The organism is Paraburkholderia sp. SECH2 (assembly GCF_030464795.1).
In the GTDB taxonomy this organism is placed as follows: Bacteria; Pseudomonadota; Gammaproteobacteria; order Burkholderiales; family Burkholderiaceae; genus Paraburkholderia; species Paraburkholderia aspalathi.
This window is the reverse complement of sequence record NZ_JALPRH010000012.1, coordinates 115,343-172,381: the sequence shown is the minus strand read 5'-3', so window position 1 is coordinate 172,381 and position 57,039 is coordinate 115,343. Positions and strand designations below refer to the sequence as shown.

Below are 57,039 nucleotides of genomic sequence, written 5' to 3'. Positions count from 1 at the left end.
ACACGCAGCCGTCACCGGTGGGACGGGCGTTTATCGATGCCGTGCGCGAGGTTGCCCAGCTGCGCATGACGGCCGCCGCCGGCAAGCCTGCGGTCAAACGTGCGTCCAGGCGCAGCCGCGGCGGCATGTCCAGGACCTAAGGCACGCCGCCAGGCGGCACGGGAGATGCGGGAGGCGCAGTAGACGCAATAGACGCCCGCCGCGGCCCGATTCTCCCCGCGTGAACCATCCAGTACAAAATAAAGTTTGCGAACGCCCCGTCACCCGGTGTACAAACACGATGCAAAAGCCGTCTCGGGCCGCATTGCCGCGGCACACCACGCATGCGGTGTCACACTGCAGGTGAAAGACGGCGCGCACCGAACAGCAGAAACATCACGAACACGCGCAACAGCGTAAGAAAGCCTGCACAAGGAGATTGCCATGCCCAGCGACTTGCCCACTCCAGACGCCGCGCTGCGCGCCGTGTCGGCGCCTGAGCACAATCCGCTCGGCACCGCCGGCCTCGAATTCGTGGAGTTCGCCTCGCGCGAGCCGAAGGCGCTCGGCGAGACTTTCACGAAACTCGGCTTCAAGGCAATTGCGCGCCATATCAGCAAGGACGTCACGCTGTATCGCCAGGGCGAGATGCATTTCCTGATCAACGCCGAGCCGGATTCGTTTGCCGAGCGCTACGCCGAGGAATACGGCGCCGGCATCTGCGCGATCGGCATTCGCGTGGCCAACGCGCAGCGCGCCTTCGACCGCGCGATCGAACTCGGTGCATGGGCGTTCGAAGGCGAACGCCTCGGTGCGGGCGAGTTGCTGATTCCGGCGATCCAGGGCATTGGCGATTCGCACATCTATTTCGTCGACCGGTGGCGCGGCCGTGGCGGCCAGCGCGGCGGCCTCGGCGACATCTCCATCTTTGACATCGACTTCCGTCCGATCGAGATCGATACCGCGCACGCCGATCTGAGTCACGCGGGCACCGGTCTCGTCGCGGTCGATCATCTGACGCAAACAGTCGGTGAGGGCCGGATGCAGGAGTGGCTCGACTTCTATCGCGACCTGCTCAACTTCCGCGAGATTCACGAGCTGCACGCGAACTGGCATGTGTCGGCGGAGTCGCGCGTGATGGTGTCGCCATGCGGCGCGATCCGCGTGCCTTTGTATGAAGAAGGCACGCGCCGCACGAATCTGATGCACGACTATCTGCCGGATCATCCGGGCGAAGGCGTGCAGCACATCGCGCTTGCCACCGACGATATCTTTGCGTGCGTCGAGCAACTTCTCGCAAACGGTGTCGAGTTCGTCGAGCCCCCGCCGCGCTATTACGAACAACTCGATGCCCGTCTGCCGGGTCATGGGCTCGATGTCGAGCGGCTCAAGCGCACGCACGTTCTGGTGGACGGCGAGATTGGGGCCGACGGCGTGCCGCTGCTGTTCTTTCAGACCTTTGTGCGGCGCGGTGCCGGCGAGATCTTCTTTGAGATCGTGCAACGGCAGGGTCACCACGGCTTCGGCGAAGGCAATCTGAGCGCGTTGGCGCAGGCACGCGAGCAAGCCGGCGCTTAACGCTTTGCCGTTTGCCGCTTACCGTTGAATCAATCAGTCTCGGGATTGCCCGCCAGCCCAGGATTCACCGCGCTGTACGCCGCCGCTTCCCGCAACAGCCACTCGCGAAAGCTCGTGAGCGGCTTGCCGTGACTCAACTCCGTCGGATAGACGAGGTAATACGCCGAGTCCGCGACGGCGAGTGCGTCGAGCGCAATCACAAGCCCGAGTTGTTCGAGCTGAGCGTCGACGAAAAAGCGCGGCACCAGCGCGATGCCGAGACCGGCCGCCGCAGCGCTGATCAGCATCGTGTGGAGTTCGTAGCGGACCCCTTGCATCGTCCGGTTATCGTCGACACCGAGGTTGGCGAACCACGACGCCCAGCCGTCAGGCCGGGTGGTGGAATGCAGCAGCGGGTAGTCCAGCAGATCTGCCGCAGTTTTCACGGGCCGGGCCAGTAAACTCGCCGAACACACCGGCACGACTTCCTCGCTAAACAGAAAATCCGCCGATGTGCCCGGCCATGTCGGCTTGCCGTAGTGAATCGCGGCCTCGAAGTGCGTATCGGCGAACGGGAACGTGCCGGTGCGCACGCCCATATTGACCCGTACGTCTGGATACTGCGCGTTGAATGCCGCCAGCCGCGGAATCAGCCATTGCGATGCGAAAGTCGGCAGCACCGCCAGTTCCAGATACCCACCGCCGCTGCCATGCGCAATGATCGACAGCGTGTCGCGGTCCAGTTGTTCGAGCGAGCGCCGCACCTGCGCGCTATAGACCTTGCCCGCCTTGGTCAGCACCACCCGCTGTTTGACGCGCACGAACAGCCGCACGCCGAGATTGCTCTCCAGCGTATTGATCTGCCGGGACACCGCGCTTTCGGTGAGGAACAGCTCGCGCGCCGCATGCGTGAAGCTCTCGTGCCGCGCGGCGGCTTCGAAAGCGAGCAGCGCGCCCATGTTGGGGATCTTGAACTTTCGCACGTTGATTCCAAAAACGCATCAAGTGGCGATTTTATCTCGCTTTACGGCGCCGCTGCGAATTTGAATAATCTCGCATCCAACGATGCCGTGCTTGCGCCTTGAAGCCATGCCGGCAAGCCATCTTCATACACACGAACGCGTGCTCACCGCACTCCGCCCGGAACCGATATGCGAAACATCAAGAATGCGAATGTCGAACAACTGCTGCTGAAATTGCTCGGCGCAGAGAAAACCGCGAGGCTGTTCGCCACTCTGAACCATCCGCAGATCCTCAATGAATGGGAGGACGGCACCGTCACCCGCGCCGAACTGGCGCAGGCGATGAACATGGCGCTGTTCGAAGACCTGCTGGCGCGCTCGGCGAATGGCCGTCAGTACACCGAGGAGGCGATCGCCGCTGGTGGCAGCGTCTACTTCGATCATGGTGCATTGCGCACGGTGCGCTGGGCGGAGAGCGGCGCGTTGCCGCCGGGTGAGGCTGCCTTCGCGCGCATCTTGCGGCCGCTCGGCTTCAGCATCAACGGCCGTTATCCGCTTGACCGCCTGGGCATGACCGGTCGCGCTTGGGCACATGACGACGCCCCCGACGAGATCGCGCAGTTCTTCGTCAGCGAATTGCATCCCGAGCGTTTCTCGGCGGAGTTTCAGCAGGCGGTGACGAAAGTGATCGGCGCCTCTCGCGATCCGTTGACGCCGCAAGCCGCCGGCCAGTTGTGGGAGCTCGAACGCGAAGGCGTGTTGTCGCTCGAGGCGGCTCACGCATTGCTGCCGGTGATCGTCGGCGCCTTCGCGCGTCAGCATGAGACGCCACGCGAAGCCGATTACGAAGTATTGTTGAAGGAGTCGGCCGAAATGGCGTGGATCGCGACCGAAGGCAACGCCTTCAATCACGCTACCGATCGCGTCGCGGACGTGTTCAAGCTCTCCGACGACGAAAAGGCAAAGGGTCGTCCGATGAAGCCGGAAGTGGAGCGTTCGCGTTCGGGCCGCGTGTTTCAGACCGCGTACCGTGCGGACATCGTGCGGCGCGAATTTCGCGCGGCAGATGGCAGCATCGTCACGCGCGACGTGCCGGGCTCGTTCTACGAGTTCATCACGCGCAAGCGGACCTTCGATCAGGACGCGCGCCGCTGGGAAACGGACCTGCGTTTCGACGCCGGCAACGCACAGGGCATCTTCAAGATGACCGCGAGCCAGGCGGCTTAATTCGTAAGTGCAGGGCGATAGCGTGGGCGTTGAACACGAGACATGAGGGGCAAGGTGGGAACGTCATTGGATGAAGAGCAGGGCGCAGGCGTGAAGGCTTCGTTGAGCGACGCGGCTCATGGCTCGTCGAAAGCGCCGCGCGTTGCCAGGCCCTTTCAAGGGACTGCTGCTGTTATGCAGGCGCTCGAAGCTGACCTGCGCCGCAACGTACGCGGCGAAGTACGCTTCGATCAGGGCTCGAAAGCGTTGTATGCGGCGGATGCATCGAACTATCGGCAAGTCCCACTCGCCGTGGTCGTGCCATCGGACGTCGACGATCTGCTCGAAACGCTCGCCGCTTGCCGCCGCAATGACGTGCCCTTTCTCCCGCGCGGCGGCGGCACCTCGCAGAACGGTCAATGCGTGAACGTCGCGGTGGTGGCCGACGCGAGCAAGTATGTGAACCGTGTCGTGTCGGTCGACCCTGTCGCGGGCGTAGCGATCGTCGAACCAGGCGTAATCTGCGACACCTTGCGCGACGCTGCCGAAGCGCACGGCCTCACATTCGCACCCGATCCCGCGACGCACAGTCGCTGCACGCTCGGCGGCATGATCGCCAACAACTCGTGCGGCGCGCATTCGGTAATGGCCGGCAAAACGGTGGAGAACGTCGAGGCGCTGGAAATCGCGACCTTCGACGGCGCGCGTTTCTGGGTCGGGCCTACTTCGGACGACGAACTCGAACGCATCATCGCAGCAGGCGGCCGCCAGGGTGAAGTCTACGCCGCGCTCAAGCAACTGCGCGACACCTACGCCGGTCAGATTCGCGCGAAATTCCCGCAGATCAAGCGGCGCGTGTCGGGCTTCAATCTCGATCAACTGCTGCCGGAAAACGGCTTCAACGTCGCGCGGGCGTTGGTCGGCACCGAGGGCACCTGTGCGGTGACCTTGCAGGCGAAAGTGCGGCTCGTAAAGAGTCCGGCGAAACGCGTGATCGTCGTGGTCGGCTTTACCGATATCTACACCGCCGCGGACGCCGTGCCGCATTTCATGCGCTGCGGGCCGATCGCGATCGAAGGACTCGACCGTGCGATCATCCGCGGCTTGCAGGCGCGCGGGTTGAAGAAGGATGAGATCGCCTTGCTGCCGGCAGGCGATGCCTGGGTCGTGCTCGAATTCGGCGCGGATACGCAAGACGATGCCGTGCATCAGGCGCACACCGCCGCGGCGTATTTTTCGTCGGGCGCAGCAGGACCGAACGTGTCGGCGATGCTTGTCGAAGATCGTGCACTTCAGGCCAAGGTGTGGTCGATCCGCGAGACGGGCGCGTCGGCGGTGGCCTTGTCGGTGGATGCGGGCACGCCCGATCCAGTGGTCGGCTGGGAAGATGCGGCAGTCGATCCCATGCGTCTCGGCGATTATCTGCGTGCGTTTCAGGCGCTGGTGGATCGATATGGCTACGAGACGAGCCTATACGGCCATTTCGGCGACGGTTGCGTCCACGCGCGCATTACCTTCGATCTATGCAGCGTGGAAGGTGTCGCGACGTGGCGTAAGTTTCTACGCGAAGCGGCGGAACTGGTGGTCGAATTCGGCGGCTCGCTCTCGGGCGAACACGGCGACGGTCAGGCCAAGGCCGAGTTCCTGCCGATCATGTACGGCCCCGATCTGATGCAGGCGATGGAGCAGTTCAAGGCGATCTGGGACCCGGCCAATCGATTGAATCCCGGCAAGGTCGTGCATGCGTATCGCGCCGACGAAAACCTGCGTATGGGGCCGGCCTACAAGCCCGTGACACTGCAAACGAAGCTCACCTTCGCGAGTCAGGAAGGTGAGGGTTTTCAGCGTGAGATCGAACGATGCATCGGCATGGGCAAATGCCGCTCGCTCGAAGGCGGCACGATGTGCCCGAGCTTTCGCGCAACACGTGAAGAGAAATACTCGACACGTGGCCGCGCGCATCTGTTCTGGGAAATGCTGCAAGGCGACGTGATCACCGATGGCTGGCAAAGCCGTGAAGTGAAAGAGGCGCTTGATACCTGCCTCGCGTGCAAGGGCTGCAAATCCGATTGCCCGACGCATACGGATATGGCGTCGTACAAAGCGGAGTTTCTTTCGCATTACTACGAGACGAATCGCCGGCCGCGTCAGGCGTTGTTTATGGGGCGGATTGGCGAATGGGCGCCGTGGGCGGCGCGCTTTCCGCGGCTGACGAATTTTATGACGTCGGCGCCGGGGTTGGCTGCGGTTGGGAAGTGGGTCGCCGGTGTCGCGCAAGCACGTGAGTTGCCGAAGTTTGCGACGCGGACGTATCGACAGATTGCCCGGCGTTCGCCTCAGACGGAGCTTGATGCTCGCTCTCCTGGTGACGTGAAGAAAGTCATCCTGTGGGTCGATACGTTCAACGATCACTTCACGCCAGAGATCGCGCAGGCCGCGGCCGATGTGCTGACGCAAATGGGTTGGCACGTCGTGCTGCCGAAGAATCGTTTGTGTTGCGGGCGTCCGCTGTATGACTTCGGTTTACTCGACCGTGCGCGCGAGTTGCTGACCACCATTCTCGATGACCTCGGCGAGGACATCGCCGCGGGTGTGCCGTTAGTCGGGCTTGAACCGGGTTGCTTGTCGGTGTTCAAGGACGAACTGCTGAAGCAATTCCCCGATCATGCTTTAGCGACGCAGCTATCAGCGCAGACGTTTCTATTTTCCGATTTCGTCGCGCGTCAGCCGTTCGATTGGCCGACGCTTCCCGCGGACGTGATCGTGCACGGCCATTGTCATCAGAAGGCGCTATTCGGTATGCAAGGCGATACCGCGCTGCTGAACAAGCTTGGCGTGAAGTGGAAATTGCTCGATACGGGATGCTGCGGCATGGCGGGATCGTTCGGCTTCAACGACGAGCATCACGCGCTGTCTGAGAAGATCGGCGAAAGCACGCTGTTTCCAGCTGTGCGTGCTGCGGCCGCGGCAAACGCGGAAATGATCGTGCTGACCAACGGCTTCAGTTGCCGGGAGCAGATCGAACAGGGGACCGGGCAACACGCGATACATATCGCGCAACTGGCGCAGCAGGCGTTGGCGGCACGCCGTTAAGGGGCCGTAGCGCCGTCGCTATTTTTTCGCCGGCTCTGAGGTAGCCGACGTCTGCGGAATGTCGGCGCTGGTTGCCATCCACAACACCTCGGCGTCTTCGTCGCTGGTGGACACTGCTGCGTGGCCGGTGCGGCTGTCGAAGTAAAGGCTGTCACCTGCGTTGAGATGCGTCGGCGCGTACAACTCGGAATAGAGGCACACGCTGCCGCTGATCACGTACAGGAATTCTTCACCCTCGTGACGGCCCCAGTCATCGAAGGCATCCAATGTGTGCGCCGAAATGCGGATGCGAAACGGCAACATCGCTTTGTGCGCCAGATCCGTGGCGAGCAACTCCATCTGATAGCCGCGGTAGGCGTGACGCTGGCCTTCGTTTTTGCGGGTCAACGCGCGGCGGCCGCTCGCGCTGACTTTGGGCGTCGAACCGAACAGCTCACCGATTTCAATCTTCAGACCGAGTACGATTTTCTGCAGGACGTCGAACGTCGGGGACATCAGACCGTTTTCGACTTTGGAGAGGGTCGAGCGGGAGACGCCACAGAGGCGGCTCGCGGTTTCGAGCGTCAAGTCCTGCGCCTGGCGGGCCGCACGGACGCGGCGGCCGAGGTCGGTTGTCGATGGATCGGCGGGTTTGGTGAGATGGGTGTCCATTGGGCTGGCTTAAATACTCGCCTTGCGCGGCGTTCGATGTTTCCGATAATAACATTTGGGAGGGGCGGGGCTCGGTAGTGTCCGGCTCATGCGACCACCTAGCAACTTTTCCCATCGGAAACGCTGCGACGTCGGAATTCACTAGACCCTCACGCCTCCTTACCTGCCCAGACCGCCAAACAGCCGGCGACGGCGATTCCATTGCCTACAATCAGGTTACGTGCAGGACGCTCTCGAGTAACTCGATTGCAGTAGCGTTCGCAGTCGAGCCTGCGCGCCCGAATCCCGACTTGTAGTAATCGTAAGGGGAATCGTCATGGCAACTTATGTGGTTCTTGCGCAATTTACTGATCAAGGTATCCGCAACGTCAAAAACAGCGCACAACGGGCTGGTCAAGCGGCAGAGATGGCCAGGAGTTTTGGCTGTGAAATGAAAGAGATCTACTGGACGATGGGCCAATACGACATTGTCACGATCGTGGAAGCGCCGGATGAACAAAGCTTCATGTCGTTCGGCCTGGCGCTCGGCTCCGCAGGCAATGTCCGCACGCAAACGCTCCGTGCATTAAAGAAAGACGAATTCAGCGTTCTTCTCGGCAAACTCCCATAAAACAGCCCGACACCAGGCTCTCCAACCGCCTCTCTCCGCGATTCTTTTTCTACGCCGGCAAGCGTCACGATGCGCCGCGGCGAGGCGCGCGCATCGCAACGAATCGATCAGCGGTTCACGAGCTTGGCGGAATACGTCAACGCAAGCGCGCAGCCGACGATCATACATGCGGCGAAGCCGAACAGACCTGCGCTTTGCGAATGGAACGTATCGCGCAACCAGCCGATGAAATACGTGCTGCCGAAACCGCCGAGGTTCGCGATCGAACAGGCGAAGGCGATACCCGCCGCCGCGGCAGGCCCCTTCAGGAAGGTCGAAGGCAGCGACCACACCACAGGCATTGCAGCGGCCGCGCCCGCGTTGATCAGCGAGAACAGAATGACCGTTGCAACCGTGCCGTGGTGGCCCGCACCGGCGATAACTAGCGCAACCGCCGCGACGAGGAACGGGACCACGATATGCCAGCGACGTTCGCGCATCCGGTCGGAACTGGCGCCGCAGTAAAGCGTGCTCAGCACGGCTAGCGCGTTCGGAATCGCCATCAGCCACCCGATGTGATACGGATCGGCTACACCGGTATCGCGCAAGATCGACGGCAGCCAGAAGCTCGTTGCGTACAGCCCGAGCAGCACGCACAGATCGATGAGGCCGAGTGCCCAGACCTTGAAGTCGACGAAGGCGCCGCTCAGCGAATGACTCTTGTTGCCGGACGGCTCCGCGTCGAGATTCGCGCGCAGCGTTTTCTTCTCCGCGGCGCTGAGCCAGCGGGCGGATTCGATGTTATTCGGCAGCCACGCGAGGATCGCAATGCCGAGCGCGATCGACGGCAGCGCTTCGAGCAGGAACAGCCATTGCCAGCCGCCCAGGCCGTGCGCGCCGTTGAAGAACGCCATGATCCAGCCGGAAATCGGGCTGCCGATCATGCTCGACAGCGGCAAGCCGACCATGAACAGCGCCACGATGCGGGCACGGCGCGCATCGGGATACCACTGCGTCAGATAGAGCAGCACGCCCGGCAGAAATCCGGCTTCGGCGACGCCGAGCAGGAAGCGCACGATATAAAACTGCATCGGCGTGGTGACGAACAGCGTCGCGCCCGACAGCAGACCCCAGGTAATCATGATGCGGGCGATCCACAAGCGCGCACCCACCCGCTGCAGAATCAGATTGCTCGGTACTTCGAAGAGGATATAGCCGGCGAAGAACAGACCCGCGCCGAGGCCGTAGACGGTATCGCTGAACTTGAGCGCGTCGAGCATCTGCAGCTTCGCGAGACCGATGTTGATTCGGTCGAGATACGCCGCGAAATAACACAGGCAGAAGAACGTGATGAGACGGATCGTAACCTTGCGATAGAGATCGCTGTTGTCGGTGCTGCTCGTGTCGAGCACGGCACTGCCCTGATAAACATTCGCCATGACTGCCACTCCCGGAAGGTGGTGCGAAAAAAGGTGGATGTCGTGCGACAGAGATCACTCGCACTTCGCTTGCAGATGTCTGTGTATCACGCTAAAAACGTAGCGTATACGCTCCAAAATACGGTGTCGAAAAATACTGGTCAAAGCCCATCGAATTTCCTCGTTGAGTCGTTCTATTCCTCGTAAAAATGCCTGTAATTCATGCTTTTTTACGAGCATGTTCGCGCTTGTTGAACAACGAAAGTGCACGGAAAATGTTAAGCGTGTTAGCTACAAATAAGCCACCCGATGCGAGGGCTTGATCGAGGTCGTATTGAGGGTCCGGTTAGAGGGTGTACACTCTTTCTCTTTCGTCTTCAGGCCGCCCGGCCTTGTACCCCTATGGCGCCGCGCAAGGATTCCTACGACTTTCACGATCAGATCGGCCACTTGTTGCGTCGTGCGTATCAACGGCACGTCGCGATTTTTCAGGAAGCGATTCCCGATTCCGATCTGACCGCCGCGCAGTTCGTCGCACTGTGTGCGGTCAAAGAGCAGCAACCGTGCTCGCTAAACGACATCGTCAAAGCAACTGCGATCGATCAGGCGACGATCCGCGGCGTCGTCGAGCGTCTGAAGGCGCGCGCGCTGATCGAGGTGGGCGCCGACCCGAACGACGGACGCAAGCTCGTCGTGCGTCCCACCGCGGCCGGCCTCGCATTGATCGAGCGCACTGTGCCGTTCGCCCAGGAGGTCACGGAGCGCACCTACGGCGCGCTGAATGCGGGCGAGCGCGTCGCCATGCTGTTTCTGCTGCGCAAAATGATGGAGTCGGACGCGGACGGCGAGTAGGCGAGTCACGCCGCGATCGTCTTGCCTGGCTCCTAAGTATTCGCCGCCTGCGCCGGTTCAGCCGCCAGCAGCTTACCGGCGGCGCGCAAACCTTCGCGCACTGTCTCTTGCGTGAACGGCGGCGCGAGCAGGCGCACGCCAGTCGCGTCGTAGATCGCATTCGCGAGCGCGGCGGGTCCAGGCACGGAAGCCGATTCGCCGGCGCCCAGCGGCGGTTCGCCTTGACGCGGCATCAGCACGATGTCGACGGCCGGCAATTCCGGAAAAGTCAGGATCGGATAACTGCCCCATTCGCGGCTCGCCACCTTGCCGTCGACGAATCGCACGCGCTCCTTGAGCGAGCGGCTCAGTACCTGGATCACGTTGCCGTGAATCTGATGACGGACGCCGTCGGGGTTGATCATCGTGCCGGTGTCCTGGCCGACCGTGATGCGCTCGACCCGCACCTGCCCGGTCACGCGATCAACAACGAGTTCCACAGCCCAAGCTGACCATGCCGCGCCAAAACCCGGAAAGCGACTGTGCACGTAGCGTGCGTAAGCAATGCCATGTCCGCGCGCATAGCGCCCGTCAGCCGCTTCACTGCCGCGCTTGCGATGCTTCCATCCGGCGCGCGCGGCAACCGCTTCAAGCAGTTCGGCAGCGCGTGTGTCGTTCAGATGACGTAACCGAAATTCCAGCGGGTCGCAGCCGGTTAGCGCGGCCATTTCATCGGCGAACGAATCGTGCGCGAACGAGTTGGGCAGCGCCGACACACCGCGAAACCATGATGAACGCACGAGCGGGGCGAGATCGTCGCAGGCGAAACGGCGGTGCGGGCTTTCGTACGGCGAGACAGCGGTGCGGTCGCCCATTTCAAAGACGCGCGCTTGTGGAGCGACGGCGCCTGTCAGCAGCGAGGCGAGCAGCGGTGCATCGTTCGACGGATAGCGCGTCACGAAGTCGTAGCCGACCAGACGGCCGTCGTCGCTGACCGTGCCGGTGACGTCCACCACCTGGCCACAGCCTTTCGGCTCCCAAGTGTGTTCGTCGGCACGCGAGAGCTGCACGCGCACCGGCGCACCGACCGCGCGCGAGAGCAGCAGCGCATCGCCGCAGACGTCGTCCGCACAATTGCGTCCGTAGCAGCCCGCCGCTTCCATGCGGACGACGTCGATGTCGGCTTCGTCGCGTTGCAGGAGGGTCGCGAGATCGCAGCGTAGCGAGACCGGATTCTGCGTGCCCGACCAGACGGTGATGCGTCCCTTGCCGGGCTCCCGGTAGTCGGCCACCGAACACGATGGACCGATCGAGCCATGCATCTGATAAGGCCACACGTAGGTGCGCGATAACGTGGTCGTGCCGGGCAGGCCACGCACGGATTCGACGTCGCCTTCTTCCAGCAGAGGCCGTCGTTTTGCCGGCGCAGCGGAGATCGCAGCGCCTGGATCGTCCAGAGATTCGAGCGGCGGCAGCGGCTTCCATTTCACGCGCAACTCGCGTGCGGCACGAATCGCCTGTTCTTCGCGCTCGGCCACGACGCCCACGAAATCGCCGATCACCACCACGTCTCGCACACCGGCAATATGGGCGACGGATTCGCGTTCAACCCGCTCGAAAGATGTGCCGACGAAAGCGCCGCTATCGATGCCGCTATAAGGCGGACGCACCACCCGCCCATGCAGCATGCCGGGCACGCGCATGTCATGAACAAAGGTCAACGCGCCGGTCGCCTTCGCCGGCAGATCGACACGCGGCGATGAACGCCCGACGAGCCGGTACGTCGATGGATCCTTGACGGGCGTGCCGATGTCGAGTTCAAGCGTCATGCTGCGGCCAGCGAGCAGTTCGGCAAACGTCACGCGCGCGCCATGCGGGTTGGCCGCGCAGAAAATCTGGGCGTCGTCGGTGGCAAGCTGTTCTATAGCGACACCGAGGCGCTGCGCAGCGAGTTCGAAGAGCGCGCCGCGCGCCTGCGCCGCCGCACAACGCAGCGGCACCGCCGAAATCTGGATCGTCGCACTGGCGATCGTGGGACCCTGATTCGGCGTGGCGGCGGTGTCGCCGAGCAGCACCGTGACGCGCTTCGCCGGCACGTCGAGTTCTTCCGCGACGATCTGGCCGAGCGATGTGCGTATGCCCGTGCCGAGATCGACGTGACCGTTGAACGCGAGGATCCGTCCGTCATCGAGTATCGCGACGAAGACTTCGGGTACGTCCGGCACGTAGGTCGAGAGGCTGCCTGGCTGTCCGGCGGCGGGCGTGACGGGCGCAGCCGGCCGCCGGATTACGGCAAGACGGCCGATGCGTGCCAGAAGTTCGGAGCGATTCACGGGCGGAGTCCCTGGATGTGCACCACGCTCATGCGTCAACGCACGCGCTGCTCGATCGCGACCAGCGCGTCCGCGAGCGGCATCACCGCCGCGTACTTCTGCTGCATGTCAAACAGGTTCGCGTCGTGCGGGCCGATTGCCCGATCGCCGACGCAGTCGGACAACACCAGCGGTCGAAACCCATACGACATTGCATCGACAACACTGGCGCGCACACAACCACTCGTCACCGCCCCGGCCACGAGCAGCGTTTGCACGGCGCGCTGCGTAAGCCACGGCGCGAGTTGCGTGCCGAAGAACGCGGACGGCACGGTCTTGCGCACCACCAGTTCGCCTTTCGCGGGTGTCAGTTCCGGCACGATCGCGCTATTGGGATGGTCTTCGGTGAGCGTCGCCATGCCCGGCACTTTGAGCGAGAACACGTTGTCGTCGCTGCCGTCCTCCGCGTAGACGATGCGGCTGTGCGCGACCGGCCAACCCGCGGCGCGGGCGTGGGCAAGCGCCGTCACGGTACGTGCAATCGCCGGCGCGATATTGCCGCCGCCGAATGTAGACGGATCAGCAAAGCCGACCACGAAGTCGACGATCAAGAGGCCAATATTGCCTTGAACGGGCAGTGGTGTGCCGAACCCTTGCTGCTGATACACATGGGCTTCGGCGTGCGTTTGGGGAGCATTCATCGCATCAGGTCTCAGCGTGTCGATTCGATTACGCGGCCGTCGCGCACGACGACATCATCGTCGAGCAGCACGGTGCAGTGGCGCAGCGGAATATCGATGTGGCAGGTCGTCGTGCGGCTGCCGCCGCCTTCGTTGTTCGGGCCGAGCGAGAAGAGGAAATTACCCTCGAACGCGCGCGCATCCATGCCGATGGTCGCTTCACGATCGTAGAGCCCGAGCGTCGACCAGCGCGCACGCGGCTGCAGCCCCCAGCCGATATGCGAGATTGCATAGCCTTCAGGGTCATTGAAGGTTTCCATGTAGTCGCGCAGCAACGCGGCATCGACACCCCCTTCGATCTTTGTCGCGTAGCCGCCTTCCACGGTCAGTACGATCGGCTCGCTCACATAGCGCTTCTGCGGCAGCAGGATGTCGCCGCGATCGATCACGATCGTGCCGTGCGCGGTGCGATCGTTCGGATAGGTCAGCGCGAAGCCGCTTGGCCAATGATCCCAGCGGCCGGGTTCGTCGACGAAACCGTATTCGGCGGTGGGGCCGAACTCGCCAAGCGGGCACACGAGCGACGTGCCAGCCGCGGACGTCACGCGCATTTCGCGCGCGGCGGAGATACGCTTCGCGGCGCCCAGCACCCGCGTGCGGTCGGCAGGGGTCGGCACCATGCGCGCGAGCACCTCGGGAGGTTCGACGGCCAGCAGGATTTTCGTGCCGGACTTCAGGATGTCGTGCTGCTCGGGGGAGAACAGCAGAGTCATCAGGTCGAGCACGAGATCGCTCGCTTTCAGCGCGGCGATCGCGGGGCCGTTGCCGGTGAGCGGCGTGGTGCCAAGATAGGCGAGCGAATCGCGGCTGAAGGCCTTCTCGCCGTTCACCGGCGGCAGATCAAGCCGATTGACGATCGCGCCCATCGATTGCGTCGCGATGAGCGCGCACGACAAGGTCTGCGGATGCGTGGCCGGGCTCGTCAGGATCGTGACGCTCTGGCCGGGTTCGAGGCGGGACAGCGTGAGGACTTCCTTCCACGCTTCGATCAATTGGTAGTCGCTGACTGGCATCGACGGTTCCTTTTTACGGTCAGTAGGCGAGCGGCGCGCCGAGGAAATCGCTGAAGGCGGCGTAGAAGCCGGCAGCGTTATCCCACGGAATCATGTGGCCGGCGTTGGGTACGCGTACGTGCAGCATCGTCGGCGTGGCGCGCTGCAATTCGGCGACGTCCTCGTCGCGCACCACGTCGCCGTTCTGCGCGGTCATCAGCAGCGAGGGCACGGTAAGACGCGCGGCGTCCGCGTGGAAATCGTCGGTGTGGAAGCCTTCATAGGAGGCGAGTACCGCGCGCTCGTCGCAGGTATGCAGCCATTCGGCGCGCAACTGGCGTTCGGCTTCGGTCCAGGTCGGGCAGAACGCGCGCATGCCTTCCGCGTCGGTGCCGCTTCGCGCGAGCGCCATCGAATCGACGTACCAGGGCAGCTTGCCCGGATAGTCACGGCGGCCGGGCCCGGAAACCGGGGGATCGATCAGCGCCACTGAGGCGAGTCCGCGCGGCGCATGCAGCGCCGCACGCGCCGCAATGCGCGCGCCCATCGAATGGCCGACCAGGCTGAATTCACGCAGACCGAGCGCCGCGACGAACGCGGCCACGTCGGCGGCTTGTGCGTCGAGGCTGTAGTCGAGGGTCGGCGATGCCGACGACAGGCCACGGCCGCGCACGTCGAGTACATAGGTGTCGTGCGTGCGGCCCAGCACTTCGCCGACGAAGCCCCACGTGATCGCCGGGCTGGTAATGCCCGGAATCAGCACGATAGCGGGGCGATTCGCGCGTGAACCGTCGGCGCCGCCGTAGCGCAGATAGTGCTGGCGGATGCCGTTGGCCGCGACGTTCGCGCCGTACAGGAAGGTAGTCATGGTGCGTCCTCGTGCGGCGGCGGTCAGTAAGCGCCCGACAGCAGGGCGCCTGCGCCCGGCACGATCGGTTCGAGATCGAGTTCGCGCAGCATCGCGTAGGTGGTGGCGATCGCGGCCGTAATCACCGGCTTGCCCGTCATGGCCTCGACCTTGGCGACCGCCGGCAGCGACGGCATCTGTACGCAGGCGGACAGCACAATTGCGTCGGCCTGTTCGAAAGGCATGCTTTTGACGATGTCAGGCAAGCGTGCCGGATCGTGGCGGCCCACGTCCAGGTTGTCGGGGATTTCGAGCGCACGATAGTCGATGACTTCATACCCTTCGTGGCGGATGTAGTCGACCACGAGCTCGGTCAAGGGCTTCATGTACGGCGCCACGACGATCACGCGTTTGGCGCCGATCACACGCAGTGCATCGACCAATGCTCCAGCGCTCGTCAGGACAGGCGCCTGCCCGCCGTTTTCCGCCGTGCGCTGCGTCAGGCGCGCCTGCGACACGCGGTGATAACCGTGACCCATGGCCATGATCGCGACGAGGCAGGCATAACCGAGCACGTCGACGCGCGCATCGGACAACTCGAGGGCGCAGCGGTCCGACTCGGCGTCCATTGCCGCCAGTTCTTCCTTGACGACCTTCTTCATGCGCATACGGCTCGAATGAAAGGTGAAACGCTGCGGACGGATCGTCTCGCGCAGTCGCAGCATGGCCGGGATCTCCGTTTCCATCGTGGTGTTCGAACTCGGCACGATCTGGCCGATCCGGTATGTCCTGGTCATTGTGATGCTCTCCGGTCAATGTGAGTGATGCCCGGCGCCTTGCGACGGCGAGGGGCGTCGTACGTTGAAGCAAAGTCTAGTGTGTACGTTATAAAAATTCAACAGAATAAAAATGCTCCAGACGAGCGACAGGAGGAATGAAAGCGTGATTGCACGTATGTAGGCGATAAATTCGGCGTTCGAACGCACGCAAAATTTTTGTTGTCGAAAGAATTTCGAATGTGTACGCTACATTTAATCGAACTCAACCGGACCGTCGAAGCATGTCGCTGGGCGGGCGCACGAACAGGAGAACATCATGAGAAAAACCCGTATCGCCGTTATCGGCGCAGGCCTCGGCGGCACGGCGGCTGCCGCGTTGTTGCAACGCAGCGGTTATGACGTCAGGCTCTACGAGCAGGCTCAGGCGTTTTCACGCCTGGGTGCGGGTATTCACCTGGGGCCGAATGTGATGAAGATCATGCGTCGCATCGGCTGCGAAGACGCTCTGAACCTGATGGGCTCGCATCCCGACTTCTGGTACAGCCGCGACTGGAAAACGGCCGAAGCGATCTCGCAGATTCCGCTCGGCGATCACGCGCTCAAGGCCTATGGCGCGAGCTATCTGACGGTCCATCGTGGCGACTTTCATGCGCTGATGACCGAGGCGGTTGCGCCCGGCACGATCGTCTTCGGCAAATGCCTGAAGTCTGTCGAAGACACCGGTAGCGACGTGCGCATGACTTTCGCGGACGGTTCGGTCGAGACGGCCGACATCGTGATTGGCGCGGACGGCGTCAACTCGAAGATTCGCGATCACCTGCTGGGCTCGGAGCCGCCGCGCTATACGGGCTATGTTGCGCATCGCGCGGTCTTCCCCGCGTCGCTGCTCGGCCACAAACCGTATGACATGTGCGTGAAGTGGTGGTCGGAAGATCGTCACATGATGGTCTACTACGTGACTGAGGCGCGCGACGAGTACTACTACGTCACGGGCGTGCCGCAGGCCGAGTGGCCCGCGGGGGTCTCGATGATGGAAAGCAGCCGTGAAGAAATGCGCGAGGCGTTCGCGGGTTTTCATCCGGACGTGCAGAATCTGATCGACGTATCGCCGTCCATTACGAAATGGCCCTTGCTCGAACGCGATCCGCTGCCGTTGTGGAGCCGCGGCCGCCTTGTGCTGCTCGGCGACGCATGCCATCCGATGAAGCCGCACATGGCACAGGGCGCGGCGATGGCGATCGAAGACGCAGCCATGTTGACGCGCTGCCTCGACGAAGTGGGTGCAACCGACTACGCGGGTGCCTTCGCGCTGTACGAAGCGAACCGCGCGACGCGCGCCTCCAAGGTGCAACTGGTCTCGCACAACAACACCTGGCTGCGCACGAATGAAGACCCGTCGTGGGTTTTTGGCTACGACGTGTTCGACGTACCGCTCGTGTCGCCGGCCGCCGAGGTCGCTTCGGCCTGAGTGTGTGAGTGGCAAGCACGCGATATGGAAGCGCGTGGCGCCGGCGCCATAGCACGCCGCGTGCTTCCGCTGTAAGGTCGTCCCTTTTCATTTATGAACAGGCTCAGATATGGCGCATTCGAGTCCGCCCGCCGGTCCGCTGACGCTCACCGTCAACGGCGTTCGTCGTACCGTTCAGGGCGCCACGCCGGATACGCCGCTGCTGTATATCCTGCGCAACGACTTCGAACTGAATGGACCGAAGTACGGTTGCGGCCTCGGGCAGTGTGGCGCGTGCACGGTGATCGTCGACGATCAGCCGACGCGTTCGTGCGTCGTGCCCGCGAGCATTGCGATCGGGCGCGAAGTCACGACCCTCGAAGGACTTGGAACGGTCGACGCGCTGCACCCGGTGCAGCGCGCATTCATCGACGAACAGGCGGCGCAGTGTGGCTACTGCCTGAACGGAATGATCATGAGCGCGAAGGCGCTGCTCGAGCGCAACCCGGAGCCTGACGACGACGCGATCCGCGACGCGCTGCGCTTCAATCTGTGCCGATGCGGCACGCACTTCGAGATCGTCAACGCGGTGCGTCGCGCTGCGCAATATCTGCGGCATGAAGGTGCGCATGAATCAGGACGGTGACGACCTCGTAGCGGTGCGTGATGATGAACGTGCGCTTGAGTCTGTGCGTGCGCGGTCTGTCGGGAACGAAAAGTCCGGCGCGACGCTGCACCGGTCGGAACGGTATCAATGGCCCGTACGAACGCAAACGGGCGACGCAGCCGCTATGGCCTATGCGGACCTGATGGTCGGGACCGGCCACGAGCGCGACGGCACGATGACAACGTGGCAATACCGTGCGCGTCTGGAGCACGAAGAGGTTTCCACGTGCGATGACGATGTCGAGCCTACTGCGCCTTTGCTGGTATACCGGCACGCTCAAACGTCCGTGGCGGTCGAAGCTTCCGCGGCCCGGACAATTCCTGTTCAGGCGCATGCATTTGCCCGCGAATCGTTCATCGATGAACTCGCCCATGCGCTGAAACGCGATCCGGTCGCGTTGCGCCTGCAGCACCTCGACGCGCAGCGTGACGGCGGCGCACGCGAAACGATCCGCATGGTAACCGAGCGTGCCGCTTGGGGCGGGGTGCTTGCAGCTCAGGTTGAGCCGGCGTCGCCCTGGGTGCGCGGACGCGGCTTCGCGTTCGACGGCGAAGCGCTTGAACACGGCGCACCGCTATCGTCGGATGAGAAAGGCAGTTTGCCTGTGCGTGTCACAACGGGAACGCCGAATCCGGGTGCCGATAGCTGGACGGCGTGGGTCGTGGATGTCGACGTGAATCGTGAAACTGGCGATGTCGCGATCAGACGCGTGGTCGCGGGCCGTGGTTCGGGCGAACCGGGTGCGGCGCGCGTCTCGGGCTTGCCGTCGTGGCAGGTGGCCGATGCGATCGAGCGCTCCACCGGCGTGCGCTTTCTTGCCCGGTCAGCCCACGATGAAACCGGCTCTGCAAACGGCGATGCCGCGGTGTCGCATGAACTGAGCGTGGTGGGAAGCGCGCTGAACGAGCCGACTGCCGGGACGGCGCGGACCTTGACGAGCGCGGAGGCCGACACGATAGAGCGTGCTGCCGCGCCCGCCGCAGCCGCGATTGCGAACGCCTTGTTCGACGCAACCGGCGTGCGTTTCCGTGCACCCCCGTTCGACGCGGAGCGCATCCGCCGCGCGTTGACTGAAGCACCTTCCGCTGTGTTGGCTGAGGCGCCTGCGCAAACGCGTCGTCCGTCGCGTTGGCGGCGCTGGTTGGCCGGGGGCGGTATCGGTGGCGTGATGGGCGGTTTGATCGGCCTCGCCTGCTCGGTCCTGCCGGGGCCGGCGCCGATCGCACCGATTGCCTCCGTCGATACTTCGCTGTGGTCGCCGGCCACGCTCGAACGCGGTCGTCAGATCGCCGCCGCGGGTGATTGCGCGGTCTGCCACACCGCGCCGGGCGGCAAGACCAATGCCGGCGGCTTCGCGCTCGACACGCCGTTCGGCACTGTCTATTCGACCAACCTCACGCCCGATGCGCAGACCGGCATCGGTACCTGGTCATACGAGGCGTTCGCGCGGGCAATGCGCGAAGGTATTGCGCGCGACGGCTCGCATCTTTACCCCGCGTTTCCATACACCGCGTTCGCCAGGATGAGCGAGTCCGACATGATGGCGCTCTACGCATATCTGATGTCGCAAGAGCCGGTCAAAAACGCGCCACCGAAAACGAACTTGCCATTCCCGCTCAATCAAAGACGGCTGGTGGCCGGCTGGAATTGGCTGTTTCATGACCCACGTCCGTTCGTCCCCGACGAGACGCGCTCGGCGCAGTGGAATCGCGGCAAGTATCTGGTCGACGGCGCGGGGCATTGCGGCGCGTGCCATACACCGCGCAATGCGATCGGCGCGGAGAAGGGTGGTTTTGCGTATCTGTCGGGAGGGAGCGCGGAAGGCTGGGACGCGCCGTCGCTGGTGGCTTCGCGTGCGTCGCCGGTGCCGTGGTCCGAGGCTGCGCTGTTCGACTATTTGCGCACGGGCTTTTCTGCAGAACACGGTGTGGCGGCGGGGCCGATGGCGCCGGTCGTCGCCGGACTCGCTACGCTGCCGGAATCGGACGTACGTGCGATGGCTCACTACGTCGCGTCGTTGTCGCCACCCGTTGACGCGGAGGTGTCCGCCCGTGCTGCGGCCACGCGGGCGATTGCTACAGACGCGAATTCGACGACGACACTTGGCTTCGAAGACGGCCGCCGCATTTTCGAAGCATCGTGCGCGGTGTGTCATGCGGAATCGGGCGGCGTCGGCCATTTCGGAGTACGCCCGTTGATGGGATTGAACACGAGCGTTGCCCAGGCCTCACCGGACAATCTTCTGCATGTGTTGCAACATGGAATCGATCAGCCCGCAACGGAATCGCTCGGTTACATGCCCGGCTTCGGTGATGTGTTCGACGACAAGCAGATGGCCGAGCTCGCGTCGTATATCCGCGCGCGCTACGCACCGGGGCAGCCGGCCTGGCGTGATCTCGAATCGGCGTCGGCAAGATTGCGCGCCGGGCACTAGCGCCGTCCGAGCAATTCCGGTCAATCGGCCTGATGAAACATATCGTAGATGGCGTCGACCAGCCAGGCGATTCCCGGGTCCGCCGAAAACTGCGCGTGGCAATGGACCTGAATTTCAATGGGTGGCAACGAGAAGGGCAGCGGGATGATGCGGAAGGACTTGTTGCGGTTAAAGCGCTGCGCGATGCTCCTGGGGAAAATGACGGCGAGATCGGTGTTCTGAACGATCTCCGGCGCAACGACAAAATGAGGCAGACGCAGCACGATATCCCGGCGCAAATTCAATTCCTCCAGCCATTGCTCGACCATCCGGTGTCCGGTTGCGTTTGTGCTCGCATAGACGTAGCGCAAGCTCGCGAGGTCTTCCTTGGTCGGTTTCAGTTTGCGCAAAGGGTGACCCGCCCGCACAACGCAAACATGCTCGTCGAAGAATAGCGTCCTGCTCACGCAACCTGAATCCAGACCCGGAACGTAACCGAGCGCGAGATCGATTTCGCCGCTGCGCATCGCGGCACTCACTGAGTCGACGGAGACATTCGCGATCTCGATCCGGATACCGCGCGCAGTACGGTCGAGCATCGAGAGCAGCGGCGGCAGGAAAAAGTACTCCGACATATCCGACATCGACACGCGGAACACGCGTGTCGTCGTAGCGGGGTCGAATTTCGCGAGCTGCTGCACGGCGCCGTTGATGATCTCGAACGCCTGCGTGAGCGGTGCGTGCAAACGCAGTGCCGCATCTGTGGGCACCATGCCGCTGGGCGTGCGCACAAAAAGCGGGTCGTCGAATAAGCCACGCAGTCGACGGAGCGCGTGGCTGACCGCAGGTTGCGTGAGCCCGAGCCGTTCTCCCGCGGCGGTCAGGCTGCGTAGATCCGAAATGGCCAGAAACACGCGCAGCAGATTCAAATCCGTAATGCCAGAGTGCGACTTTGTCATGACGTTCGGATCGCGGCAGTGAAGGAGTCTGACGATCGCGTTGCGTCAGGCTCTGGCTGTTAAAACGGACGCGCAACTTTCGGTGCGACAGTATCCGGTCCGCAGAGCGGGACCTGACAGCCGCCTGCTGCTTAGGGCTATCCGCGTCCGGCTTTACGTCCGCTGCAGGTTACCGTAAATGCTGTGCATAGGGAAATGCGAGGCCGGTCCGCTGTATGGCGGGAATGCGTCGAAATCCTGCTTCATCTGCGCACGTACCGGCGAGGCCAACGCTGCGGCCAGCGCCGCGGGATCGTCGAAGACCACTTTGTTCCGCTGCATGGCGGTTGCTTGCGGAATATCTAAACCGGTCCGATAGTCGACCCGCGTATAGATTTCCAGTTCACGAATGCCGGGCAGCTGTGCCATGAGCGGAGGATGATGCTTCAGATAGTGCGTCAACCACGCATTGAAATTCTGGGCTTCTCCTTCATAGCCGACGAGATACGTGCATTTCTCAGACGGATCTCCAATGCCGCGGGCATTCGGCGTAGCAAATTTTCTCACCGCCATGAGTTGCTGCGCGACTGCAAGGCGGTCCTGGGTGGCGTCTATCGCTTGCTCCACGATCGTGTGTGCGGTACCGCCGTGTTGAAGGACCGCTTCGGCAGGATCGAGATCGTCGAAATACCACTGCAGCACCCAGCGTGGCTTCAAAGCATGTTCTTTTGACTGAGGATCGCCATTCGTCGACTCCTCAGAGCGATGGATCACGAAGCGCCGCAGTCCTTCCACGTTCTGGGACACCGCTTGAATCAACGATATATCGATGTCGCGCGGCTCCGGATGCATGCCATTGCTGTAGCCGATAAGAAACAGGCAGACTTCCACGTTCACCTCGCAGCGCTTGCTACGACGGACTGCGCCGTTGCTTCCGGCCGCACAAGGCGGTGGAACTGCCGGCCAAAGTAGATCAGTCCGTCGCCTTCCGCTCTGGTCGAGATATGCCCGATTTCTACAAACATGACCGAATGCGAGCCGACACTCTTGAGGTCGACAATCTCGCCTTCGAGACTTGCAATCGCATGCGAGAGGACCGGGGCTGACTGATGTCCGATCGTCCATGCATGACGTGCGAACCGCTCATCCATCGAACAGGCTGTCATGCCCGCGAAATCACGCGCGACGTCCTGGCATTCCGCCGCCAGCACATTGATGCACACGTTCCGGTTGTGATGCAGAACATCGTGTACGTAACTGGCCTGATTGATACAAACGAGCATCGTCGGCGGCGCATCTGTCACGGAACAGACGGCGCTTGCGGTAATCCCACACCGTCCGCTCGGGCCATCCGTGGTGATGATGTTGACAGCCGCGGGCAGGCACGCCATTGCATCGCGGAAACGCCGTTTGGTGTCGTCGATCGTCATGATTGTCCTCTCATCAGGGATACGGCGTTACCGGTGCGATGCCGGCAAACAGCGCGCCTGATGCGTCGTAGGTGCCTTCTCCAAGGAACGCGTGCTGTGTCACGACAATCGAGTCGCGCACCAATCGCTGCAGCCGATTCTCGCGGTAGATCGCCGCGATGCCCGCCAACTGATAGGCCTGCATCACGACCTCCGCACACACTTGTGCGGCGTGAGTCGCGCTGAGGCGCATCAGATTGGCCTGATGCTGTGTCACAGGATCGCCGGCGATGATGGTCTGCCACGCCGACTCGGCGGACTCGTAGAAGAACGCGCGAGCACTGCGCCAGTTGGCCTCCGCTTTCGCAAGACCGGAGCGGTAGTAACCGCGGTCTGCAAGACGCGGGGCGCCGGTGGTGGTTTTAGTCGATCCGGACATGTCGGTCAGCAGATCGAGCGCTGCACGCGCGAGGCCGACGTTGACGGCGGCGTGCACTTGCGCCTGATACGCAACGGCGGGATAGCGGTAGAGCGGTTCGTCGATCAGCGCCTGGCCGCCGCGAACGAATGTCCATTGCTCGTCGACGAATTTGTCGCGAAGCCGCAGATCGTGGCTGCCGGTGCCCTGCATACCGACCACGTTCCAGTTCTCAACGATCTCGACCTCGTGCGCGGGGAAGACAGCGGTGAACGGTTTCCCTGCACCAGTGTCACCCGAATTGGCGGGCGTGCCGCCGATCCCTACTCCGATCCAGTCCGCGCCCTTGCAGCCGCTTGCAAATCGCCATTGGCCGCTGACCATGAAACCACCCGGCACTTTTGCGGCCGGTTGCAACGGGTAGAGTCCGCCGGCAAAAACCTGGTCCGGTCCTTTCGCATAGATGTGCTGCTGCGTTTCGATTGGGAGCGACGCGAGATAGGTATTCGCCGAGCCGAACGCGGCGACCCACGCGGTCGATCCGTCGGCGATCGCGATGCGCTCGAGCATGCGCAGAAATTGCGGCGGCGGCAGCGCGTCTCCACCGAAGCGGCGCGGCGTACTTGCGCGAAAAATGCCCGCGCGTTTCATCTTCGCGATCATGTCGCGCGGAACATGTGACAACTGATCGAACTCGTCTCTTCGACGCTCTATTTCCTCGATCAGAACATCGAGGGAAAGGGGACCCGCGTACTCCGGATACGGATCGGCTTGATCGACGACGCGAGGTTCATAGGCGTGCGTCGGAAGGCTGGCACTTTGAAGGCTTTGCATGATGGCAGGGTGTCGGAATTGAATAATCGATCCGTCTGGTGCGGCGGCGCCACAGCGCTGCCGCTTAACGGTGTTAAGCGCTTTCTTTCGCCTGAAGTCTCAGAGCCTTCGGGAAAGTCTCAGGCGCAAGACAGGTCGCGAGCACAGTGATCAGTCCGAGAACAACGAGGTAAATGACGACTGGCGTGGCGCTACGGTAGTGAGCGAGCAGTGCGGTCGCGATCATCGGCGACAGGCCGCCGCCGAGTACGGACGACATCTCGCGGCCAATGCCAAGGCCCGAGAAACGCAGATGGACGGGCAACAATTCGCTGATGAAAGCTGGCTGAGCGCCTTCGAGGATGCCCAGTGTGATGCTGTTGGCGAGGACGAGCGCCAGGATGACTTTCCACAGCACGCCCGAGCCGAGCAGCACGAAGTAAGGGTAGGCGACCAGCACCATTGCAATCGCGCCGGCGAGATAAACCGGCTTGCGGCCGATTTTGTCCGTCACGTGGCCCATCAAGAGCGAAACGGGGATCATCAACAGCATCGATACGGTCAATCCACCCAGAATCCAGCTCGATGGCAGGCCGACAAACCGGCCGTAGGCAATCGAAAAAGCAAAGAAGATGTACGACGCAGCGCCTTCGCCAAAGCGCAGGCCGAAAACAGTCAGCACCTGACGCGGACATTGGCGAAGCACTTCGATAATCGGCATGCGGCTGTCGCGGCGCGCGGCTTTGACCTCGGCGAACTCGGCGCTTTCGTCGACGGAGCGGCGCATCCACAGCCCGAGCGCGACTAACACGGCGCTGCACAGGAACGGCACGCGCCAGCCCCAACTCAGAAAGTCGGAAGACGACAGCGTCTGGACGAGCAGAAACGCAGCAGTGGAAAGAACGAAGCCGAATGCGGCGCCGCAGGGACTCCATGCAGACAGCGCACCGCGTTTCGACGCGGGCGCGTTTTCATGGATGAGCAGAATACTGCCGCTCCATTCCCCACCCGCAGCAAGACCCTGCAAGATGCGCAGCAGGACCAGCAAGATGGGGGCAGCGATGCCGATTTGCTGATAGGTCGGCAGGAGACCCATGCAGACGGTCGCGCTGCCCATCATCAACAGCGTGAGCATCATGACCGTCTTACGGCCGTACCGGTCGCCGATGTGGCCGCACAGCACGCCGCCAATCGGACGGGCAATGAAGCCGACCGTAAAGCCGCCGAACGCCGCAATCGTCCCGGTCAGCGGATCGGTACCGATGGGAAAGAACAGGTGGCCGAACACCAGCGCGGCGGCGGTTCCATAGAGAAAAAAGTCGTACCACTCGAGAATCTGGCCGAGCACTGCAGTCGTCACCGCGCGGCGAACCTTGCTGGTTGGACGCAGATTGGATAGGGGAGCAAGCGTAGCTGTTGCGTCAGGATTCATGGCATTTCGCAGATCACAGTGTTGGAGATCCCGCCTCTCGACAACACAGATCGGCAGGTACGACGATGCGAACGGGGCAGGCATGTCCGCACAATATGGCCGAGGTAAAGGCCGGTCAAATTCAGGACAAAAATGAACGACATGAATGGCGTGCATGACGACTCATGCAGATGCATGAAGTCATCCGGAGCGCGGCACGCCACTTCTTGCCGCTGGCGTCGACTTCGACCGACGTGATGACTTTGTGGCAAGCTTGCTCCCACATCGAGCCGGACGACCGTCTCCCGATCGAAACATTCGTTGCCACCCAACCACCTGATTGCCGTATGCCTCGACAGCCGACTCCATCGCCACTCAAACCGCGCAGAGCGCCCAGCCAGCCCCGTTCAGAACGCATGGTCGCCACCTTGCTCGAAGCGGCTGCACAGGTGCTTGAAACGAAGGGACTCGAAGGGTTCAATACGAACGCGGTCGCGGAACGCGCTGGCGTCAGCATTGGTTCGCTGTATCAATACTTCCCGAGTAAGGATGCGTTGACGATCGCGCTGATGCAGCGTGAAAGCGAACGCTTCTATCGCGATGCGCTGGTTGCCCTCGATCACCCGAGCGGACCGATCGCGCTCACGCATCTGATCGGCGTCTCAGTTCGGCAGCAGTTCGCGAGGCCTACGCTTGCACGGCTACTCGACGTCGAGGAGAGCAGGCCGCAACTGCGCATGGCGCTGGCCAGCACCGGATCGGTGCGCAGCGTGCTATTGGAGATCCTCGTGCGTGACGGTTTGCCACCGCAAGACGACGTGGCTGTCGCCGCGAGCGATCTGATGGCGATCGTCCGTGGACTCGTCGATGCCGCCGGCGAGCGCGAGGAGACGGACACGACTGGACTCACTCGCCGCGTGACGGCCGCCGTATTGGGCTATCTGACGATGATGTCGAGTGCGGAACGCAATGGCGATTCGCCTGCCGAAGACACACCGCAATCCGCGAGCAAACGCGAGCAGGCTGTACGCAAGTCGGCGGCGCGAGGGCTGAAACGCCCGTAGGACGGGGCTGAGCGGCTGTCGATGTGAAGGCGGCGACGCGAGTATTGAACGCGAGCTTTTACTCGTAACATTCTCCGTATGGAACGCAACGAGCGATCCAATTCAACGGAGATCGACATGACTCATATCACCACCACCATGAAGCTCAACCACGTGAGCTTCCCCTCGTCCGATGTGAGCGCCACCGCTACTTTCTTCGAGGCTCATCTAGGCTGTACCGTCGCCGGGCGCGGCGCGAGCTGGCTTCTGAAACGTCCTGGATTCGATATCGTGATCGATGATGCCGCTGATCATCCGGTCGCGTGGCCGCATAACTTTCATATCGGCTTTGAACTGGCGACCCTCGACGATGTTCGCACGCTCTATGACGAGATGCTTGCAGGAGACGTCGTGATGAAAACCGGCGTGTTCAAGCATGAACGCGGCTCGCGATTTTTCTGTGAAGTACCGGGCGGCGTTCTCGTCGAAATCAATACCCGTTCAGATGCCGACGAGAAGTATCGAGGCACTTTCGACCTCTAACATTCTGCGCAACAGGACTGCAGACATTTTTCGTTAGCGACTTGCGCTTGCCATCAGCGCCTGTCGCGCATCACTTCCCAGCAATCGCGATGGTCCATCCGGCTAAGTTTGCGCCGTCGCGTCATTTCGCGCCAATAGTGAACGGCGACCAGCAGCACGGCGGCGCTCAACCCACACAGCCCCACAACGATTCCTGTCCACGATTCGGCCACGGAACACTCCTTGACTGTGAAACAGATCAAGCGATACGTGTCATTCGTCGTTCAGGATGCGAGCGGCAGCCTTCAGAAACATCTGTCCGTCGTGAGTAATGAGAGGGCGCTGTTGCCCGGAAGGGAGGTTCTCCAGCGTGACGAGCTGACGGTCCAGAAGCGCTTCCAGATCGGCACCGTCCAGACTCAGCCAATCCGGTGCATCCTTGAGCAGCATGAGGGTCGCGAATTCATGCGGACTGAGCATCTCCGTCTCCTGGCCAATCCTGCTTTGCTGGGAACCTGATCCGTTGGCCTCGCTACGCGAGCAGGATCGATTCGGGATGGCTACTGCAGGCTGTCACCCTGCGTTCGGGTGACATGTCGCGCGCCATGGCACTCATCTTAATGCTGAGTTGTCCAATAGATCAATATTTGGGAAAAAATTTTTCGGGATTTTTACGCTACCTTCGTGAAACCGTCGCGGCGCAGCATGACCCGTTGAGCGGCAATTGCGTGCCGCTTCGCACAACGTGTTCGTTAGCGCACAGACGTGATGCGTGTCACACTGATTCCGGTGAATATTCTGGCAGCGCTTCCATATGCTTCCACACGCCCGCCTGCATACCCGAGGTGAGTTCCGGACGCCGGGCGCTGCGATCGAAACCTGAAGGAGACAACCGTTGACCACCTTCCTCCTACGTAACGGCGCACTGCTCGACCCTACCCATCCTGATCTTTTAGAAGGCTTCGAAGTCCTCATCGAGGATGGTTTCGTCCGCGAGGTTTCCGACAAGCCGATAAAGAGCGGCAGTGCGCGCGTGATTGACGTCAAAGGCAAAACGATCATGCCGGGTTTGATCGATCTGCATGTGCATGTCGTCGCGATCGAGTTCAACCTGCCGCGCGTGGCGACACTACCCAACGTGCTGGTGACGCTGCGCGCCGTGCCGATCATGCGTGCGATGCTGCGCCGCGGCTTCACCACCGTGCGCGACGCAGGGGGTGCCGGGTATCCATTCAAGCAGGCGGTCGAGTCAGGGCTGATCGAAGGCCCGCGCCTCTTCGTGTCCGGCCGCGCGTTAAGCCAGACCGGCGGCCACGCCGATCCGCGCGCCCGCTCCGACTACATGCCACCCGATTCACCCTGCGGATGCTGCGTGCGTGTGGGTGCGCTGGGCCGCGTGGCGGACGGCGTCGATGAAGTGCGCCGGGCCGTGCGCGAGGAACTGCAGATGGGCGCCGACCAGATCAAGATCATGGCGTCGGGCGGCGTTGCTTCACCGACCGATCCTGTCGGCGCATTCGGTTACTCCGAAGACGAGATCCGCGCGATCGTAGCGGAAGCTCAGGGGCGTGGCACCTATGTGCTCGCTCACGCCTATACGGCCGCGGCGATCGCGCGCGCGGTGCGCTGTGGCGTGCGCACGATCGAACACGGCAATCTGATTGACGATGAGACGGCCCGCCTCGTTGCGGAGCATGGCGCGTATGTTGTGCCAACCCTTGTTACTTACGACGCCCTTGCAAGCGAAGGCGAGAAGTATGGCTTGCCGCCGGAAAGTATCGCCAAGGTCGCGGACGTGCACGGCGCCGGCATGCACTCGATTGAAATCATGAAGCGCGCCGGGGTCAAGATGGGCTTCGGCACGGATTTGCTCGGCGAGGCACAGCGTCTGCAAAGCGACGAATTCCGGATCCTGGCCGAGGTTCTCTCGCCAGCCGAGGTGATCGCAAGCGCGACCCTCGTTGGCGCGGAAGTGCTGGGCATGCAGGACAAGCTCGGCAGAATCATGCCGGGTGCCCATGCCGATGTGCTGGTGGTCGACGGCAATCCTCTGAAGTCCGTCGATTGCCTGTTGGGCCAGGGTGAGCATATTCCGCTCGTGATGAAGGATGGCCGGCTCTTCGTCAACGAACTCGAAAGATATTGACCGTAGTACGCTCGTCCGCGGTGCCCCACAGTCCCTATCGGAGCCTGTTCATGACGATGATTTCCGCCCGCATCGAGCGCTTGCCGTTTTCAGCTTTTCACCGCCGTCTGCTATTGATGGGCGGCCTCGGCTACACCTTCGATGCGATGGACGCCGCCGTGCTCGCTTTCCTGCTGCCCGTGTTGCGCACGCAATGGGGGCTGACGAGCGTACAGACGGGCGTACTGGGAAGCGGCACGTTCATCGGCTATTTCGTCGGCGCGATGCTGGCGGGCATGCTCGGCGATGTCATCGGCCGGCGCAAGGTCATGATGTATGCGCTCGTGATTTACTGCGTCGCGTCGCTAGCCAGTGCATTCGCGAACGACTGGGGATTTTTTCTCGCGACGCGGATCGTCGCCGGCTTGGGGACGGGCGCGGAGAGCGCCATCGTCGCGCCGTTTCTCTCCGAGTTCGTGGCGCGGCGGTATCGCGGGAGTTTCACGGGCAGCCTCGCAGGGTTTTTCTCCTTCGGCTTCGTAGCGGCTGCATTGCTCGGCTATCTGGTGATCCCGCTCGCGCCTAATGCATGGCGCGCCGTGATGGTCATCACCGCGCTGCCCATTCTGATGCTGCTGTGGTGGCGCCGTGCGTTGCCCGAGTCGCCACGCTGGCTCGAGGCGCGTGACCGGCATGCGGAGGCTGATGCGATCGTGTCGCGAATGGAAGCGGAGGTCACGCAAGCGGGCGTGCAGTTGGAGCCGCTGTCTCCGGTGCGCGACGGAACCGTTCCGCTCGCAGCCGGCCGAGCCTCGATCGTCGCGAACGTCAAGGCGTTGTGGGCGACGAAGCTCGCGCGCATCACAGCCATGACGTGGCTGATGTGGCTATCCATCACGTTTAGCTACTACGCTTTTTTCACGTGGATTCCCGGCTTGCTGGTTCAGAACGGGATGACGATCACGCGGAGTTTTTCGTATTCGCTCGTGATTTACCTTGCCCAGATCCCGGGATATTTTTCAGGCGCGTGGCTTAACGAGAAGATCGGCCGGCAGGCGACGATCGCGTCATACATGATCTTGGGCGGCGTATCGGCGCTTGGGCTTGCGTTGACGGGTACGGATGCCGGCATCATGGTGTCGGGAATCCTGCTGTCGTTCTTCATGAACGGCACCTATGCGGGCGTTTACGCCTATACGCCCGAGGTGTTTCCCACCGACGTGCGCGCAACGGGCACCGGGCTCGCTTCGTCAGTGGGCCGGCTGGGCGCGATTGCGGCGCCTATCCTCGTTGGGTACGTCTATCCGAAACTGGGCTTTGGCGGAGTGTTCGGCGCGACAACGCTTGTGCTGCTGACGGGTGCGATGGCCGTGCTACTCATGGGAGTGCCGACACGCGGAAGATCGCTCGAGGACATTGCTGCGGGGCAAATCGAACAGTAAGGAAAGTAAACTTCAGAGCCAACTCGGCTAGCGCCGTCAGCACACGTTCCGATGACGCCACTGTGTCACGCAACGCGAATCCGTGAAGCCACCAAGCGCGGTTTTGGCGATCAGGCATTCTTATGACATTATCTGCCAGCGCGGACGTGGTGAGCGTTGATGAGCGAACTACGTCGCGTAGCCATGTAATCGACACGCAGCAGGCGTTTCACGGCAGACACAGCTTCGAGCGCCACACTGTTATCGCGTCATTCCCTCAGAGGCAAAGCCATGAAGTTGACAATCGCCGCACCACTTTTGATCATTTCGTTACTCGGCACGTCCACTGCCGTCTTTGCGCAGCAGCATGACGACAATCACGGCCACGGCCAGCCTTCGCACGACAGACAGAATCCGGGTCACGGGGACCAGCATGGACATGGCCACGGGCCTGCGCCGCACGATGCTTCTTTAGGAGGGCCGGGCGGTCCTGTTCCTCACAACGACTGGCACAGGGGTGAGCGGCTTCCGACGGAGTATCGCGACCGTAATTACGTTGTCGACAACTGGCACGAACACGGCCTGCAAGCGCCGCCGCGCGGGTATCAATGGGTCGGCGTGAACGGGGACTATGTACTCGCCGCCATCGCGACGGGTGTCATTGCCAATGTCCTGCTAGCCGGGCACTAGCCAATCGAGCTGGACTCGATTAGCGCCAAATGTCGCGTGCTATGCTTGGACCGGCAAGTATCTCCACGCTACCCAGCTCTATCCGTGTCGACGACGAGGTAAGTGCCATTCAGAACGCCGCACCGGTCGGCGCAAAAACTGAGCCGGACACGACCGCGATCGTTGACCATGGACTATCGTCATCTGCAGCAGCGCAAGAGCCTGCATGGCCGCATCGTGCAGGAGCTCGGCATGGATATCGTCGGCGGCAAGCTGCAGCCGGGCCAGCGCTTGCCTGCAGAGGCCGACCTGTGTGAGCGGTACGGCGTTAGCCGCCCCGTGCTGCGCGAGGCCACCCGTGTGCTCGTGGCGAAAGGGCTGGTCGTGTCGAAAACGCGTGTAGGCAGTGTTGTGAAGCCTCGCGCGGAATGGCACATGCTTGACCCCGATGTCCTGTTCTGGACGATCAACAGTGTTCCAGAAGGCGAATTCTTCAGCTCACTCCTGACCGTACGCCGCGTGATCGAACCCGCGGCAGCGGCGCTCGCCGCCACGGCTGCAACTAGCGACGATCTTGCGCGTATTGCATCGGCTTACGATCAGATGGAGCGCGCCGAAACCGCAAGCGCGCTACTGGATCCCGACCTCGAGTTTCACCGCGCCATCATGGCGGCTACTCACAACGACCTGCTGGCCTATATCGGCAACATGCTCTCGCTTGCCCTGACGGAATCGATCAAGCTGACGAGTCGTCATCCCGACACGCACGCGCTTTCGTTGCCGCGGCACAAGGCGATTCTTACTGCAATCCAGAGTCGTGACCCGTTGGGCGCGCGACATGCAAGTCTGGTCCAGCTCGACAATGCGCGCGTAGACGCCGAGCGCGTTCTGGAAACCGGCAGCCAGTTTCAAACAGAACCCTGATACGAACGGGTCGGCTGAGCCCAACCATTGAGCGAAGCGCTTCGTTCTTCCTGTCTCTTTCCTTCCAGATGCTAACTGGATAGTAATACTATTAAAGTGGCCTATCGTTCAGATCATTTCGACAACGCACGACCTGTGGCTGGCGAGTGAGGCCCATCCTGTCATTGTGTTGCGCAGCACGGCGGGACGCGAATACAGAGCACTGCGCTGCACCGCAAAAATTTAATTAGTCCGACTAGTTAAGGGTATACATCGATTAGTAGGCAATAGGGCGTGATATAGCATTTTCTGGAGGGTAGTCATGCGTACGCGCGTGCACGTGGGTTTCATGAAATGAATGATTCCCGGCTCCGGTGCTGTTCTTGCCGGGGCTTTTCCTGCTTGCGCCGTCATGGACATTGAAGTGTTCAACAACTGAGAGACGGGAGACTGAGATGGCGCAAGCGAAGGAAGACAAAGACCAAACGGACCAAAGGGACCAAAAGGACGAAGTGCAAGGCATGCGTCGCGGCTTGCTGCAGGGCGCGGGCCTGTCCGCTGCACTGGCGCTGATGGGTGGAATGATCACGCCGGCGCAGGCGGCCGAAGCCGGATCGTTCCCGGCGCACAAACGGTGGAAGATCGTATTCGTCAACCACGTCACAACGAATCCGTTCTTCGTTCCCACGCAATACGGCATTCAGGATGCGACCGCGTTGCTGGGCATGGACTATCAATGGACCGGCTCGGCCAATGCCGACATCGGCGAAATGGTGAACGCGGTCAACGCCGCGATTGCGGGGAAGGCTGACGCAATCGCCGTACCGATCGTCGATCCCAAGGCGTTCGACAAACCCATCCAGGCCGCGCTCGACGCCGGCATTCCCGTGTTCGCCTACAACGCCGATGCGCCCTCGGGTTCGACGAATCCACGCCTTGCCTATATCGGCCAGGATCTTTATCTGTCCGGCTACCAGATGGGCGAGCGAATCGTCAGCCTCATCGACAGCGGCCTCGTCGCGCTCTTTATCGCCACGCCCGGCCAGCTCAACATTCAGCCCCGGCTTGACGGCGCAGCGGCTGCCATCAAGAAATCGGGCAAGAAGATCGACGTGCAGACCATCGCAACCGGTGCGACCGTCAACGAAGAACTATCGAAGATCAAGTCCTTCTTTCTCGGCCACCAGGATCTCAAAGGCATGTTTGCCGTGGATGCGGGCAGCACCCAAGGCGTTGCCGAGGTGATGAAAGAATCCAATTTGCCCGCCAAAGGTGTGCACGGCGGGGGCTTTGATCTGTTGCCGCGCACGGTCGATCTGATCCACGAAGGATTCCTGGACTTCACGATCGACCAGCAACCCTATGTACAGGGTTTTTATACGGTGCTGGAGGCCTTCATCTTTCTTTCATCCGGCGGCCTCGTTGGGCCGGCCAATATCAACACCGGCCTGAAATTCGTCACCAAGGGCACCGTCGATCCTTACCTGACCACTTCGACGCGCTATGAAGGCAAAAGCACGAAGGCCCAGATCGTGCCACGCACAGGCGCGATCAAAGGGTGAGCTCTGCCGTGCCGAATCAACCACCCGCTAAACGCCCGAGGCGCTGGTCAAGCGCGCTCGGACGTTCCAGCGAGATTCGCATTCTTGCCGTCGCACTCATCCTTTGCATCTACTTCGAGGCAGTCAACCATGACTTCCTGCTGACCGGCGCGAGTCTGCAGAATCTCTCACAGTTCATCGCCCCGGTGGCGATCATTGCCTTTGGTGAAATCATGCTGATGATCGGGGGAGAGATCGATCTTTCCGCCGGGATGGTTTTTGCGTTTGCGCCTTTCATCATGCATTTTTCTCTCGAGGCAGGTTTGCCGGCATGGCTTGCGATGTTCACCGGCGTTATTGCCGCAGGACTCGTCGGGCTCATTAACGGCGCGGTGACGGTCTATCTGCGCATCCCATCTTTTGTGACGACGCTCGGTACGTTGTTCTTCGTGAACGGCCTCACGCTGACGATCTCGCGAGGTACACCGGTTTCGCCACCGGAGGATTCCGTATTTGCTGCAGTCATGGGGGGATGGGGATATAGCGAGATCATCTGGACGCTGGCCATCGCCGCGGTCATGCACGTGCTGCTTCGCCATACACGCTGGGGTTTGCATACGATCGCGTCGGGCGCTAATCCGCTGGGCGCGAGTGAGGCAGGGATACAGGTCCGGCGGCTGAAGCTCGGCAACTTCATTCTTGCCGCGCTACTGGCGGGCTTGACCGGGATTTTGGAGGGTTTTCGCATCACGTCGATCGATCCGCAAGCGGGCGGTAATCAGATCATGTTTCTTGCCGTTGCCGCAGCCGTGATTGGCGGCACGCCGCTCGCCGGTGGATCGGGCACGATCATCGGTGGGCTGATTGGTGCGGCGGTGCTTGGCATTCTCAACGACGGTTTCACGCTGATCGGCATCAACGCCTTCACCTTCAACATGATTCTCGGCGCGGCGATCCTCGGGGCCATGATCTTCAACATCCACGTGGTTCGTCTCGCGCGCAAAGGGGAGTTGTGATGGCCGAGGTGCTGGAGGCGCTGCGCGGTGAGGATATTGTCAAACGTTTCGGCGCGGTCACCGCGCTCGACGGCGTGTCGCTGACGCTAAGACAAGGAGAGATCCTTGGCGTGCTGGGTGACAACGGGGCGGGCAAATCGACCTTGATCAAGATTCTGACCGGGTTTCATCAGCAGACCAGCGGCAAGCTTTTTGTAGGCGGCGAGGAAACCATGCTTCGCTCGGTCGATCACGCCCGTTCACTCGGCATTGAATGCGTCTACCAGGATCTGGCGCTCGCCAATTCGCTGAGCATTTATCACAACATGTTTTTGAATCGGGAAATCATACGTCGGGGCCCGTTTCGCCTCTTGAACAATCGCGCCATGCGTGCCCGCGCTGCGGAGTGTCTTGAAGAAATCGGCGTGCACGTGCCTTCGGTCGACTTGCCGGTCGAGCAGCTTTCCGGAGGACAGCGACAGGCTATCGCGGTCGCGCGTGCGGTTAATTCGAATGCCAGGATATTGCTGCTCGACGAGCCGCTCGCTGCAATGGGCGCCCGCGAGGCCGGACTGATCATCGACCTGATCCTTCGACTCAAGAATAAAGGTGGCCTGTCCATCATCATGATCATGCACAACTATGCGCAGACGCTCGACATCGCGGACCGCGTGATGCTGATGCAGCGCGGACGTGTCACTTACCAGCGGGAAGCAGCCAGCACGTCCGTCGAGGAACTGATGGATATCGTGCGACGCGAATATCGGGCAATGCGGGCAACGACAAACTGACATCGCGCGGTACGTTGCCGATCGGTGTTTCCTCACCTACTTGATAGTCACCAGCAACTGTCGCCGGTCTCTAACGTGCGACATTGAATCTCTTCGTGTGTGCGAAGGGTCTTACCCACGTGCGTCCCACTTCGTAATATTCAGCAAGATTGTGCTGATCCCCTTGCCAACGGAATATCGGCAGTCCGTCGTTTAAAAACGGAGTGTACGAAATGATTCTTTGACAACGTTCCAGGCCGCACCGATACGTGATTCCAAAGGGTTCGTGGAGTCAATTCTGAAACGTTCTTCGTTCGGACGGCAACAATGTGCGTTGGCTACAGGAGATGAGTTTGAAAGTTACTCGCAGGGCCTTCCTTGCACTTGCCATCGCTGATCTGGTGGCGCAGAGCTCAATCTCTTTCGCGGGCCAGTCATCTGACGCGATAGATTGGCCGGGAGCAGAGTGGGACCGTATCGCGCCCGAACAGGCAGGATGGTCGGCCGATGTGCTCACGCAGGTTCATGCCTATGCTCAATCGATCGGCACCGCGACGCTCGTCATCGTGCATCGCGGCCGCATGCTTGGCAGCTTGGGCGACATTACTCGCAAGCTACAGGTCAATTCAGTACGTAAAAGCCTTCTCAGTGCGCTGATTGGCATCGCTGTTGCAGAGAAAAAAATCGATCTCGACGCAAGCCTGGCAAGCCTGAATATCGACGACACACCTCCCGGTCTGACCGATGCAGAGAAAGAGGCAACGGTTCGGCAGTTACTCCAGGCGCGTTCCGGCGTATATCATCCGGCGCTTTACGAAACAGTTGGAGAGAAGCGACTGCGGCCTGCTCGCGGTAGTCATCCTCCCGGCACGTTCTGGTATTACAACAACTGGGATTTCAATGTCCTCGGTGCGATTTATGAACGTGCGGTCGGGGCATCGATTTTCGATAGCTTTCGGCAGCGCATTGCGAGTCCGATCGGCATGCAGGATTATCGTCCGCAGGATGGGCATTACCTCCGCGGACCGGAGTCCATGTATCCGGCCTATCTGTTTCATCTGAGTGCGCGCGACCTGGCTCGTTTCGGCTTGCTATACCTTCGGTCCGGCCAATGGAATAACGAGGCTATTGTTCCCACAAGCTGGGTCAGCGAAAGTACCCGGGCCTGGTCGGAGAATCACCTTCATTCCGGATATGGCTATCTCTGGTGGACCGGATTGGCCGATCGACGCACTGCGGTGATGGATCTGCCACCCGGTGGTTTCTGGGCCGATGGTCACGGTGGCCAGTTCGTGGTGGTCGATCCCGTGAACGACATTGTCGTCGTCCATCAGACCGACGGGCGGAAGGTCACTGAACGGCAAATGGGCCATTTGATGTGGTTGATTTATACGGCCGCCCGCGTTAGCGATCCCGGGGCCGACCCTGTTTAGGCAAGAAGGTAACGATCGTATCGCCCGCCATCTCGAACAACCAGCTACTGCTCCAAAGCGTACGCACGGTATGCCCCTTTGCGCAAAAGTGATTTCGATTTCCGGCACTTCTGAGGCCAGCGGCCCGCACCTATAGTCAGGTCAGCTTTCGGACGCTAACCCCAACTTCATGAGGGGACCCGGACGAAATCCGCCTAACCCAAAGGAGCAGACCATGTTGACCAGGACGTCCCCGGCGCTTCTCGCCGAACCCGCTACTGCAACCTTGGACGCGCAATACTTCGAGTACACGTCGTCCGCCAATCCGATCGGCGCGAAGCTCATCTCGCGCGTGCCTTTCCGCAATTTCCCGCCTTCGCTGTACGCGGATGGCGCAACGCGAGTTGTGCCGCTCGACCTCTCCGCGGAGTTGGGTTGCCCCGGCCCCGCGACCGGCCCTGGTTTGAGCGCCAATTTTCTGCGCATCAACGCAGGTGACGCATTGACGCTTGCCCCGAACGCGACCTCGCAGGTCTGCTACGTCATTAGCGGGACCGGCAGCGTGACGCAGGCCGAAACAAGCTTCCCATTCGCGCAGGGCGATTTCTTCACGCTGCCAGGCGGCGATGCTGCCGTGCTTTCCGCCGCAGCGACGGCCACGCTCTATTACGTCAACGACGCGCCGTTGCTCACCTATCTCGGCACGACCGGCGTCCGCGCGCGCTTTGCGCCGACGCTCTATCCGGCCGCTCAGGCGCAGGCGGAATTGCGCAAGGTCTCGGAAGAAGCCAATGCGGGCCGCCGCAACCGCATCAGCGTGCTGATGGGCAACGCCAATTTCCCGCAGACGCGAACGGTCACGCATGTGTTGTGGGCCATGTTCGGCATCGTGCCGCCCAACTCGATCCAGAAGCCGCACCGTCACCAGTCGATTGCACTCGACTTTATCGCCGGGGGCCAGCCAGGTGTCTATACGCTGGTGGGTACCGAACTGGACGAGAACGGCAATATCGTGAATCCGACACGCGTCGATTGGCAAGCCGGGATGGCGTTTGTTACGCCGCCGGGGTACTGGCATGCGCATTTCAATGAAACGAACGAAAACGCTTATGTGATCCCGATCCAGGATGCCGGCTTGCAGACCTGGCTGCGCACGCTCGACATTCGCTTCGCCCGTTAAGCCTTAAGCGCCAACGCGAGTCCGTCGTCCCAGTACGGCGGCTCGCCAAACATCTCGGCGTAGAAATCCACGAACGCGCGCACTTTCGACGAGACGATTTTCTTCGGCGGGTAGACCGCCCAGACTGCGGGTTCGGCTCGCCCCGTGCGTGCTTCCCATTCAGGCAGCACGTGCAGCAGGTGCCCTTCGCGCAGGGCTGTAGACGCGAGCCAAGTCGGCAGAAGAGCCAGGCCGCAGCCGGCCACAGCGAGTTCCAGTACGGCTTCGGAGTCGTCTGCGCGCAAGCGCCCTTGCAATTCCACCAGCACCTGTTCCGGCGACGCCTGTGCATCCGCGACGCGGGTGAAAGACCATTTGTCGTCCGGCAGCAGGGGCAAGCGAAGCGTATCGTGCGCGGCCAGATCTTCAGGGATACGAGGCATCCCGCCGCGCTTGAAATACGCCGGGCTGCCGCAGACGATACGACGATGCGGCGCAATGCGTTTAGCCATTAACGAAGAGTCGGGCAACACGCCGATACGGATTGCCACGTCAAAGCCGGCTTCGATCATGTTGAGCGTTTCATCGGTCGACACGATATCGAGGTCAATGTCGGGGTAGCGCGTCATGAACGCCGGCAGATGCGGCACGATATGCCGGCGTCCGAATGCCGAGGGCATCGTGACGCGCAGCACGCCTTGCGGTGTGAGATTCAACGATGACGTAACCTGGCGTGCGTCGTCGAGCGCCTGCAGGGCAATCATGGCGTGTTCGCGAAACAGTCTGCCGCCTTCGGTCAGAACGAGCCCTCGCGTCGACCGGTTGAAGAGGGCAATGCCCAGATCCTTTTCGAGCTCGCTGACGTAGCGCGAGACGGTCGAGGTCTTGACCGCCATTTCATGGGCTGTCTTGCTGAAGCTCTGCAGCTCCGCTGCGTTGATGAAGGCCCGTACCGCGGCAAAATAATCCATAGTTATATTTCCCGCGTGAAACAACGGACTAGTTGTGGCAAGTAAAAAATTCATCCTCGAAAAAATGCGAGGCGACTGACTGTCAACGGTCGACGTGCGTGTGTCGCTGTGAGTGTCGAAGGATAACCCCTTAGTTATCACTCTTGCAGCAAGAAACGGGGAACTGCCAAAGCGAACATGACACCAATGTAATGTGAGCGTCAGCGTGCATCCATCTTCACCGTACAGAATAAGGAACACTCACTCACGTTTCTACGATGTGGTGAGATCGGAGGCTTCAGTCACAGTGGCGTGAAGCTGACCAAACTTAAGTTCGGGAGATATTTCATCATGAAGACCCTTATCTATGCAGCGTTGATCGCCGGCGTATTCGCCGCTCCAGTTGCCTCTTTCGCGCAAGACGCTACGGCTCCGCTGACGCGGGCCGACGTACGCGCGGATCTGATTCGAGTAGAACAGGCGGGGTACCGGCCGGCCGCCAAAGATGTGCACTACCCAGACGATATTCAGGCAGCAGAGGCGCGTGTTCAAACGCAGAATGTCGCGGCCCAGGGGAGCACGGATGTAGGCGGAACGTCGGATGGCTCATCGCAGGCGGGTGCGCCGACGGCAACCGTAAATACTCACTCGATCTATTTCGGTCACTGAAGTTCGCGGACCTCACAAGCCATCGTTGATTACTTCTTTCGGCGTATTGAGTGAATCGCCGTCTGAAAATACCAACATCGGCGAGATGAGCAAGCGCCATGGAATGTTTCAGATCCATTACAGGTATGGCATTCACTGAATGCAGACCATAAATAAGTTTTACTTTCCGATTTTCCACTGCGCCGCCATTGTGTGAGCCATACAGCCGCATCGATGGGGAATGTTGTTATCTGTTCAGATGGACTTTTCTTAAGATTCCTTAAGAAATGGTTCATCGATCGAAAGCGGTGGGAAAGTCAAATACTCAGGCCAATCCGTGGACCAGCGGTCAAGCCAATAAACGGAAAGGAGACGAATCGATGGAAAAGCGCCTGATGGCCTTGATATTGCTCGCTGCAGCCACATTGGCCGGTTGTGGGGGCGGAGATAACGTCAGCGGACCGACATCGCCAAAGCTACTGACGAATATCGCCGTGCCCAATGCTTCGAGCCCGCCATTCAGTTTCGACATCGGCTACGTCGAGGCCGGCAAGTACTTTCTGACCGACCGCAACAACAAAGCAGTCGATGTCGTAGACACCAAATCGAACACGTTGATCGCCCAGATCCCGGGTCCATTCATCGGTGCCGGCGCCACGACAAACGAGTCCGGTCCGGACGGAATTGTAGGTATCACCGGCACGAACACGATCTATGCCGGCGACGTCGATTCAGTCAAGGTGATCGATACGGCTGCGCAAAAGACGGTCAACACCATCACCATCAGTAATTCCGGACAGCGCGTCGACGAGGGTTGCTACGATCCTGACGATCATCTCGTGATGTACGCGAGTCCTGGAGACTCACCGCCGTTCGTCACGTTCATTTCCACGCTGACACAAACGGTGCTGGTAAAGCTTCCTTTCAACGGTTCGTCGGGGCTGGAAGCATGCACATATGATTCTGCCTCGAAGAGCTTTTTGATCAACAACGACGGGACCGCTGCCAATCCCGAGGGCGAACTTGATGTCATCACGGCCAGCTCGGCGGTGGCGGGAAGTCCTGCTGTCAGCAAGTCGTTTCCGTTGGGGAAATGCGGACCGACGGGCATCGTGCTTGGTCCGAATAACGACGTGCTCATTGGATGCGATCCACCCGCCGGCGATCCGCTCATCACGCTGATCCTCGATCGCACGAGTGGCGCAATTCAGGCCAGCCTGCCGTTTGGCGGGGTGGACCAGGTCGGTTACGATCCGGCGTCCAACCGCTATTTCCTGCCGGCCCGGCACTACGTGACGAGCGGGATTGCCGCCGCCTCAGGGTTTAGTCCGCAGATGGGCGTAGTCGATGGTGCATCACGGCAGTTGCTCTTTAAGATTGCGGTGGGCACAGGCGCGCATTCTGTCGCCATCGACAGTTCGCTTGGGCAAGTGTATGTGCCGTTCCAGCCCGGCGCGGCAGGTTTCCCCAACGGCGGCATTTCAGTGTTCTCGACCCACTAGACTTATCACCAACGCCCAGACAGGCTCAGCTCGCACGATAGGGCCGTTCTTCAGGCGAGCGGCGCCTCCTGGTCTCCAACAGAGCGCTGCGGGCTTCGAAGGCTGCGGTCGGGGCTTAAGTACGGCAAAGCAAACAGGTAGAGCCCCGAGAGCAACAGAAGGGCCAGCGGCAGCAGCGGCGCGTAGGTGATCCAGGGCGGCGGGAGACCGCTTCCCCGGGCCATGGCGACAAAGTTGGCGATAACCGTCAGCGTGAAGGCGATGGATATCCACCGGTGAGACCGACGAATCCAGGCGCTGGTATTCATTTCGTGCTCCTCGGCGCCTGGATCATCTTCCAGCCATTGCCGGCAGGGTCGCGGAAACCGGCATCGACGCTGCCGAAGCGGTCTATCGGCTCCTGCGTGAATTCCACGCCGCGGGCTTTCAGCTGGGTGTAGCTGGCGCGACAGTCGTCCACCGAGAGAACCAGCGGTGGCATGGCTCCCTTGGCGACCATGGCGCGCAAGGTTTGCGCAGTAGCGTCGTCGTGGATGGGTGGCCCGGGTGTGAACAGGCCGAGCTGGAACGAGGGCTGATCCGGATGCTGGACCGTGAGCCAGCGGTAGGGACCGTTGCGCACGTCCGTGTGGACGCGGAATCCGAGCTTGTCGACGTAGAACGTGAGCGCTTCGTCCTGGTTATCGACGTACAAGCCCACGACATTTACACCTTGGTTCATGGCACCTCCCTGATTGATGGTCAGAATGTATCTTTGGCCACGCGGCGGCGCTTCTCCAAAACTGCGATGTTGAGGTCGGGGCGCTGCGCGGCCTTGAGGACGCAGGCGGGCACACGGTCGAGCAGAGGCATGTTGGCCCGAGCCTCGAGGCGCAGGGCGCTAGGGCTTTGGCCGGTGATGTCGCGGAAGATGCGGCCGAAGGTGCCGAGGCTCTCCCAGCCGGTGGCGAAGGCAATTTCCGTGATGCCGAGCTCGGTGTCGCGCAGGAGGGTGGTGGCCTGCTCGATGCGCCGCGTCAGCAGGTAGCGGTGCGGTGGGAGGCCGAAGGCCCGCTTGAAGGAGCGCGCGAAATGGGCCTCGGAGACGCCGCTGACCTCGGCGAGGCGCTTGACGGGCCAGGCCTCGTGCGAGGCGGCGTCCATGCGGTCCTTGGCGCGTAGCAGGCGGCGCAGCAGGGCCGGGTCTTGCAACGCGTCGGCGCCGACCGGTGGTGCGGACGAGGCAAGCGGCTGGGCGTGATGGTCTTCGCGACGGGGCATGAGGTCCGAGGGGGCCGAAGGTATCCGGCTAGTTTAGGCTCAACACGGGTACCCGCAAAGCGGCGCACTGGCGCCCGCCGATGTGTGTCTCGGCGTATCGACTCTCAGACCTTGGACAACATCCATTCCCGGAACCGCTTCAACCCCGGTTGTGTTTCCATGCGCCCCGGGAAATAGCAGAGATAGTGTCCATGATCGACGTCGATCGGGGCCGTCAGCGGCTCGACAAGCGTGCCAGCGGCGAGATTGTCGCGCACGAGAAAGGCTGGGATGAGCGCTAGTCCCAGACCGGCCTGAGCTGCCTGGATCAGCACGGAGTATTGCTCGAAGCGCGGGCCTGCAAGCACATGCATGTCGCGGACATCGTAGAACTCGGCCCATTGACTCCATACCTGTTCAGCCTGGCTGTGCAGCAGCCGGGGCACGCGCGCGGCATCCTGCAACCGGCGCAACGCATACTTTTGCTGACATTCAGGCGCGCAGACCAACAGAAAAGTACGCCCGTCGATGTAATCGCATTGGACGCCCTCCCAACTTCCATCGCCATAGCGGATAGCCGCGTCCAGATCCAGCGGAAACGGATCGCCGTGCGCCAGGTGCCGGCTGAAGCTGATCGTGAGTCCCGGGGTGCTTGAAAGGAATTCCGGTAGCCGGGGAATCAGCCATTTGGTCGTGAACGTCGGCACGCTCGCGATCGTCAGCACGTCGCTCTGCCCGGCGGCGCTCATGAGTTCGAGCGACGCGTTGCCCAGGTCGCGCAACGGGGTGGCCACGCGCGCGAGGTAAAGGCCGCCCGCCCGGGTGAGCGCAAGATTGCGGCCGTCCCGAATGAAAAGCTGCACACCGAATGAATCTTCCAGGCTGGCGATCTGCCGGCTGACTGCGCTCGGCGTCAGTCCCAGTTCGCGCGCTGCTCTCGAGAAGTTCAGATGCTTGGCGGAGCTCGTGAAGGCGAGTAATTCGGTGAGGTTCGGGTAAAGGTGTTTCATCGGTCTGGCGTCGAAGTATTCCGGATGCGCACAGCGCAATGCGTGTTTTGTACGTTTTTTTCATGACGACGCCATGTCGCATCCGCACACTTGCAAGCAAATCGAAATCTTGCGCCCCGTCCTGTCAGGGCGCGCGGGTTTCCGTCCGTTTCACTAGGAAAGCTTGCATGCAAACGCCTGCCGCACCGGTCATCCAGCCCCATGTTCCCGCTCGTCACAGCAGCGGGCGCTTTGCGTCGATCCAGCGCGTCGTGTTTCAGGCCGTAGTGGTGCTCTTCGCGATCTATATGCTGCTGCCGATCGCTCTGTTGCTGATCGGTGCGTTCGGCGAAACGTGGACCAACACATTGCTGCCGACCGGCGTCACCGGACACTGGTTCGCAGACCTTGCCGCCAACGCGAGTTTCCGCCGTGCTTTCCGCGTGAGCCTGATGGTCGCCCTGGCCTGCTGTTGCGCGACTGCCGTGATCGGTTTGCCGCTCGCGTATGCGCTGCACTACCGCTCGCTCTCCGGGCGCGGCGTGACCGCGCGGCTGGTCGCGTTGCTGCCGGTCGGGGTGCCGGCGCTCACGCTGGGTTTCGGTTACATCGCCATCTTCAGCGGCGACACGCTGCCCTGGCTCGGATCGTTGTCGTTGCTGATTGCCGCCCATACGGTGCTGACTTTGCCCTACCTAACGCAAACACTGCTTAGCGACTTGCGCCACCTCGACATCGCGCGCCTCGAAGCCTGTGCTGCGACGCTCGGCGCCACACCACTGCGGCAGTTCTTCACGATCGCCTTGCCCAACCTCCGGCAGAGCCTGTTCTCGGGACTCGTCATGGTGGCCGCACTGTCGATCGGAGAATTTCAGGTGTCCAACCTGATCGCCGGTTTTCGCTACCGGAACTATCCGGTCGTGCTGCTGCAGGCGTTTTACGGCGCGACCGGCATGGCGTGCGCCGCCACCGTGGTGCTGCTTTGCCTCGCGGTGATCGCGACCCTGGTATCGATCAACACTGTTCAACGACTGAAGTAAAACGATGAGCCTCCATTTCGACAACGTGAGCTTTACTTATCCCGGCGCGCAACACGGTATCGAAGCCGTCACGCTGTCGGTCACGCCGGGCGAACTGCTCGCCGTGATGGGCCGCAGCGGTTCCGGCAAGTCGACGATCCTGCGCTTGACCGCGGGTCTGCTGGACGGCTATCGAGGACGGATCGCGATCGACGGGCGCGACGTGGCGGGCGTTCCGGTGTGGCGCCGCGAGGTCGGCATGGTGTTCCAGCAATACGCGCTTTTCCCGCATCTGAACGTACTGGACAACGTGGCCTACGGGCTGCGAATGCGCGGCATCGATGCCGCGAAACGCCGGGCTCGCGCGCTCGACATGCTCGAACGGGTCGGTCTTGGCGAACACGCCGCGCGGCGTACGACCTTGCTGTCGGGCGGCCAACAGCAGCGTGTCGCGCTGGCTCGCGCGCTGGCGTTCGAACCGAAGGTGCTGCTGCTCGACGAACCGCTTGCCGCGCTCGACGCAGGCATCCGCCAGCAGCTGCGCGACGAGATTCGCACGCTGCAGCGCGCATGCGGCGCCACCACCTTGCTGGTCACGCACGATCAGGACGAAGCGTTGAGTCTTGCGGACCGCGTGGCCGTGGTCGACGGCGGGCGTGTCTTGCAGGTGGATACGCCCGAGCGTCTCTACGAGCAACCGGTATCGACGCAGGTCGCACGCTTCGTCGGTCATTCGAGCGTGATGCCGGGGCGCGTGATTGCGAACGGCACGGTCGACGTTTCCTTTGCGCTGCTGTCCGCCGATACCCGTGCTTTCCGCCCTGGTGACCAGGTCGAGGTGCTGCTTCGTCCCGAGCACGTGCAGCCCGATCCGCCAGCGGACGCAGTCAACCGGCTCGCCGGCCGCCGCGCCGAGGTGCGCTACTTCGGCGCGACGTGCCGCTACGACTTCGTTCCGGATTCCACGCAGAAGCCGCTTCTGTGCGAAGGGCGCCGTCTTGCCGAACACGCTATCGCGATCGACCCCGAGCACCTGCGCGTACTGCCCGCGCAGACCAGTCAATTTTGCTAATTCACCTTCCTTGTTTGACGGAGAACCAGAATGTTTGCAGGGCTTAGTCTTTTGTCGCGAGTCCGCCGTATCGCCACAGTTGTTTGTGCGTTGTCGGTACTGACTGCCGCGTCTGGCGCTCATGCCGCGCCGGCCGCACCGCTTTACCCCGGAGAAGAAGCGTTGTACGCGAAGGCCGCGGACGAGGGGCTCGTCGTGTCGTTCGACACCGGTCCCGAATGGGCCAACTGGAAGGCGCTGTTCGCCGAGTTCAGAAAGCGCTATCCGAAGGTCGAGATTACGTACAACGACATCGGCTCGGCCGCGACGGTGGTGGCGCTCGACAAGTCGCGCCGACGTCCGCAGGCCGACACTGCGTACTACTTTGCAGCCTCAGCACTGGACGCCGTCAACAAGGACGTGGTCGCGCCGTTCAAGCCGATCAATTTCGACAAACTGCCGCCGGTGTTTCGCGAGCGCGACGGCCGCTGGTTCACAGTTCATTCGCTGAACATCGCCCTGCTGGTCAACCGGAAACTGATCAAGGACGTCCCGCAAGGTTGGGCCGATCTGCTCAAGCCCGAGTACCGTAACTCGGTGGTCTATCTGGATCCGCGTTCGACCGGCCAGGGGCAGGTCGCGGTCTTTGCTGCGGCTTATGCGTTCGGCGGTAGCGTCGACAATCCGAAGCCGGGTGCCGACTTTTTCGGCAAGTTGCGCGAAGCGGGCAACGTGATGCGTGTCGAAGGCACCACTCCCTACGCGAAGTTCGTCAAGGGCGAGATTCCGATCCTGATCGGCTACGAAAACGACGGCCTCAAGGCGAAGTACGCCGACGGTATGGGCGACGCCGTCGAAGTCGTGATCCCGAAGGAAGCCACGGTGTCCGCACCGTACGCCATGAGTCTCGTGAAGGACGGCCCGAATCAGAATGCGGCGCGTCTGTGGTTGAACCTCGTCATGAGCGACGTCGGCCAGGCGCTGTTCGCGCAAGGGTATGTGCGTCCCGCTGTGCCTGACGTGCAACTCTCCGCGGACATCCGCGCGAAGATGCCCGACGTGCCGCAGATGCATCCGCTCGACGTAGTCAAAGCCGCCGCGAAGAAAGCGGAAGTCGACCAGTTGTGGGCGCAGGCAGTGCTCGCGAAATAAGGTGCGGCAGATGGGGACTTCCTCGATGAACGAAGGGCTCGCGCGGCGCTTCGGCGCGGTTCCGGCGGGCCTCCTTCTCGCCCTGTTCTTTGCGCTGCCGCTCGGCGCATTGCTGGTCTCAGCGGCTGAGGGGAACGGCGCGGCCTTCGTGCGCCTCGCTCATGATCCGCTGGTGGTCAGTGCGCTCGGTCACTCGCTCGCGCTGGCGTTCGCTGCCGGCACCGTGTCGCTGGCGGTGGGGCTGCCGCTTGCGATGGTGCTGGCCGGACAGCCGCCGCAGCGGCGCGGCTGGTTGCTCGCGTTGCTCGGCGTGCCGTTGGCGTTTTCCGGTCTGGTGATTGCGTACGGCTTCATTCTTGCCTTCGGCCGCGCCGGTTTCGTGACGAGCATCGTCGCTCGACTCGGCGCCGACCCGGCCACGGTCGGAGCGCTGATCTATACGACCGCGGGACTGGTTGCTGCTTACGCGTACTACCTGATTCCACGCGTAGCGCTGATGCTTTATCCGGCGATCGCCAACCTGGACCGCCGTCCGATCGAAGCCGCGCTGACACTGGGCGCGTCGCCGTTGCGAGCGCTCTTCGACGTGGCGTTGCGGGAACTGTGGCCTTCGATCGCCGCGGCCTGGTGTCTCGTCACATCGATCGCACTCGGAACCTACGGTACTGCACTCGCGCTCGCCGGGACGCAGATCAACATCCTGCCGCTACTGATGTACCTGAAACTTTCAGACGGACAGACGGATTTCCCGCAGGCAGCCGCGCTTTCGCTGATGTTGATGGCGGTTTGTACGTGCGTTCTGGCACTAGGAGAATGCCTTGCACGGCAACGACGACACTGAATGGTCCAACGCAGCGTATCTGGCGCTGCAGAGACTTGCGGTTCACCAGACGGGGCCGATGCGGCATGCGATGCCGGTTGGATTGATCGGTCCAAGGGAAGCCACACCGGAACAACTGCAGGCGGCGAGAAGCCTGAGCTACGCGTTAGCGGGCACCGGCATGACGATCCTCTGCGGTGGCAAAGGTGGGGTGATGGAAGCGGCCGCATTCGGCGCGAAACGCGCGGGCGGCATCGTGGTCGGCCTGCTGCCCGAGGACGACGCGAACGAGGCCAATCCGTTTCTTACCGTGGCGCTGCCGACCGGATTAGGTATTACACGAAATGCGTTGATTGCGCGCGCCTCGCTCTGTCTCATCGCGATTGGGGGCGGGCTGGGCACGTTGTCAGAGATGGCGCTTGGCCTGCAATGGAACAAGCCCGTATTCACCATGCTAGGCGCACCTTTGGTACGGGGGGCCGAGGTGTTCGACGATGTTGATACGCTCGTCGCCAGTGTGGCGAACTGGCTTGTAGCCGCGAGACAGACGCAAACAGCCAAAGAATGAAACGGAATACGGGCGCGAGTCACCGGCTCGCGTCCGAGGTTCCGATGTAACAGGCATCTCAATCAGTTTGATCACTTCTCTCTAATAAATAGGCATCCTTATCATGATGAAAAAAACCACCGTTACATTACTCGCGATGAGCAGCCTGTCGCTCACCGCATACGCGCAGAGCAGCGTGACCCTGTACGGGATTGTCGACGCGGGTCTTGGCTATACGAGCGGCCAACGCGTCGTGCAGACCAAGGGTGCGGCAGGCAAGCCGGCCGTCTACAGTAATGGATCGAGTTATGGGTTTGCGAGCGGTACCTGGTCAGGCGATCGCTGGGGGCTGAAGGGCAACGAAGACCTGGGTGACGGCCTGTCGGCGGTGTTCCAGTTGGAGAACGGCTTTAACATCGGTACGGGGCAGCTCGGTCAGGGCGGCCGAGAGTTTGGTCGTCAGGCATGGATGGGATTGTCGAGCACCAGACTCGGCAGGCTCACGCTGGGTCGCCAGTACGATCCGATCGTCGACTTCGTCGGCACCATCAGCGCGGGCACCTTCCTGACGGGCATGGGCGCGCACCCCGGCGATCTGGATAACATCGACAATCAGGCGCGCGAGAGCAACTCGATCAAGTACACGAGCCCGGTATTTTCGGGGCTTCAGTTCGGCGCACTGTACGGTTTCGGCGGTCAGGCGGGCAGCGTCAAGAACCAGAACACGTGGAGCCTGGGCGGCCAATACACGCATGGTCCGTTCGCCATCGGCGCGGCCTACATGCAGGCAACCAATGCTTACGGGGCCAATGGCGGCGCCTGGACCAGCGCGTATGACGGCACATTCGCTTCGTCGATCAACGAAGGCTTTGCGTCGGCAAAGAGCCAGCAGATCATTGCAGCTGCAAGCACATACCAGATCGGCCAGGTGACGCTCGGCGTGTCGTACAGCAATACGCAATACCAGGCCGGCAGCTTCTCGTTGTTCTCCGGCAAAGAGACGTTCAACTCGGCGGGCGCGACGGTGTCCTGGCAGGCGACGCCGGCGCTGCGTATCGCCGCAGGTTACGACTACACGCAAGGCAGTTCTATCAAGGGCGAGTCGGCGCCGAAGTACAACCAGTTCAACCTCGCCTCGTATTACTTCCTGTCCAAGCGCACGGCACTTTACGGCCTCGTCGGCTACCAGAAGGCGAGCGGCAAGACGCTCGACGCATTCGGCAATACGGTCAGTGCGACCGCTTCGGTTGGCGATGTGGGGAACGGAATTTCGTCGGCAAGCAACGTGCAAACACTCGTTCGAGTGGGTATCCGGCAGACGTTCTAAGTGTTCGGCGGCGCGCGTCGCCGCCTCGCCAATCGGCGTCACGTAAACCGGATGTCCGACTCGCTGCGCCGGCCGCAACCGGACCCCAGGATTAGCACTCCCTGTAATTTCCCTGGCCTCTCCGCTATAAATCATAGTAGGGGAGGGTCGCGTATTGTCGTACCGGCACGGTCGATGCATTCGTGTATCGATCGGCCTGTGATCGCGCGCCTGTCCCTGGCATCACGACCGCCATGGAGGTGCATTGTGTTTGCCCCGACTCTCGCGCGCACGTTGCTCCACGCTGCTCTGATAGCGGCGTTTCTCTCCGGCTATCTGTGTCTGCCTCCGACGGCGAACGCCGCGGCCGTCGCTCCGCCGCCTGTGAAGGAGAAGCGGGTTCCACCGGCCAGCGCTTCAGCGTCGGTTGACTTCCCTACGATCGTGGAGCTATACGGACCAGCCGTCGTGAATATCAGCGCGACGGCCTCTGAGCAAGCATCGTCGGGACCCGCTCCCGCAGTGATCGATGCTGACGATCCCCTTCTTGCCTTCGTCAAGCATGTGACGCCGAAATCGCAGGCGTCTCAGGACGGTTCGGCGCGCGCCATCACGGGTATGGGCTCAGGTTTTATTGTCACCCCTGACGGCCTCATTCTGACCACCGCTCACGTGGTGGATCAAGCCGACGAAGTGACGGTCCGACTCACCGATCGACGCGAGTTCAAGGCGAAGGTGCTGGCGGTCGACGCTCAGAGCGACGTCGCATTGATTCAGATCGATGCCACGAAGCTGCCGACCGTCAAACTTGGCGACTCGTCGCGGGTGCGCGTCGGCGAATCGGTCCTGGCGATCGGCTCGCCCGACAGCTTCGCGAATACCGTTGCCGCCGGCATCGTGAGTGCCACGTCCCGCACGCTCCAGGATGGAAGCAGTTTTCCCTTCTTTCAAACCGATATCGTGGCCAACCCGGACAATTCGGGCGGCCCGCTGTTCAACCGTGCCGGCGAGGTGGTCGGCATCGACGTGCAGATTTACGCGGACTCGGACAGGTCCCCCAGCCTGGCCCTTGCCATTCCGATCAACATGGCGGCCAAGGTGCGATCGCAGGTGCAAGCCGCGCAAGCGACCTCTCCTGGCGGTCTTGGCGTAGAGGTGCAGGACGTCGGCCCTGGACTCGCCGTGGCCTTCGGCCTGCCGCGACCGGCAGGTGCGCTGGTCAATTCCGTCGCGCCCGGCACAACGGCCGCCGCGAGCGGCCTCAAGCCTGGCGACGTGATCGTCCGGATCGGCGACAAGCCGATTGATCGCTCGACCGACCTCGGCGAGAACGCAGCCGCTTTGCCGCCCGGGACGAAAACCACACTCAAGCTGATCCGCAATCGAAGGTCGATGACGCTCACCGTCATGGTCGGCGTGTCCGCGGAAAGCCCCAAAGCTCGACCCGCCGAAGGCGGTTCAGGGGATCGCCTGGGCTTGAGCATGCATCCGCTGAATGAGGACGAGCGGCGCGCGAACGATCTGGCGGTGGGTCTGATGGTGGACGGCGTTGATGGGGCGGCGGCAAGCGCCGGCATCCAGCCTGGCGATATCGTCCTGTCGCTCAATGACACGCTGGTCGAAACGCAGGCGGACGTGAGCGCGCTGGAAGCAAAGGCTGGGAAACAGGTCGCCGTGCTGATCCAGCGCGGTCACGCGCGCAGTTTTGTTTCTGTCGCGGTTCGATGACCAGCAGGCTTGCGCCTGCACACGTCCCGACCAGGGTTAACCCATTCGAAACGAGGCGGTAAAGCACATACAGTTCTGACATACCAGCAGGCTTCAGACGCGGGTAGATCTCCGCCCGGACGTGCCGGGCGGTGTTTCCTTGGTTCCACGAGATCAAAGGAGATGACAGATGGAAATCCGCGATCCTTCCCCCGGCCTCTACAACGAAGATCTCGCGCCCGCCAGACAGCGCAACTGGGGTGCGTTCAGCATCTTCAACGTCTGGACCTCGGACGTGCACAGCCTCTGGGGCTACTACCTCGCCGCCAGCCTGTTCCTGCTGTGCGGCAGCTTTATCAACTTCGTGCTGGCGATCGGACTCGGCTCGCTGGTGATCTTCGCGCTCATGAACCTGATCGGCTACGCCGGCGAGAAAACCGGCGTGCCGTATCCGGTGCTGGCTCGCGCCTCCTTTGGCGTCTGGGGCGCCAACCTGGCAGCCATGGTGCGCGCCGTGGTGGCCTGCTTCTGGTACGGCGCCCAGACGGCGGCCGCGTCGGGCGCGATGGTCGCGTTGCTGATCCGCAGCGACAGCCTGATGGCGTTCCACAAGGGCACGCAGGTACTCGGCCACTCAGGGCTGGAGGTGATCTGCTACGTGGTCATCTGGGCGCTGCAGTTGCTCATCATCCAGAAGGGCATGGAAACGGTGCGCAAGTTCCAGGACTGGGCCGGCCCGGCGGTGTGGGTCGCGATGCTGATCCTGGCGATTGGCCTGTGCGTGAAGGCTGGCGGTTTCTCGTTCACCCACGGCATTCCGATGGACGTGCTGCTCCAGAAGACCGGCGACGCCGGCGTCAGCGGCGAGCCGGGCTCGTTCTGGGCGCTGATGGCTGTGGGCGCGACCTGGATCACCTACTTCGCAGCGCTCTACCTGAATTTTTGCGACTTCTCGCGCTACGCGAAAAATCGTGACGCAGTAAAAAAAGGAAATTTGTGGGGCCTGCCGGTCAACCTGATCGCGTTCTCGCTGGTCGCCGGCGTGACCACCATCGCCGCCTTCAAGGTGTACGGCGAAGTGCTGCTTCACCCCGAACAGATTTCCGCCAAGTTCGACAGCTGGGTGTTGGCGCTCATCGCGGCACTGACCTTCGCGGTCGCCACGCTGGGTATTAACGTGGTGGCCAATTTCGTTTCGGCGGCATTCGACATCTCCAACACGTTCCCCAAGCGGATCAGCTTCAAGAGGGGTGGCTACATCGCCGCGGCCATCGCGCTGGTGCTCTATCCGTTCGCGCCGTGGGAAGGCAACGCCGCGCATTTCGTCAACGCGATCGGCGCCACGATGGGCCCGCTGCTGGGGATCATTCTGGTGGACTACTACCTGGTGGCCAAAGGCAATATCAATGTTGCAGCGCTCTATCAGGAGCACGGCGAGTATCGCTACGAAGGTGGCTGGAACGTCAACGCGCTGGTCTCCGCCGCGGTCGGCAGCGTGTTTTCAACTTTCCTGCCTAACTTCACCAATCTGCTGCCCGTCTGGTGGAATACCTATGGGTGGTTTTTCGGCGTGGTGATCGGCGGCGGCATGTACTTGATCATGGCCACGCTGCGGCCGCGTACGGCGATCGCGCCGACCGGTGCCTGAAGGTTTTCCTGACGCGCCGGTAGGGGCGGCTCCCGGCCTCCGGTGCGCGGAACAGGCACGGCAACAATGCTTATGGTTGGCCGTCGCCGGGCATGCTAGGATTTCTCGCAAACAACTCCGGAGACTGCTATGCCGTTCATCTGCGAAAACGTTGAATGTCGCGCCGTGCTGGCCCGCGGGCAGGTTAGATCCATTCACGAGGACGCGGGGTGGTGCTTCTACTGCCCAGACTGCAAAGCGAGGAACGCGTTAAAGGATATCGGTGAGCCGGGCGGTCACGTTGAGTTGGTTCAACCGGAGAGATCCGGTCTCCCGCACAAGGTGATTGCGACGGCTCGACCGCTGGAGGACGGCAAGTACGCGGCGCAATTGCGCGTACAGAGGGCGCTCGGTATGAAAGGGACTTACGCGGTCGAAGAACACTGGGAACAGCTCGGTGTATTCCCCGACCCGAACCAGGCTGTCGCGCATGCGAAGTCTATTGCGGCAGACTTGTTGGACCGAAAGGCCTAGTCCCGAGCGCAACCTCACGGCGCATCGGCGGGCGCGAGCTTGATAAATAGTTTCGCTGCTTCGTTGCCGTGCGACAGAGCGCGCAGTGCAAGGGAGAGCGCTAACTGTGCGTCGTGGGCGACCGCACTACGGTCCTGATCGAAGAGTTTGACGGCGTGACGCATATGCTGCGCCGCCTGATCGTGAAGCTCGGCCGCCAATGCGTGCTGTTTTGCGGCGTTTGTGTTGTCTGCGCCAGAGCCGGTCGATGCAGGTGCGGTCGGCGGCGTGTTCGCGCTGTGTGCGCCGGCGTCGTGTGCCTGATCGATCGCGTGCAAGGTGTGGCCATGGGCCATCATTGCCTGATGCGCGGCGTGGGCATAGTCTTTACCCGCCTCGAAATGCCGCGACGCCCCGCGGTGAAATCGCGAGGCCTGCTCGTGATGTGACGCTGCGGCTTCAAGATGTTCTCTTTTGTTGTGCTTCGTGCTCATACCGGCTCCTGTAAGTCCATAAGACCAACGCCGATGACGACCGATTCGAAGACCAGTGGCGGGTCGAAAACCACTGGATTCGAATTTACACGCACTTGCACGCCCGGTGACGTTTTCGTCGCGCGGAATACTTCAACAACCGACCGCGTTCAGCCAGATCTGGCCAGGTGAGGGTCGAATACGAATGACCACGGCAAACATGGCGGCAGCCATTCGCTATCTATCCTGGTCCCTCAGAACGAGAACGTTGTATTGAGCATCACCAGACGCGCCTCGCCGACCGCAATGATCAGATTGCTGCTGCTTGACGGGTAATACGTCTTGTCGAAGACGTTCTTCACGTTGAGTTGCACACGCGTTGGAATCTTGCCGATCTTCGTTTCGTAGGCGGCGAACAGATCGGCGACGACGTAGCCCGGCAGCGTAAAGCTGTTTGCCGTATCGCCCGGGCGCTTTCCGACCAGCCGCGCACCGCCGCCGAAACGCCATTGCCCCGGCAGATAGGGCAGCATCGTGTCATACACGGCAAACACGCTGCCGCTATGGCGCGCGGCATTCGCGAGACGCGTGTTGTCTTCGCGGTCGACGGCATCCGTGTAGGCATAACTCGCAATCACGCTGACATGCCGTGTCAGCTGACCGGCGACATCGAGTTCGATCCCGCGTGAACGTGCGCTGCCGATTGTCGACGTCGTATCGCCGACGGTGACCGCGACATTCTGCTTGTCGATCTGATAGACCGCGAGCGTGCCTGTAATGCCGGGCTTCGCTTCGAACTTCAAGCCGGCTTCGTAGACCCTGCCGCGCTCGGGCGCGAGCGGCTCGCTGACCTCCGTGGCAACGTTCGGCACGAACGACTTGCTGAAGTTCGCATAGGCGGACAACGCGGGCGTGAGCTTGTACACCAGCCCGAACTGCGGCAGCCACACTTGCCCGTGCGAGTGATCGGCGATGACGAATGGACGCCCGACGCCGGAAAGTTGCTGCCAGTTTTCCCAGCGAACGCCGCCGATGGCGATCAGGCGGTCGGTCAGGTGGACCGTGTCCTGCGTAAGCAGCGAGTATGTATGGACCTTCGAGAGGCTGTCGCTTTGCGACGCGCTCGCTGTGCCGCCCGTCGAGAGCGTCCCATAGACCGGGTCGTACAGGTTGAATCCGGACACTGCCTTGCCGCGGATCGTGTCGCCACGGAAGGAGCGCTGGCGTTCGTATTCGCCGCCCACATAGACTTCGTGGCGCATACCCGCGAGGTTCAGGTCGCCGACCGCGCCGATCGTGGCGATCTCGTCGGAATCGTTGCGGCCAAGGTTTGCATCCGATGAACGGCTCATGATGCCGGTCGTGCTGTTGAATGCCGTTGCGCGGGTCAGGTACTGATCGTAGCGGTCGCGGCTCCACCCGTAGGTGGCACGCATGCGCCACTGCTCGGAGAACCGGTGTTCGATCTTGGCGCGAAGCGTTTCCTGCTTGCCGGTACTTTGCGCCCATGCTTCTTCGTAACGGGTGTAGCGCAACGCGTCGTCCAGATGACCGTTCACCAGAACCGTCCCGCGGTCGAAGGGCGTCGTGTAATCGACGTACTGGTAGCTCAGATCGATCGAGGTGTTGGCGTCGTGCCACGACAGTGATGGCGCGATTAGCGCGTCGCGCTGCCGTCCGAAGCTGCGCCAGTAACGCGCGGTGTTGTATTCACCGGTCAGCCGGAAGGCTAGCGTGCCTCCCGCCACCTGCCCCGGTTGTCCGATCGGGCCGGTGAGGTCGAAGCTGGTTCCGCTGCCACGGTGGCTGGTGTACGTCGCCGATACCGAGCCGTGCAGTTCGTCCTCCGGTTTGCGCGTGATCATGTTGATCACACCGCCCGGTTCCTGAATGCCGTACAGCAGCGAAGCCGGCCCCTTCAACACTTCGACGCGATCGATCGTGGCCAGATAGCTGTGCAGGATCGGCGATCGGATGCCATCGACAAGGATCGAGCCGTCGTTGTTCGAGCCGAAGCCACGCTTGATGAACGCATCGCGTGTTCCGCCGAGCGTGTTGGTCTGGGTGATGCCGCTGACGTTGCCAAGCACATCGTCGAGACTCCGCGCCTGCTGATCCTGCATCACGCTCGAACTGACTACCGCGACAGACTGCGGAATCTCGCTGATTTTCCGCTCGCCACCGCCGGATATCTGGCTGGTGAGCGGGCGATAACCGACCGTCGGTTCGGGGTCCGGTGCTGCGCGTACGGAAACCGCCGGCAACTCTTTCTCCGTGGGCGTTTGATCGCTGGTGACGTCGGTAGAGGCGCCGATGGCGGAATGCGTCGAAGCTGCGTACATCAGGAAGGCTATGTGCAGACCGAAGCCGAAACGGCGGTAACGCCCCGGGAGCGCGGAAATTCGCAGAAAACGCATGTGTCAGGAGACCGCCTCCCAACTCATGCGAGAACGCAGAAAGGTGGTTGTAGCGGTGAGCTAAGGGTTATGAAAGAGATCGGATGTTAATGTAAATGGGAATCGTTATCAATAACGATCAAAAAAATAAGATGTTAGGCAGGCGTTGCGGGTCGGGGCGAATGGTCGATCTATGGCCTGGAGGCTCAGTCGAGACGTTCGCTACGTGATGGGTCTGGCTTGAGGGCACATGTTTCGTCTGTACACACTGGGCCGGTTCCCAGTTCGATCCATCGGGAAACGCTCATGCGATTGCGGGCGAACATGCGGTATAGAGCCCGAAAAGCGGGGCGCATGACCGGTACGCGCAACGGTGCAACCATCCATCCTCTGCCGGCCAGCGTATAGGCGGCGACTATGCTGTCTATCCCCACCAGGCACCGTCCCTCAGCGGTCTGGGCGTGTAACTGACGATTGAGCGCAGCCAGGTCGACGCCGAGCGATGCCGGATCGAAGCCCGGCTGCGCGATGTCGATGAACGCGAGCCTTCCATGCCGATCCCACGCGCGAAGCCGCTTCATTTCGGCAACGCATAGCGGGCACTTTCCGTCGATGTACAACGTCAGCGAAGCGCTTTTCATGGCAAATTCCCCTTGCTGTTCTTTCAGTTGTTTCTGTTATGAGAGAAATTAAGTCGACACGAATTCGCCGTCAAGCGTTATTTCTCTCTTGACAGAAATAACTGAAAAAAATAAAGTCGCTGACATGGAACTCACACCAATTGCCGAACGATTCATTCTCCACTGGGGAGAAATGGGCTCGCGCTGGGGCGTCAACCGCACCGTCGCGCAGATTCATGCGTTGCTGTACCTGCTCGGCCGCCCAATCGCGGCGGACGAGATCGCGGACACGCTCGGTGTTGCCCGCTCCAATGTGAGCACGAGTCTGAAAGAACTCCAATCGTGGCGCCTCGCGAAGGTGGTGCATGTGATGGGAGATCGTCGTGACCACTTTGAAACGTCCACGGATTTCTGGGAACTGTTCAAGCTGATTGTGGAGGGGCGCCGG

55 protein-coding genes (2 of these 55 only partly in view) are annotated in these 57,039 nt (G+C 61.7%); 32 read left to right on the top strand and 23 right to left on the bottom strand.

Annotated elements, in window-relative coordinates:
* Positions 1-140, top strand: the end of a protein-coding gene (pcaQ, locus tag M0D66_RS20950) for a pca operon transcription factor PcaQ (protein WP_266211489.1). It extends 859 nt beyond the left edge of the window; the window shows 140 of its 999 coding nt (coding positions 860-999); the start codon falls outside the window, past its left edge; the stop codon is at positions 138-140.
* Positions 141-423: 283 nt separating this feature from the next.
* A complete protein-coding gene (locus tag M0D66_RS20945; RefSeq protein WP_093635016.1) occupies positions 424-1,557 on the top strand; it encodes a 4-hydroxyphenylpyruvate dioxygenase family protein in 1,134 nt (377 codons plus the stop codon).
* Positions 1,558-1,586: 29 nt separating this feature from the next.
* On the opposite strand, the gene M0D66_RS20940 is transcribed toward M0D66_RS20945, so the two are convergent.
* Positions 1,587-2,519: a LysR substrate-binding domain-containing protein gene (locus M0D66_RS20940; RefSeq protein ID WP_266211488.1), complete on the bottom strand. Its 933-nt coding sequence runs from the start codon at positions 2,517-2,519 to the stop codon at positions 1,587-1,589.
* Positions 2,520-2,696: 177 nt separating this feature from the next.
* On the opposite strand from M0D66_RS20940, the gene M0D66_RS20935 reads away from it, so the two are divergent.
* Both M0D66_RS20935 and M0D66_RS20930 read left to right on the top strand, forming a co-directional pair.
* Positions 2,697-3,725, top strand: a complete 1,029-nt coding sequence (locus tag M0D66_RS20935; RefSeq protein WP_256458284.1) for a DUF1338 domain-containing protein — start codon at positions 2,697-2,699, stop codon at positions 3,723-3,725.
* A gap of 54 nt (positions 3,726-3,779) precedes the next feature.
* Positions 3,780-6,797 (top strand): FAD-binding and (Fe-S)-binding domain-containing protein, encoded by a 3,018-nt coding sequence (locus tag M0D66_RS20930; protein ID WP_266211487.1) that lies wholly within the window; start codon positions 3,780-3,782, stop codon positions 6,795-6,797.
* An 18-nt stretch (positions 6,798-6,815) separates the two neighbouring features.
* Here the strand turns inward: M0D66_RS20930 and M0D66_RS20925 are convergent, their stop codons facing one another.
* Positions 6,816-7,448: a helix-turn-helix domain-containing protein gene (locus tag M0D66_RS20925; RefSeq protein ID WP_093635019.1), complete on the bottom strand. Its 633-nt coding sequence runs from the start codon at positions 7,446-7,448 to the stop codon at positions 6,816-6,818.
* A 316-nt stretch (positions 7,449-7,764) separates the two neighbouring features.
* Between M0D66_RS20925 and M0D66_RS20920 the strand changes: the two genes are divergently transcribed.
* Complete coding sequence (locus M0D66_RS20920; protein WP_266211486.1) at positions 7,765-8,058, top strand: GYD domain-containing protein; 294 nt, start codon at positions 7,765-7,767, stop codon at positions 8,056-8,058.
* Between the two features lie 107 nt (positions 8,059-8,165).
* Here M0D66_RS20920 and M0D66_RS20915 read toward each other — a convergent pair whose 3' ends face one another.
* The gene (locus tag M0D66_RS20915) at positions 8,166-9,476 is read right to left on the bottom strand and encodes an MFS transporter (RefSeq protein WP_266211485.1); all 1,311 of its coding nucleotides are present in this window, start codon (positions 9,474-9,476) and stop codon (positions 8,166-8,168) included.
* 381 nt (positions 9,477-9,857) lie between these two features.
* Here M0D66_RS20915 and M0D66_RS20910 point away from each other — a divergent pair, with 381 nt between their 5' ends.
* The gene (locus M0D66_RS20910; protein WP_054034851.1) at positions 9,858-10,307 is read left to right on the top strand and encodes a MarR family winged helix-turn-helix transcriptional regulator; all 450 of its coding nucleotides are present in this window, start codon (positions 9,858-9,860) and stop codon (positions 10,305-10,307) included.
* A gap of 32 nt (positions 10,308-10,339) precedes the next feature.
* Here M0D66_RS20910 and M0D66_RS20905 read toward each other — a convergent pair whose 3' ends face one another.
* From M0D66_RS20905 to M0D66_RS20885, 5 genes are read right to left on the bottom strand one after another with little or no spacing between them, the layout of a single operon-like run.
* Complete coding sequence (locus M0D66_RS20905) at positions 10,340-12,619, bottom strand: molybdopterin cofactor-binding domain-containing protein (RefSeq protein ID WP_266211484.1); 2,280 nt, start codon at positions 12,617-12,619, stop codon at positions 10,340-10,342.
* 35 nt (positions 12,620-12,654) lie between these two features.
* The gene (locus M0D66_RS20900) at positions 12,655-13,299 is read right to left on the bottom strand and encodes an isochorismatase family protein (protein WP_200617342.1); all 645 of its coding nucleotides are present in this window, start codon (positions 13,297-13,299) and stop codon (positions 12,655-12,657) included.
* Positions 13,300-13,310: 11 nt separating this feature from the next.
* Positions 13,311-14,351, bottom strand: a complete 1,041-nt coding sequence (locus M0D66_RS20895; RefSeq protein WP_266211483.1) for a 2,5-dihydroxypyridine 5,6-dioxygenase — start codon at positions 14,349-14,351, stop codon at positions 13,311-13,313.
* A gap of 19 nt (positions 14,352-14,370) precedes the next feature.
* Positions 14,371-15,198, bottom strand: coding sequence for an alpha/beta fold hydrolase (locus tag M0D66_RS20890; RefSeq protein ID WP_266211482.1), 828 nt, complete (start codon positions 15,196-15,198; stop codon positions 14,371-14,373).
* A gap of 23 nt (positions 15,199-15,221) precedes the next feature.
* Positions 15,222-15,974 carry an Asp/Glu racemase gene (locus M0D66_RS20885; RefSeq protein WP_028194760.1) on the bottom strand — a complete coding sequence of 251 codons (753 nt, stop codon included), beginning with the start codon at positions 15,972-15,974 and terminating at the stop codon, positions 15,222-15,224.
* A 298-nt stretch (positions 15,975-16,272) separates the two neighbouring features.
* Here M0D66_RS20885 and M0D66_RS20880 point away from each other — a divergent pair, with 298 nt between their 5' ends.
* The 3 genes from M0D66_RS20880 to M0D66_RS20870 all read left to right on the top strand — a co-directional run bounded on the left by M0D66_RS20880 (position 16,273) and on the right by M0D66_RS20870 (position 20,504).
* Entirely contained in the window at positions 16,273-17,424 is a 1,152-nt protein-coding gene (locus M0D66_RS20880; protein ID WP_266211481.1) for an FAD-dependent monooxygenase, read from the top strand.
* 109 nt (positions 17,425-17,533) lie between these two features.
* Positions 17,534-18,049: a (2Fe-2S)-binding protein gene (locus tag M0D66_RS20875; RefSeq protein ID WP_200617338.1), complete on the top strand. Its 516-nt coding sequence runs from the start codon at positions 17,534-17,536 to the stop codon at positions 18,047-18,049.
* Positions 18,033-20,504, top strand: coding sequence for a c-type cytochrome (locus M0D66_RS20870; RefSeq protein ID WP_266211480.1), 2,472 nt, complete (start codon positions 18,033-18,035; stop codon positions 20,502-20,504). Before M0D66_RS20875 ends, M0D66_RS20870 begins: the two co-directional genes overlap by 17 nt.
* A gap of 20 nt (positions 20,505-20,524) precedes the next feature.
* Here the strand turns inward: M0D66_RS20870 and M0D66_RS20865 are convergent, their stop codons facing one another.
* From M0D66_RS20865 to M0D66_RS20845, 5 genes are all read right to left on the bottom strand, one after another.
* Positions 20,525-21,442: a LysR family transcriptional regulator gene (locus tag M0D66_RS20865; RefSeq protein ID WP_256457348.1), complete on the bottom strand. Its 918-nt coding sequence runs from the start codon at positions 21,440-21,442 to the stop codon at positions 20,525-20,527.
* 153 nt (positions 21,443-21,595) lie between these two features.
* A complete protein-coding gene (locus M0D66_RS20860; RefSeq protein WP_093635136.1) occupies positions 21,596-22,312 on the bottom strand; it encodes an EthD family reductase in 717 nt (238 codons plus the stop codon).
* Between the two features lie 2 nt (positions 22,313-22,314).
* The gene (gene hpaC / locus M0D66_RS20855; protein WP_093635030.1) at positions 22,315-22,851 is read right to left on the bottom strand and encodes a 4-hydroxyphenylacetate 3-monooxygenase, reductase component; all 537 of its coding nucleotides are present in this window, start codon (positions 22,849-22,851) and stop codon (positions 22,315-22,317) included.
* A gap of 13 nt (positions 22,852-22,864) precedes the next feature.
* Entirely contained in the window at positions 22,865-24,082 is a 1,218-nt protein-coding gene (locus tag M0D66_RS20850; protein ID WP_200650875.1) for an acyl-CoA dehydrogenase family protein, read from the bottom strand.
* Positions 24,083-24,155: 73 nt separating this feature from the next.
* On the bottom strand, positions 24,156-25,493 hold the full coding sequence (locus tag M0D66_RS20845) for an MFS transporter (RefSeq protein WP_093635032.1): 1,338 nt from the start codon (positions 25,491-25,493) through the stop codon (positions 24,156-24,158).
* Positions 25,494-25,888: 395 nt separating this feature from the next.
* Between M0D66_RS20845 and M0D66_RS20840 the strand changes: the two genes are divergently transcribed.
* The gene (locus tag M0D66_RS20840; protein ID WP_266211479.1) at positions 25,889-26,536 is read left to right on the top strand and encodes a TetR/AcrR family transcriptional regulator; all 648 of its coding nucleotides are present in this window, start codon (positions 25,889-25,891) and stop codon (positions 26,534-26,536) included.
* Positions 26,537-26,653: 117 nt separating this feature from the next.
* Complete coding sequence (locus M0D66_RS20835; protein WP_211700928.1) at positions 26,654-27,058, top strand: VOC family protein; 405 nt, start codon at positions 26,654-26,656, stop codon at positions 27,056-27,058.
* 53 nt (positions 27,059-27,111) lie between these two features.
* Here the strand turns inward: M0D66_RS20835 and M0D66_RS20830 are convergent, their stop codons facing one another.
* A complete protein-coding gene (locus tag M0D66_RS20830; RefSeq protein ID WP_167378395.1) occupies positions 27,112-27,270 on the bottom strand; it encodes a hypothetical protein in 159 nt (52 codons plus the stop codon).
* 40 nt (positions 27,271-27,310) lie between these two features.
* The gene (locus M0D66_RS20825; RefSeq protein ID WP_054034863.1) at positions 27,311-27,517 is read right to left on the bottom strand and encodes a hypothetical protein; all 207 of its coding nucleotides are present in this window, start codon (positions 27,515-27,517) and stop codon (positions 27,311-27,313) included.
* A 415-nt stretch (positions 27,518-27,932) separates the two neighbouring features.
* On the opposite strand from M0D66_RS20825, the gene M0D66_RS20820 reads away from it, so the two are divergent.
* The 9 genes from M0D66_RS20820 (at position 27,933) to M0D66_RS20780 (ending at position 38,053) form a co-directional block, all read left to right on the top strand.
* Positions 27,933-29,183 carry an amidohydrolase family protein gene (locus M0D66_RS20820; protein ID WP_093635033.1) on the top strand — a complete coding sequence of 417 codons (1,251 nt, stop codon included), beginning with the start codon at positions 27,933-27,935 and terminating at the stop codon, positions 29,181-29,183.
* 50 nt (positions 29,184-29,233) lie between these two features.
* The gene (locus tag M0D66_RS20815; protein WP_266211478.1) at positions 29,234-30,604 is read left to right on the top strand and encodes an MFS transporter; all 1,371 of its coding nucleotides are present in this window, start codon (positions 29,234-29,236) and stop codon (positions 30,602-30,604) included.
* Between the two features lie 270 nt (positions 30,605-30,874).
* Positions 30,875-31,273: an RcnB family protein gene (locus M0D66_RS20810; protein WP_211707701.1), complete on the top strand. Its 399-nt coding sequence runs from the start codon at positions 30,875-30,877 to the stop codon at positions 31,271-31,273.
* Positions 31,274-31,441: 168 nt separating this feature from the next.
* Complete coding sequence (locus M0D66_RS20805) at positions 31,442-32,176, top strand: FadR/GntR family transcriptional regulator (protein WP_093635036.1); 735 nt, start codon at positions 31,442-31,444, stop codon at positions 32,174-32,176.
* Between the two features lie 434 nt (positions 32,177-32,610).
* The gene (locus tag M0D66_RS20800; protein WP_266211477.1) at positions 32,611-33,717 is read left to right on the top strand and encodes a sugar ABC transporter substrate-binding protein; all 1,107 of its coding nucleotides are present in this window, start codon (positions 32,611-32,613) and stop codon (positions 33,715-33,717) included.
* An 8-nt stretch (positions 33,718-33,725) separates the two neighbouring features.
* The gene (locus tag M0D66_RS20795; RefSeq protein ID WP_266211476.1) at positions 33,726-34,712 is read left to right on the top strand and encodes an ABC transporter permease; all 987 of its coding nucleotides are present in this window, start codon (positions 33,726-33,728) and stop codon (positions 34,710-34,712) included.
* Positions 34,712-35,482 (top strand): ATP-binding cassette domain-containing protein, encoded by a 771-nt coding sequence (locus tag M0D66_RS20790; protein WP_266211475.1) that lies wholly within the window; start codon positions 34,712-34,714, stop codon positions 35,480-35,482. Before M0D66_RS20795 ends, M0D66_RS20790 begins: the two co-directional genes overlap by 1 nt.
* 326 nt (positions 35,483-35,808) lie before the next feature.
* Positions 35,809-36,894, top strand: coding sequence for a serine hydrolase (locus tag M0D66_RS20785; protein WP_266211474.1), 1,086 nt, complete (start codon positions 35,809-35,811; stop codon positions 36,892-36,894).
* A 214-nt stretch (positions 36,895-37,108) separates the two neighbouring features.
* Positions 37,109-38,053 carry a cupin domain-containing protein gene (locus M0D66_RS20780; RefSeq protein WP_266211473.1) on the top strand — a complete coding sequence of 315 codons (945 nt, stop codon included), beginning with the start codon at positions 37,109-37,111 and terminating at the stop codon, positions 38,051-38,053.
* Here the strand turns inward: M0D66_RS20780 and M0D66_RS20775 are convergent.
* Positions 38,050-39,003, bottom strand: coding sequence for a LysR family transcriptional regulator (locus tag M0D66_RS20775; RefSeq protein WP_266211472.1), 954 nt, complete (start codon positions 39,001-39,003; stop codon positions 38,050-38,052). The genes M0D66_RS20780 and M0D66_RS20775 overlap by 4 nt on opposite strands.
* A gap of 330 nt (positions 39,004-39,333) precedes the next feature.
* Here M0D66_RS20775 and M0D66_RS20770 point away from each other — a divergent pair, with 330 nt between their 5' ends.
* Positions 39,334-39,651, top strand: a complete 318-nt coding sequence (locus tag M0D66_RS20770) for a DUF4148 domain-containing protein (protein ID WP_093635139.1) — start codon at positions 39,334-39,336, stop codon at positions 39,649-39,651.
* Between the two features lie 359 nt (positions 39,652-40,010).
* Positions 40,011-41,132 carry a hypothetical protein gene (locus tag M0D66_RS20765; RefSeq protein ID WP_256457353.1) on the top strand — a complete coding sequence of 374 codons (1,122 nt, stop codon included), beginning with the start codon at positions 40,011-40,013 and terminating at the stop codon, positions 41,130-41,132.
* Between the two features lie 50 nt (positions 41,133-41,182).
* Here the strand turns inward: M0D66_RS20765 and M0D66_RS20760 are convergent, their stop codons facing one another.
* From M0D66_RS20760 to M0D66_RS20745, 4 genes are all read right to left on the bottom strand, one after another.
* Complete coding sequence (locus M0D66_RS20760) at positions 41,183-41,440, bottom strand: hypothetical protein (RefSeq protein ID WP_211699735.1); 258 nt, start codon at positions 41,438-41,440, stop codon at positions 41,183-41,185.
* The gene (locus M0D66_RS20755; RefSeq protein WP_093635045.1) at positions 41,437-41,853 is read right to left on the bottom strand and encodes a VOC family protein; all 417 of its coding nucleotides are present in this window, start codon (positions 41,851-41,853) and stop codon (positions 41,437-41,439) included. The genes M0D66_RS20760 and M0D66_RS20755 overlap by 4 nt, the downstream gene beginning before the upstream one ends.
* 20 nt (positions 41,854-41,873) lie before the next feature.
* Complete coding sequence (locus M0D66_RS20750) at positions 41,874-42,392, bottom strand: helix-turn-helix domain-containing protein (protein WP_266211471.1); 519 nt, start codon at positions 42,390-42,392, stop codon at positions 41,874-41,876.
* Between the two features lie 104 nt (positions 42,393-42,496).
* The gene (locus M0D66_RS20745; RefSeq protein ID WP_200652468.1) at positions 42,497-43,381 is read right to left on the bottom strand and encodes a LysR substrate-binding domain-containing protein; all 885 of its coding nucleotides are present in this window, start codon (positions 43,379-43,381) and stop codon (positions 42,497-42,499) included.
* A 287-nt stretch (positions 43,382-43,668) separates the two neighbouring features.
* On the opposite strand from M0D66_RS20745, the gene M0D66_RS20740 reads away from it, so the two are divergent.
* From M0D66_RS20740 to M0D66_RS20700, 9 genes are all read left to right on the top strand, one after another.
* A complete protein-coding gene (locus tag M0D66_RS20740; protein WP_266211505.1) occupies positions 43,669-44,400 on the top strand; it encodes an ABC transporter permease in 732 nt (243 codons plus the stop codon).
* A gap of 4 nt (positions 44,401-44,404) precedes the next feature.
* Positions 44,405-45,451, top strand: coding sequence for an ABC transporter ATP-binding protein (locus M0D66_RS20735; RefSeq protein ID WP_266211470.1), 1,047 nt, complete (start codon positions 44,405-44,407; stop codon positions 45,449-45,451).
* Between the two features lie 30 nt (positions 45,452-45,481).
* Entirely contained in the window at positions 45,482-46,582 is a 1,101-nt protein-coding gene (locus M0D66_RS20730) for an extracellular solute-binding protein (protein WP_266211469.1), read from the top strand.
* A 10-nt stretch (positions 46,583-46,592) separates the two neighbouring features.
* Positions 46,593-47,423, top strand: a complete 831-nt coding sequence (locus M0D66_RS20725) for an ABC transporter permease (RefSeq protein ID WP_266211468.1) — start codon at positions 46,593-46,595, stop codon at positions 47,421-47,423.
* A gap of 58 nt (positions 47,424-47,481) precedes the next feature.
* Entirely contained in the window at positions 47,482-47,970 is a 489-nt protein-coding gene (locus M0D66_RS20720) for a TIGR00725 family protein (RefSeq protein ID WP_266211504.1), read from the top strand.
* Positions 47,971-48,076: 106 nt separating this feature from the next.
* Positions 48,077-49,276, top strand: a complete 1,200-nt coding sequence (locus M0D66_RS20715) for a porin (protein ID WP_266211503.1) — start codon at positions 48,077-48,079, stop codon at positions 49,274-49,276.
* 246 nt (positions 49,277-49,522) lie between these two features.
* Positions 49,523-50,983 carry a trypsin-like peptidase domain-containing protein gene (locus M0D66_RS20710; RefSeq protein ID WP_266211502.1) on the top strand — a complete coding sequence of 487 codons (1,461 nt, stop codon included), beginning with the start codon at positions 49,523-49,525 and terminating at the stop codon, positions 50,981-50,983.
* 169 nt (positions 50,984-51,152) lie between these two features.
* Positions 51,153-52,610 carry an NCS1 family nucleobase:cation symporter-1 gene (locus M0D66_RS20705; RefSeq protein WP_266211467.1) on the top strand — a complete coding sequence of 486 codons (1,458 nt, stop codon included), beginning with the start codon at positions 51,153-51,155 and terminating at the stop codon, positions 52,608-52,610.
* Positions 52,611-52,739: 129 nt separating this feature from the next.
* Entirely contained in the window at positions 52,740-53,123 is a 384-nt protein-coding gene (locus tag M0D66_RS20700; protein WP_054034881.1) for a hypothetical protein, read from the top strand.
* A 14-nt stretch (positions 53,124-53,137) separates the two neighbouring features.
* On the opposite strand, the gene M0D66_RS20695 is transcribed toward M0D66_RS20700, so the two are convergent.
* From M0D66_RS20695 to M0D66_RS20685, 3 genes are all read right to left on the bottom strand, one after another.
* Positions 53,138-53,596, bottom strand: a complete 459-nt coding sequence (locus M0D66_RS20695; RefSeq protein ID WP_266211466.1) for a hypothetical protein — start codon at positions 53,594-53,596, stop codon at positions 53,138-53,140.
* A gap of 233 nt (positions 53,597-53,829) precedes the next feature.
* Positions 53,830-55,917, bottom strand: a complete 2,088-nt coding sequence (locus tag M0D66_RS20690; RefSeq protein WP_266211501.1) for a TonB-dependent siderophore receptor — start codon at positions 55,915-55,917, stop codon at positions 53,830-53,832.
* A 260-nt stretch (positions 55,918-56,177) separates the two neighbouring features.
* Positions 56,178-56,612: a DUF393 domain-containing protein gene (locus M0D66_RS20685; protein ID WP_308112697.1), complete on the bottom strand. Its 435-nt coding sequence runs from the start codon at positions 56,610-56,612 to the stop codon at positions 56,178-56,180.
* A 124-nt stretch (positions 56,613-56,736) separates the two neighbouring features.
* Here M0D66_RS20685 and M0D66_RS20680 point away from each other — a divergent pair, with 124 nt between their 5' ends.
* On the top strand, positions 56,737-57,039 hold the 5' portion of the coding sequence (locus M0D66_RS20680) for a GbsR/MarR family transcriptional regulator (RefSeq protein ID WP_266211465.1). The gene runs 228 nt beyond the window's last position; only the first 303 of its 531 coding nucleotides appear in the window; it begins with the start codon at positions 56,737-56,739; its stop codon lies off the right edge, out of view.

Coding starts and splice junctions, on each gene's coding strand:
- M0D66_RS20945 (WP_093635016.1), top strand. CDS start 424: ATGCCCAGCGACTTGCCCACTCCAGACGCCGCGCTGCGCGCCGTGTCG.
- M0D66_RS20925 (WP_093635019.1), bottom strand. CDS start 7,448: ATGGACACCCATCTCACCAAACCCGCCGATCCATCGACAACCGACCTC.
- M0D66_RS20920 (WP_266211486.1), top strand. CDS start 7,765: ATGGCAACTTATGTGGTTCTTGCGCAATTTACTGATCAAGGTATCCGC.
- M0D66_RS20915 (WP_266211485.1), bottom strand. CDS start 9,476: ATGGCGAATGTTTATCAGGGCAGTGCCGTGCTCGACACGAGCAGCACC.
- M0D66_RS20910 (WP_054034851.1), top strand. CDS start 9,858: ATGGCGCCGCGCAAGGATTCCTACGACTTTCACGATCAGATCGGCCAC.
- M0D66_RS20900 (WP_200617342.1), bottom strand. CDS start 13,299: ATGAATGCTCCCCAAACGCACGCCGAAGCCCATGTGTATCAGCAGCAA.
- M0D66_RS20895 (WP_266211483.1), bottom strand. CDS start 14,351: ATGCCAGTCAGCGACTACCAATTGATCGAAGCGTGGAAGGAAGTCCTC.
- M0D66_RS20890 (WP_266211482.1), bottom strand. CDS start 15,198: ATGACTACCTTCCTGTACGGCGCGAACGTCGCGGCCAACGGCATCCGC.
- M0D66_RS20885 (WP_028194760.1), bottom strand. CDS start 15,974: ATGACCAGGACATACCGGATCGGCCAGATCGTGCCGAGTTCGAACACC.
- M0D66_RS20880 (WP_266211481.1), top strand. CDS start 16,273: ATGAGAAAAACCCGTATCGCCGTTATCGGCGCAGGCCTCGGCGGCACG.
- M0D66_RS20875 (WP_200617338.1), top strand. CDS start 17,534: ATGGCGCATTCGAGTCCGCCCGCCGGTCCGCTGACGCTCACCGTCAAC.
- M0D66_RS20870 (WP_266211480.1), top strand. CDS start 18,033: ATGAATCAGGACGGTGACGACCTCGTAGCGGTGCGTGATGATGAACGT.
- M0D66_RS20865 (WP_256457348.1), bottom strand. CDS start 21,442: ATGACAAAGTCGCACTCTGGCATTACGGATTTGAATCTGCTGCGCGTG.
- hpaC (WP_093635030.1), bottom strand. CDS start 22,851: ATGACGATCGACGACACCAAACGGCGTTTCCGCGATGCAATGGCGTGC.
- M0D66_RS20850 (WP_200650875.1), bottom strand. CDS start 24,082: ATGCAAAGCCTTCAAAGTGCCAGCCTTCCGACGCACGCCTATGAACCT.
- M0D66_RS20845 (WP_093635032.1), bottom strand. CDS start 25,493: ATGAATCCTGACGCAACAGCTACGCTTGCTCCCCTATCCAATCTGCGT.
- M0D66_RS20840 (WP_266211479.1), top strand. CDS start 25,889: ATGGTCGCCACCTTGCTCGAAGCGGCTGCACAGGTGCTTGAAACGAAG.
- M0D66_RS20835 (WP_211700928.1), top strand. CDS start 26,654: ATGACTCATATCACCACCACCATGAAGCTCAACCACGTGAGCTTCCCC.
- M0D66_RS20825 (WP_054034863.1), bottom strand. CDS start 27,517: ATGCTCAGTCCGCATGAATTCGCGACCCTCATGCTGCTCAAGGATGCA.
- M0D66_RS20815 (WP_266211478.1), top strand. CDS start 29,234: ATGACGATGATTTCCGCCCGCATCGAGCGCTTGCCGTTTTCAGCTTTT.
- M0D66_RS20810 (WP_211707701.1), top strand. CDS start 30,875: ATGAAGTTGACAATCGCCGCACCACTTTTGATCATTTCGTTACTCGGC.
- M0D66_RS20805 (WP_093635036.1), top strand. CDS start 31,442: ATGGACTATCGTCATCTGCAGCAGCGCAAGAGCCTGCATGGCCGCATC.
- M0D66_RS20800 (WP_266211477.1), top strand. CDS start 32,611: ATGGCGCAAGCGAAGGAAGACAAAGACCAAACGGACCAAAGGGACCAA.
- M0D66_RS20790 (WP_266211475.1), top strand. CDS start 34,712: ATGGCCGAGGTGCTGGAGGCGCTGCGCGGTGAGGATATTGTCAAACGT.
- M0D66_RS20785 (WP_266211474.1), top strand. CDS start 35,809: ATGAGTTTGAAAGTTACTCGCAGGGCCTTCCTTGCACTTGCCATCGCT.
- M0D66_RS20780 (WP_266211473.1), top strand. CDS start 37,109: ATGTTGACCAGGACGTCCCCGGCGCTTCTCGCCGAACCCGCTACTGCA.
- M0D66_RS20775 (WP_266211472.1), bottom strand. CDS start 39,003: ATGGATTATTTTGCCGCGGTACGGGCCTTCATCAACGCAGCGGAGCTG.
- M0D66_RS20770 (WP_093635139.1), top strand. CDS start 39,334: ATGAAGACCCTTATCTATGCAGCGTTGATCGCCGGCGTATTCGCCGCT.
- M0D66_RS20765 (WP_256457353.1), top strand. CDS start 40,011: ATGGAAAAGCGCCTGATGGCCTTGATATTGCTCGCTGCAGCCACATTG.
- M0D66_RS20760 (WP_211699735.1), bottom strand. CDS start 41,440: ATGAATACCAGCGCCTGGATTCGTCGGTCTCACCGGTGGATATCCATC.
- M0D66_RS20755 (WP_093635045.1), bottom strand. CDS start 41,853: ATGAACCAAGGTGTAAATGTCGTGGGCTTGTACGTCGATAACCAGGAC.
- M0D66_RS20750 (WP_266211471.1), bottom strand. CDS start 42,392: ATGCCCCGTCGCGAAGACCATCACGCCCAGCCGCTTGCCTCGTCCGCA.
- M0D66_RS20745 (WP_200652468.1), bottom strand. CDS start 43,381: ATGAAACACCTTTACCCGAACCTCACCGAATTACTCGCCTTCACGAGC.
- M0D66_RS20740 (WP_266211505.1), top strand. CDS start 43,669: ATGCTGCTGCCGATCGCTCTGTTGCTGATCGGTGCGTTCGGCGAAACG.
- M0D66_RS20735 (WP_266211470.1), top strand. CDS start 44,405: ATGAGCCTCCATTTCGACAACGTGAGCTTTACTTATCCCGGCGCGCAA.
- M0D66_RS20730 (WP_266211469.1), top strand. CDS start 45,482: ATGTTTGCAGGGCTTAGTCTTTTGTCGCGAGTCCGCCGTATCGCCACA.
- M0D66_RS20725 (WP_266211468.1), top strand. CDS start 46,593: ATGGGGACTTCCTCGATGAACGAAGGGCTCGCGCGGCGCTTCGGCGCG.
- M0D66_RS20720 (WP_266211504.1), top strand. CDS start 47,482: ATGCGGCATGCGATGCCGGTTGGATTGATCGGTCCAAGGGAAGCCACA.
- M0D66_RS20715 (WP_266211503.1), top strand. CDS start 48,077: ATGAAAAAAACCACCGTTACATTACTCGCGATGAGCAGCCTGTCGCTC.
- M0D66_RS20705 (WP_266211467.1), top strand. CDS start 51,153: ATGGAAATCCGCGATCCTTCCCCCGGCCTCTACAACGAAGATCTCGCG.
- M0D66_RS20700 (WP_054034881.1), top strand. CDS start 52,740: ATGCCGTTCATCTGCGAAAACGTTGAATGTCGCGCCGTGCTGGCCCGC.
- M0D66_RS20695 (WP_266211466.1), bottom strand. CDS start 53,596: ATGAGCACGAAGCACAACAAAAGAGAACATCTTGAAGCCGCAGCGTCA.
- M0D66_RS20690 (WP_266211501.1), bottom strand. CDS start 55,917: ATGTACGCAGCTTCGACGCATTCCGCCATCGGCGCCTCTACCGACGTC.
- M0D66_RS20685 (WP_308112697.1), bottom strand. CDS start 56,612: ATGAAAAGCGCTTCGCTGACGTTGTACATCGACGGAAAGTGCCCGCTA.